At 42.4% G+C, this 57,671-nt stretch carries 41 protein-coding genes (2 of these 41 only partly in view); 27 read left to right on the top strand and 14 right to left on the bottom strand.

From position 1 onward, the window contains the following. Both KTO63_RS00885 and KTO63_RS00880 read left to right on the top strand, forming a co-directional pair. Positions 1 to 325, top strand: partial view of an MFS transporter gene (locus tag KTO63_RS00885; RefSeq protein ID WP_217789228.1) — the 3' portion only. The gene continues 1,040 nt to the left of window position 1, outside the view; 325 of the gene's 1,365 nt are visible here — the last part of the coding sequence; its start codon lies off the left edge, out of view; it ends in the stop codon at positions 323 to 325. Between the two features lie 92 nt (positions 326 to 417). Next, positions 418 to 753, top strand: a complete 336-nt coding sequence (locus tag KTO63_RS00880) for a YciI family protein (RefSeq protein WP_217789227.1) — start codon at positions 418 to 420, stop codon at positions 751 to 753. A gap of 151 nt (positions 754 to 904) precedes the next feature. Here KTO63_RS00880 and KTO63_RS00875 read toward each other — a convergent pair whose 3' ends face one another. Then, positions 905 to 2,347 carry an arginine deiminase family protein gene (locus tag KTO63_RS00875; RefSeq protein WP_232372976.1) on the bottom strand — a complete coding sequence of 481 codons (1,443 nt, stop codon included), beginning with the start codon at positions 2,345 to 2,347 and terminating at the stop codon, positions 905 to 907. A gap of 415 nt (positions 2,348 to 2,762) precedes the next feature. Between KTO63_RS00875 and KTO63_RS00870 the strand changes: the two genes are divergently transcribed. The 12 genes from KTO63_RS00870 to KTO63_RS00815 all read left to right on the top strand — a co-directional run bounded on the left by KTO63_RS00870 (position 2,763) and on the right by KTO63_RS00815 (position 25,679). Continuing rightward, positions 2,763 to 5,204 carry a glutaminase family protein gene (locus tag KTO63_RS00870; RefSeq protein ID WP_217789226.1) on the top strand — a complete coding sequence of 814 codons (2,442 nt, stop codon included), beginning with the start codon at positions 2,763 to 2,765 and terminating at the stop codon, positions 5,202 to 5,204. Between the two features lie 557 nt (positions 5,205 to 5,761). Continuing rightward, positions 5,762 to 6,352 (top strand): RNA polymerase sigma factor, encoded by a 591-nt coding sequence (locus tag KTO63_RS00865; RefSeq protein WP_217789225.1) that lies wholly within the window; start codon positions 5,762 to 5,764, stop codon positions 6,350 to 6,352. 237 nt (positions 6,353 to 6,589) lie between these two features. Beyond that, entirely contained in the window at positions 6,590 to 7,537 is a 948-nt protein-coding gene (locus tag KTO63_RS00860) for a FecR family protein (RefSeq protein WP_217789224.1), read from the top strand. 95 nt (positions 7,538 to 7,632) lie between these two features. Further along, entirely contained in the window at positions 7,633 to 11,034 is a 3,402-nt protein-coding gene (locus KTO63_RS00855; RefSeq protein ID WP_217789223.1) for a SusC/RagA family TonB-linked outer membrane protein, read from the top strand. A gap of 30 nt (positions 11,035 to 11,064) precedes the next feature. Further along, entirely contained in the window at positions 11,065 to 12,942 is a 1,878-nt protein-coding gene (locus KTO63_RS00850) for a RagB/SusD family nutrient uptake outer membrane protein (RefSeq protein WP_217789222.1), read from the top strand. 134 nt (positions 12,943 to 13,076) lie between these two features. Continuing rightward, complete coding sequence (locus KTO63_RS00845; RefSeq protein ID WP_217789221.1) at positions 13,077 to 14,375, top strand: IPT/TIG domain-containing protein; 1,299 nt, start codon at positions 13,077 to 13,079, stop codon at positions 14,373 to 14,375. Between the two features lie 66 nt (positions 14,376 to 14,441). Then, positions 14,442 to 15,614, top strand: coding sequence for a glycoside hydrolase family 76 protein (locus KTO63_RS00840; RefSeq protein ID WP_217789220.1), 1,173 nt, complete (start codon positions 14,442 to 14,444; stop codon positions 15,612 to 15,614). 407 nt (positions 15,615 to 16,021) lie between these two features. Continuing rightward, complete coding sequence (locus tag KTO63_RS00835; protein ID WP_232372975.1) at positions 16,022 to 18,205, top strand: hypothetical protein; 2,184 nt, start codon at positions 16,022 to 16,024, stop codon at positions 18,203 to 18,205. A gap of 148 nt (positions 18,206 to 18,353) precedes the next feature. Beyond that, positions 18,354 to 20,621 (top strand): GH92 family glycosyl hydrolase, encoded by a 2,268-nt coding sequence (locus KTO63_RS00830; RefSeq protein ID WP_217789219.1) that lies wholly within the window; start codon positions 18,354 to 18,356, stop codon positions 20,619 to 20,621. Positions 20,622 to 20,691: 70 nt separating this feature from the next. Then, the gene (locus tag KTO63_RS00825) at positions 20,692 to 21,612 is read left to right on the top strand and encodes an endonuclease/exonuclease/phosphatase family protein (RefSeq protein ID WP_217789218.1); all 921 of its coding nucleotides are present in this window, start codon (positions 20,692 to 20,694) and stop codon (positions 21,610 to 21,612) included. Positions 21,613 to 21,822: 210 nt separating this feature from the next. Next, positions 21,823 to 23,268, top strand: a complete 1,446-nt coding sequence (locus KTO63_RS00820) for a glycoside hydrolase family 125 protein (protein WP_217789217.1) — start codon at positions 21,823 to 21,825, stop codon at positions 23,266 to 23,268. A gap of 122 nt (positions 23,269 to 23,390) precedes the next feature. Beyond that, positions 23,391 to 25,679 (top strand): GH92 family glycosyl hydrolase, encoded by a 2,289-nt coding sequence (locus KTO63_RS00815; RefSeq protein ID WP_217789216.1) that lies wholly within the window; start codon positions 23,391 to 23,393, stop codon positions 25,677 to 25,679. 138 nt (positions 25,680 to 25,817) lie between these two features. Here KTO63_RS00815 and KTO63_RS00810 read toward each other — a convergent pair whose 3' ends face one another. After that, on the bottom strand, positions 25,818 to 26,645 hold the full coding sequence (locus KTO63_RS00810; protein ID WP_217789215.1) for a universal stress protein: 828 nt from the start codon (positions 26,643 to 26,645) through the stop codon (positions 25,818 to 25,820). 276 nt (positions 26,646 to 26,921) lie between these two features. Between KTO63_RS00810 and KTO63_RS00805 the strand changes: the two genes are divergently transcribed. From KTO63_RS00805 to KTO63_RS00770, 8 genes are all read left to right on the top strand, one after another. After that, a complete protein-coding gene (locus tag KTO63_RS00805) occupies positions 26,922 to 27,485 on the top strand; it encodes a hypothetical protein (RefSeq protein ID WP_217789214.1) in 564 nt (187 codons plus the stop codon). Positions 27,486 to 27,724: 239 nt separating this feature from the next. Continuing rightward, positions 27,725 to 29,323, top strand: coding sequence for a peptide chain release factor 3 (locus KTO63_RS00800; RefSeq protein ID WP_232372974.1), 1,599 nt, complete (start codon positions 27,725 to 27,727; stop codon positions 29,321 to 29,323). Positions 29,324 to 29,468: 145 nt separating this feature from the next. Then, a complete protein-coding gene (locus KTO63_RS00795) occupies positions 29,469 to 30,980 on the top strand; it encodes a hypothetical protein (RefSeq protein ID WP_217789213.1) in 1,512 nt (503 codons plus the stop codon). 436 nt (positions 30,981 to 31,416) lie between these two features. Next, on the top strand, positions 31,417 to 32,607 hold the full coding sequence (locus tag KTO63_RS00790) for an acyltransferase family protein (RefSeq protein ID WP_217789212.1): 1,191 nt from the start codon (positions 31,417 to 31,419) through the stop codon (positions 32,605 to 32,607). A gap of 190 nt (positions 32,608 to 32,797) precedes the next feature. Next, positions 32,798 to 33,691, top strand: a complete 894-nt coding sequence (locus KTO63_RS00785; RefSeq protein ID WP_217789211.1) for a transketolase — start codon at positions 32,798 to 32,800, stop codon at positions 33,689 to 33,691. Between the two features lie 57 nt (positions 33,692 to 33,748). Continuing rightward, on the top strand, positions 33,749 to 34,708 hold the full coding sequence (locus tag KTO63_RS00780; protein ID WP_217789210.1) for a transketolase family protein: 960 nt from the start codon (positions 33,749 to 33,751) through the stop codon (positions 34,706 to 34,708). 351 nt (positions 34,709 to 35,059) lie between these two features. Next, entirely contained in the window at positions 35,060 to 35,752 is a 693-nt protein-coding gene (locus tag KTO63_RS00775) for a DUF1345 domain-containing protein (protein ID WP_217789209.1), read from the top strand. A gap of 252 nt (positions 35,753 to 36,004) precedes the next feature. Continuing rightward, entirely contained in the window at positions 36,005 to 37,630 is a 1,626-nt protein-coding gene (locus KTO63_RS00770; RefSeq protein WP_217789208.1) for a hypothetical protein, read from the top strand. 81 nt (positions 37,631 to 37,711) lie between these two features. On the opposite strand, the gene KTO63_RS00765 is transcribed toward KTO63_RS00770, so the two are convergent. Continuing rightward, positions 37,712 to 38,239, bottom strand: coding sequence for an HD domain-containing protein (locus KTO63_RS00765; protein WP_217789207.1), 528 nt, complete (start codon positions 38,237 to 38,239; stop codon positions 37,712 to 37,714). A 158-nt stretch (positions 38,240 to 38,397) separates the two neighbouring features. Between KTO63_RS00765 and KTO63_RS00760 the strand changes: the two genes are divergently transcribed. After that, positions 38,398 to 39,375, top strand: coding sequence for an alpha/beta hydrolase (locus KTO63_RS00760; RefSeq protein ID WP_217789206.1), 978 nt, complete (start codon positions 38,398 to 38,400; stop codon positions 39,373 to 39,375). A gap of 158 nt (positions 39,376 to 39,533) precedes the next feature. Here the strand turns inward: KTO63_RS00760 and KTO63_RS00755 are convergent, their stop codons facing one another. Continuing rightward, complete coding sequence (locus KTO63_RS00755; RefSeq protein WP_217789205.1) at positions 39,534 to 40,214, bottom strand: Crp/Fnr family transcriptional regulator; 681 nt, start codon at positions 40,212 to 40,214, stop codon at positions 39,534 to 39,536. Positions 40,215 to 40,476: 262 nt separating this feature from the next. Between KTO63_RS00755 and KTO63_RS00750 the strand changes: the two genes are divergently transcribed. Further along, positions 40,477 to 42,156, top strand: coding sequence for a chloride channel protein (locus tag KTO63_RS00750; RefSeq protein WP_217789204.1), 1,680 nt, complete (start codon positions 40,477 to 40,479; stop codon positions 42,154 to 42,156). 217 nt (positions 42,157 to 42,373) lie between these two features. Here KTO63_RS00750 and KTO63_RS00745 read toward each other — a convergent pair whose 3' ends face one another. Together KTO63_RS00745 and KTO63_RS00740 are read right to left on the bottom strand one after the other, a co-directional pair. Then, entirely contained in the window at positions 42,374 to 43,120 is a 747-nt protein-coding gene (locus tag KTO63_RS00745; protein WP_232372973.1) for a lysophospholipid acyltransferase family protein, read from the bottom strand. A gap of 173 nt (positions 43,121 to 43,293) precedes the next feature. Further along, positions 43,294 to 43,722 (bottom strand): DUF4258 domain-containing protein, encoded by a 429-nt coding sequence (locus KTO63_RS00740; protein ID WP_217789203.1) that lies wholly within the window; start codon positions 43,720 to 43,722, stop codon positions 43,294 to 43,296. Positions 43,723 to 44,081: 359 nt separating this feature from the next. Here KTO63_RS00740 and mtaB point away from each other — a divergent pair, with 359 nt between their 5' ends. Beyond that, positions 44,082 to 45,356: a tRNA (N(6)-L-threonylcarbamoyladenosine(37)-C(2))-methylthiotransferase MtaB gene (mtaB, locus tag KTO63_RS00735; protein ID WP_217789202.1), complete on the top strand. Its 1,275-nt coding sequence runs from the start codon at positions 44,082 to 44,084 to the stop codon at positions 45,354 to 45,356. 159 nt (positions 45,357 to 45,515) lie between these two features. Here the strand turns inward: mtaB and KTO63_RS00730 are convergent, their stop codons facing one another. From KTO63_RS00730 to KTO63_RS00715, 4 genes are all read right to left on the bottom strand, one after another. Then, a complete protein-coding gene (locus KTO63_RS00730) occupies positions 45,516 to 46,073 on the bottom strand; it encodes a GNAT family N-acetyltransferase (protein ID WP_217789201.1) in 558 nt (185 codons plus the stop codon). Between the two features lie 190 nt (positions 46,074 to 46,263). Continuing rightward, positions 46,264 to 46,698 (bottom strand): carboxymuconolactone decarboxylase family protein, encoded by a 435-nt coding sequence (locus KTO63_RS00725; RefSeq protein WP_217789200.1) that lies wholly within the window; start codon positions 46,696 to 46,698, stop codon positions 46,264 to 46,266. A gap of 245 nt (positions 46,699 to 46,943) precedes the next feature. Next, positions 46,944 to 47,516 carry a Crp/Fnr family transcriptional regulator gene (locus tag KTO63_RS00720; RefSeq protein ID WP_217789199.1) on the bottom strand — a complete coding sequence of 191 codons (573 nt, stop codon included), beginning with the start codon at positions 47,514 to 47,516 and terminating at the stop codon, positions 46,944 to 46,946. Positions 47,517 to 47,940: 424 nt separating this feature from the next. Beyond that, positions 47,941 to 49,344 (bottom strand): MATE family efflux transporter, encoded by a 1,404-nt coding sequence (locus KTO63_RS00715; RefSeq protein WP_217789198.1) that lies wholly within the window; start codon positions 49,342 to 49,344, stop codon positions 47,941 to 47,943. 203 nt (positions 49,345 to 49,547) lie between these two features. Here KTO63_RS00715 and KTO63_RS00710 point away from each other — a divergent pair, with 203 nt between their 5' ends. After that, a complete protein-coding gene (locus KTO63_RS00710) occupies positions 49,548 to 50,150 on the top strand; it encodes a hypothetical protein (protein ID WP_217789197.1) in 603 nt (200 codons plus the stop codon). Between the two features lie 169 nt (positions 50,151 to 50,319). Here KTO63_RS00710 and KTO63_RS00705 read toward each other — a convergent pair whose 3' ends face one another. Beyond that, positions 50,320 to 50,472: a hypothetical protein gene (locus tag KTO63_RS00705; RefSeq protein ID WP_217789196.1), complete on the bottom strand. Its 153-nt coding sequence runs from the start codon at positions 50,470 to 50,472 to the stop codon at positions 50,320 to 50,322. A gap of 220 nt (positions 50,473 to 50,692) precedes the next feature. Here KTO63_RS00705 and KTO63_RS00700 point away from each other — a divergent pair, with 220 nt between their 5' ends. Then, positions 50,693 to 51,856: a sigma-54-dependent transcriptional regulator gene (locus tag KTO63_RS00700; RefSeq protein WP_217789195.1), complete on the top strand. Its 1,164-nt coding sequence runs from the start codon at positions 50,693 to 50,695 to the stop codon at positions 51,854 to 51,856. Between the two features lie 141 nt (positions 51,857 to 51,997). Here KTO63_RS00700 and KTO63_RS00695 read toward each other — a convergent pair whose 3' ends face one another. The 3 genes from KTO63_RS00695 to KTO63_RS00685 all read right to left on the bottom strand — a co-directional run. Next, complete coding sequence (locus KTO63_RS00695; protein WP_232372972.1) at positions 51,998 to 54,400, bottom strand: cation:proton antiporter domain-containing protein; 2,403 nt, start codon at positions 54,398 to 54,400, stop codon at positions 51,998 to 52,000. A 262-nt stretch (positions 54,401 to 54,662) separates the two neighbouring features. Further along, a complete protein-coding gene (locus KTO63_RS00690) occupies positions 54,663 to 55,964 on the bottom strand; it encodes a PepSY-associated TM helix domain-containing protein (RefSeq protein WP_217789194.1) in 1,302 nt (433 codons plus the stop codon). 214 nt (positions 55,965 to 56,178) lie between these two features. Then, positions 56,179 to 57,671: the 3' portion of a TonB-dependent receptor gene (locus KTO63_RS00685; RefSeq protein WP_317195725.1), read on the bottom strand. It continues 967 nt past the right edge of the window; 1,493 of the gene's 2,460 nt are visible here — the last part of the coding sequence; the start codon falls outside the window, past its right edge; its stop codon occupies positions 56,179 to 56,181.

Raw genomic sequence — 57,671 nt, 5'->3', positions numbered from 1 at the left:
AATAAGTTATTGGATGCCCATTTTATTAATTGGCGTTGGAGCGTCTGCGCACCAGGCGTGGTCTGCAAATATTTTTACAACAGTATCAGACATGTTCCCTAAAAAGGCAGTTGGTTCTGTAACGGGTATCGGCGGTATGGCCGGTGGATTGGGTGGTGTACTGGTAACAAAAGTTGGCGGTGCATTATTCGATCATTACGAAAAACTGGGTCACATACAAACAGGCTACACCATCATGTTCTCATTCTGCGCCATAGCATATTTGCTTGCATGGTTCATCATGAAAGCGCTGGTGCCGAAGTATAAACCGATTACCGATTTGTAATTAGTTGAGAGTTGAGAATGGAGAGTTGAGAGTTGGTTGCTAATAACTCTCAACTCTCCATTCTCAACTCTCAACTAACAAAATATTTTATCATGCAAAACTTCCTTATTCTTTTTCGTGAACCAGATGGCAGATTGGAAGATCATTCTGCGGAAGAAATAGCAGTTCATCAAAGCAACTGGAAAACGTGGTTAACAACGTGGGGAGAACGACTTAACGGCGGAAATTCATTAACCTTAAATGGCAAAATGATCAAAGGCAGAGATGCGGTTGTTGTAAATGACATTCATAAGGTTGGAACAGAAATAGTCGGTGGCTTTCTTCTATTAAAAGCAGAAAACCTGGATGAGGCCGTTGAAATTACTCAATCATGCCCCATATTTGAATTTGATGGATATGCAGAAGTGAGAGAGTTAAGGAATAGTTGAGAGTTGAGAGTTGAGAGTTGAGAGTTGAGAGTTGAGAGTTGAGAGTTGAGAGTTGAGAGTTGAGAAAAGTGCAGTCGCTGAAGATACAGCATTTAAACTCAAACACCGAATTTTCAACTATAAAGAACTCTCAACTCTCCACTCTCCATTCTCAACTCTCAACTTCCTCCCTCAGCAGCGGCATACTCATACAATGAAAGCCGCCGCGGGCGCGGGATAGCTCAGCAGATGGCATGAGGATCAAAGTGTCTTTTAGTTTAGCGGGAGAGATCTCGTCGTTCTCAAATTTCTCGATCAGTTCTTTTGCGTGGATGATGTTGAAGCCCTCTTCCTTAAATGCTTCCACGGTTTTATCATTTCTATCGTAGCCCAACACAACCCCTTCTTTTAGTGCCAGCAGGTTACAAGAGTCCGTCCACTGTTCACGCGTATCAAAAGGAAATTGATTGTTACCCGAGTAAACGAATTTTACTTTTTCCTCGCACTTCAAATCATTTTCACTGATATCAATTAAAAGATCTTCCAGGTTGCTAAAGAATTTCGGATTCTCGATATCCTTCTTTTTAAACTGTATGATCTTTAAGCTATCCTCTTTTTTATGACCCTCCAGGATGCGTTGAACTGCGTCTGCATCTTCCATCTTAATAGCCTTGCGTGAAAAGCTGCCGAGCATCACCCACATGTTTCTTTTCACCTGCGTAAACACCGTGTCAATGTGCATGTAATCTCTCTTCTTCGGAATTTTTACAATGCTTACTTTCTTCACAATATTCTTTTCAAACAGGATATTCGTTACGCGGTGCGCCGCTTCCATGCTAGTGCGCTCGCTTACACCGATGAGTACGTGATCTTTTGAAACCACCATTACATCACCACCTTCAAGCGTTACTTTTTTCTCATCGCCTTTTGGCAAAAGAAAGTGGTGCGTGGTGTCTGGTATTTCAATCACTTTATCATGATAATCTTTAAAATAAGGATGATAAAAGAAAATGTATTTTGCAAGAAGAGACTCTCTCGTCCTCGCTTTCTTCGCGGGTTTGTTTAGCAACACGTGATCGTTAATGATGATGCCGATATCCCTTGTAAAAATAAAGTTAGGAATAGGAGGGAAGATCATATGGTCCTCATTAAGACTTCCGGTAATAAAAACTTTCGCAAGTTGTGGGCCGGAAAACTTTGTCAGCTCCATTTCTGTGGCATGCGGACAATTTTCAATTGCACAAACAGAAGCGATCAGCTTTAATTTAATATCATGTTCTTCCAGTATTTCTCCCAATAGCCATTGCAGCTCAATTACCTTATCTGACTTAAAAAAGGATTCATGGTCTGGTTTATAAAAATCCCGTTTGGTATTATCAATCGTGTGCAGATTGCCTTTTATTTTGCCGGGATCAAGAAAGTATAAAAGAATTTTGGTGTAGTAATCGTACTCTTTTCTGCGAATGGTATCAAGGTGAACGATGTCTTCAAAAAGCCAGTCCTGCGCCTTGCTGGGAACCACTTTTCCCAGGCCGCTATCCGGACTATGAACGAGTAATCTTTTCAATGTGCCGATTTCTGATGAAACCATCAATGCGTTTGTGTTTGTTGCCATAAAATTTATTAAATGGAAAATATCAGGGAAGTTCTGCGTACGAAAAATCGCCGGACGCTAAGCCGGTGCTACATTTCGGGAAGGAATCCAAAATGATGTTCGTAATAAATGTTTTGTATTTGCAGAACATTAAGCATAAGAGGTGATAAATTTATGGATTTTATTACAGGAAAAAAAATGGCAGCGATCGGGACTTGAATCTACGGTGACGTTTATTAAAGCGAAATCAGTTTTAAGAAAATAAAAACGAATGCTGTCTAGTACCCAAACGAAATTTTTAGATATAGTCTGTGGAAACCCGTGCTTATTTTGATAAATTACAGTATTAAAAAAGTTGGGTAATTGTCTTTAAGCACTTTGTAAAGTACCTTAAAACATCCTTTTGATTATAAAACATAAAAAGATCGCTTACATTATGAAGAGATTACTTCTTGCAGCAAGTGTATTAGGATTCGGTGTGCAATCGATAGCGCAGCTTCACAAGGCGCCCGCTTATCCTTTGATTACGCATGATACTTACTTCAGCGTTTGGTCATTTACGGATCAATTAAATGCATCAACCACAAAACACTGGACAGGTGCGGATCAGTCTCTTGTGGGTTTGGTAAAAGTGGATAACAAGATCTACCGCTTCATGGGCATGGATGAAAAGAGCTATAAAACCATTTTGCCTGCATCGGATGAAAAAAACTACTCAATCCAGTATACAGAAACAAACCCCGGCGGCGATTGGATGAACGCTGCATTCAACGATAAAGCATGGCAAACAGGCAATGCGCCTTTCAGCGACAACACAGATGCAAAAGGCGCTACCACGTGGAAGAGCAAAGACCTTTGGGTAAGAAGATCTTTCAATGTTTCAAATCTGCCCACAGGAAAAGTTTACCTTAAATTAAACCATGATGATAATGTAGAGGTGTACCTGAATGGTAAGAAAATATATACCAAAGAAGGTTGGGTTCACAAATTCATTTACATTCCTATTGATTTATCTGCATTTAAATCAGGCAACAACGTATTGGCTATACATTGCGCAAACACCGCTGGTGGCGCGTATCTGGACGCAGGCATCGTAATGGAACAAACAACAGAAGGCTCTACACTTTTGGATGCGAAGCAACTGGATGTTAACATAAGTGCTACGCAAACTGCATACAGTTTTATGTGTGGTGCCGTTAAGCTGGATGTTACATTCACCAGTCCGCTGTTGATGAACAACCTTAAAATGCTGGCACGTCCAGTTTCTTACATTACTGCAAAAGTAGCTTCAGCAGATGGGAAACAACATGATGTAAATGTGTATCTGGGCACATCTTCCGACCTCGCAGTAAATGAAGCAACCCAGCAGGTAACGGCAAATGCCTACTCAACAGGCGATTTGTCAATATTAAAAGCAGGAACCGTTGCACAACCAATACTGCAAAAGAAAGGTGATGACGTTCGCATCGATTGGGGTTACTTATATGTAGCTGCGCCAAAAAGTTCTAAGGCAACGCAGTTTATAGCAACGCCGCAAGACGCATTGGCCGCCTTTAAAAGAGGCACGACTGCAAAAACATCTGCGGACAAACATTTGACATTGGCAACAGTTGTTCCTTTTGGTAAAGTAGGAAGCGATGCAGCAGAGCAATTCATAATGCTCGGGTATGATGACATCAATCCCGTTCAATATTTTGGTAAAAATTTATTGCCATGGTGGAAAGAAAATGGCGGCAACATTGAGTCTGAGCTTGCTGATGCATTGAACTCATACAAATCAGTGATCGCATCATGCAACACGTTTGATAATGAACTGTACAACAATGCAGTTAAATCCGGCGGAGAAGATTACGCACAACTTTGCGTGTTGGCATACAGACAAAGCATCTCTGCACACAAACTGGTGAAGAGTCCTCAGGGTGATCTTCTTTTCTTATCGAAAGAAAATTTCAGCAATGGGTCTATCAACACCGTAGATATTACTTATCCTTCAGCACCATTGTATCTTTATTACAATCCCGATCTGCTGAAAGGAATGATGACCGGTATTTTCTATTACAGTGAAAGCGGCAAATGGACGAAACCCTTTGCTGCACACGATTTGGGAACATATCCTTTGGCAAACGGACAAACTTACGGTGAAGACATGCCAGTAGAAGAGTCCGGCAACATGATCATTTGTGCTGCGGCTATAGCGAAGGCAGAAGGCAATGCAGAGTATGCACGCAAACACTGGAAAACATTGTCAGTTTGGGCCGGTTACCTGCAAAAAGCAGGCTTCGATCCTGCAAACCAATTGTGTACAGACGACTTCGCCGGACACCTTGCACGCAACGCAAACCTATCTGTGAAAGCAATCGTGGCATTGGGCGCTTACGCAAAATTGGCTGATCAATTGGGTGAAAAAGAAACAGCAGAAGCCTACAGAAAATCCGCAAGCGAAATGGCTGCAAAATGGGCCACCATGGCGGCAGACGGCGACCACTATGCATTGACATTTGACGGGAAAAATACATGGAGCCAGAAATACAATCTTGTTTGGGACAAACTGCTTGGGCTTAATTTGTTCTCTAAAGATGTGTATGCCAAAGAAGTGAAATATTATCTTACCAAGCAAAACGTATATGGATTGCCGTTAGATAGCAGGAAGTCTTACACAAAGTCTGACTGGATCATGTGGACAGCAACACTCGCCGACAACCAAAATGATTTCCAGGCATTTGTAAAGCCTCTTTTGAAATACGCTGAGGAGACGCCTACAAGAGTTCCATTGAGCGACTGGCACGAAACCACCAATGGAAAGCAGGTTGGTTTCCAGGCGAGGAGCGTGGTAGGTGGATATTATATTAAGATGCTGGAGGACAAGTGGAAGAATTAGGAATTAGGAATTAGAAATTAGGAACGATGAATCGGGCATCCCGTAGAGACGCGATATATCGCGTCTCCTGCAACACCCGAATAGCAGTCGCCAACATAACAACAGAATAAAAACCAGAGTGGCCCCTTGCGGGCCATTCTTTTTTATTTCACGCAAAGGCGCAAAGAAGAAAACAAAGGACACAAAGGATTTCATGCAAAGGATCTTTCCTCTTTTTTTCGAACTTGTAGTTAAACAATTTCCCTTACTGCGGGAGACTCCAACTTTCGGAGACTCTTTGCGTCGCTTTTTCGCCGCGTTCGCTGCGTGAAATATGTCAGCATCTTTGCCATAAATCAATTTCCCTTTGCGCCTTTGCGTGAAACATTGGTGTGGCTCCCGAAGGGGCGCTTTGTGAAACCGCTGATTATCAATATGGTAAATCGTTTAACATTTTATTGTAAATAATATTATTTTTGCGGCTGCCAAATACTGCCATACAGCTTAAAACCATTGTTGCCGATTTGGAGATTGCGAAGAATTTCATTTAAAATTGACTCAGATTTTGCGCTTTTAATATGCATGATACTCAACTCAACGATGCTGAACTACTGCGTGCCATCCGGGATGATGATACTTCTGCATTCAAGGTTTTGTATGACAGGTATTGGGAAAACCTTTATCTGAAAGCTTGCCAGCGGGTAGATAAAGATGAAGCAAAAGACTTGGTACAGGAAGTAATGACTACGTTATGGCGCAGAAGGAAGGATATTTTTACTTATGAAGATGGGGAAATTGGCAGATATCTCTTTACGGCCGTAAAATACCGCGTGATCAGTCATTATGCATATACAAAAGCTGAAGTAAAAAACAGCAACCTGTTTGAAGTGCTTAGTGGCAATGTTTTCACCAACACGCTGGAAGTAAAGGAATTAAGTGAGTTTATTGAAAGTGAAATAAACCGCCTGCCTGCGAGGATGCAGCAAATTTTTAGAATGAGTCGCCAGGACGATCTGTCCATTGCGGATATTGCCAGCAAGCTTAACCTCTCCGAACAAACGGTAAAAAACCAACTAACTGAAGCTTTAAAAAGATTGAGAATGTCCATCAAATCGAGCAACGATTGGGCATTTATCGTTTTCATTCTCTTCTGCTATTCATCGAATTAATTTGAAAATTTGAGGATTTGAAAATTTGAAAATTCTTTGTGTGCGTGGCACATTATTAGTTTTCAAACATTTCGCTGTATGGGAAAGCTTTTGCCCCATTGGAAAGACGCACAGCTTCATTTCCAAATTTTCAAATCCTCAAATTTTCAAATTGCACCTCCCTCTCCCGAAAAAATATTTTGAAATACCCTAGTACCAAAGAACTATTTCCGAGATACTAGATAAAACAGATCCAAATTGGAAGTAAAGAACATTAGAAAGCTATTGAAGGAATACTTGCTTGGCAATGCCACTGATGAACAGATCAAAACGGTGGACAACTGGTACCAATCATTTGAAAATGAACTGCCGGTTAAATTGTCAGATCAGGAGGCCGCGGCGACCAAGCAAGAAATATGGGAGAAAATAGCACCATCCATTACCGTAGAAAGAAAAATATGGACAATGCCACGCTACATGAAAGTGGCTGCAATGCTGGCTGTTGTTGCAGGAGCGGGTCTTACTTATTTTCTATTGACTAAGAAAGAAACAGCACCCTCTCAAATTGCTTACACTACCATAAGCACCAATAACGGCGAAAGAAAAACGATCACCATAAAAGACGGGTCAGTATTAACGCTGAACGCCGGTACCACCATTCGCATACAGGATGATTTTTCCAAACAAAGAAATATAGACATCGTAGATGGTGAGGTATACTTCGATGTGCAGAAAGATGCGGAGAGACCTTTCACCATTACTAGTGGCAGTTTGACTACAACCGTATTGGGAACTGCTTTTAATATCAATGCATATAAAGGCATCAACAAAATTGACATTGGCGTAGTGAGCGGAAAGATAAGCGTGGCGAGAGATGCGACGACTTTGAGCGTGTTGGAAAAATCGCAGGGACTTGAATACAATAAAGAAACAAAAGCCTTCAAACCTGTTGCTGTTGATCAGAACATGCTGGCATGGAAAGAGGGTCGTGTAATATTAAATGACATCTCGTTTGATGAAATGGCATTGTTGATGAAAAAGAATTTTGGCGTTGACATTGCTACCTCAGACAAAAGCATAAAGGCTACCAAATACACAACTGAACTCTTCACAAAGATGACGCCGGACGATGCAGCGGAAGTGCTCGCCGCTATTCACGGATTGAAGATCAGGAAACAGAACAATCAAATTTTCCTCTACAAATAAAACAAACCAAACGGCGGAGGTCGAATACCGCCGATAAGAGTGCCTTCAGCTGGGGTGCTGCTTATCACTAACAAATAAAGCTTAACAAAACACGTATGAAAAAAATGCTAGCCATGAAGAAAACAAAGCTTAGGCGAATGGGCGCCGCGCTGTTGTTTTTACTAACGACTGCTACCGTTTTCGTACCGGTGTATGCCGGGGAGAGCCAGCTTCTTAAACAAACCAATGTAACTGCAAAGTTTAAAGGGGGCTCTTTGGAAATGGCCATCAAGGAACTTCAAAAAGTAACGCAGATCCCTTTTGCGTACGACAGACAACTTCTCAATTCTTACCAGATCGGTAGTTTCTACTTCTCAAAAGAAAAACTGGAGAAAGTATTACAAACACTTTTGCAAGACAAATTATTGAACTATGCAGAAGTGAACAAGATCATTGTGATCAGCAAAAAAGCTACGCAAGTATCCATTCAACACGTTAGTGAAGTGCAAAAAGACATTACTGTGGGTGGTGTTATTACAGATGAAAATGGAAAGCCTATTTCCGGTGTAACTGTTACTGTAAACGGCACGCAAACAATGACATCTACCAATGCCAGAGGTGAGTACAAAATATTGGTGCCTTCAGAAGACGCCGTGCTTGTATTCAGCTACATCGGTTATGGTACCGAGCAGATCATGGTATCAAAACAAACAATTATCAATCTTCAAATGAAACCTGGCATAGGTAAAGAATTGGAAGAGGTAGCTGTTGTGGGCTTTGGTGGCAAACAGAAAAAAGTAAGTTTGGTGGGAGCACAGTCTACCATTAAGCCGGAAGAATTAAGACAACCTGTTGCCAACGTGTCTACCATGCTGGCGGGCCGCGTAGCCGGTGTTGTAGGTGTGCAACGCTCTGGCGAGCCGGGTAAAAGCAGCGCGGACATTTGGATCCGTGGTATTGCTACTGGTTTCGGTAACTCTTCTGCACCATTGATTTTGATCGATGGAGTAGAGCGGGATATCAACACCATTGATCCTGAAGACATAGAATCGTTCACTGTTTTGAAAGATGCCTCCGGTACAGCAGTGTATGGTGTGCGTGGTGCAAACGGTGTAATCTTCATAAAAACAAAAACAGGTAAAGTAGGTAAGGCACAAGTCATGTTTGACTACAGTGAAGGTGTAAACACTTTTACAAGAAAGCCTGAAATGCTGGATGGCGTTAACTATATGAACCTGGTGAACGAAGCGAAAACCACACGTGGCGAAACGGCTTCTTATTCACAAGAGGTGATCGATAAAACAAAATCGGGCCTCGATCCGATGGTTTATCCTAACGTAGACTGGATGGACGCTGTGTTTAACAAGTATGGCCACACCAGAAAAGCGAACCTGAATTTAAGCGGTGGTGTTGAAAATGCGCAATATTATGTGTCACTCGGATACTTTGGTGAGAACAGCTTCCTGAAAACCGATGACATGGCGCAATACAATACCAAGCTGCGTTATGACCGTTACAACGTAACCACTAAAATGAATTTGAATGTAACGAAAACAACAAAAGCGGAAATTGGCATGATGGGGTATTTCTCCACGAGAAACGCTCCTTTCGAAGATCCATCCACGATTTTTGCAAGTGCGATGGCGGTTTCTCCGGTGTTGTATCCTGTGATGTATCCCGGTGGATTGGTACCCGGTTACGCTTCAAACGGCGCGATGATCAACCCTTATGCGCAGTTGACAAGAAACGGTTACAGAACAGAAAATCAGAACCAGTTGTATTCTAACCTTCGGTTGACGCAGGATCTTAGAGCGATCACCCCGGGTTTGTCTGCCACTGCAATGGTTGCCTTCGACGCTTACAGTTCACTTGTTATCAAACGTAACAAAAGAGACGACACTTACTATATAGACAAAAATGCTCCTTACAAAGCAGATGGTACTTTGAATCTGCAAAGAACATGGACATCAAGCCAGCCTTACCTTGGCTTTGAGAAAAGCAATGGCGGTAACAGGCAAACATATGCTGAGGCAGCGATCAACTACAACAGGGGCTTTGGTCCACACCAGGTAAGTGCAATGGCGCTTGGCTATGCGAGCAGCAAGAACGATGCCTTTGCAAATGACATTACCAACTCCATCCCTACAAGATTAATGGGTTTTGCAGGTCGCGCAACATACTCTTATGACAACCGTTACTTCGTTGAATTCAACGGCGGTTACAACGGTTCAGAGTTGTTTGCACCTGAAAACCGTTACGGGTTCTTCCCCGCAGTGGGTCTGGGTTGGGTAATCTCCAACGAGAATTTCTTCAACGTAAATAAAGATGCGATCTCATTCCTGAAAGTTCGTTACTCATATGGAAAATCAGGTCTTGGCTTGATCACATCCGGTGCACGTCGTTTCGCATACCTTACTGAGGTGTCAGACGGTGCTACAGGTTACGATTACGGTAAAGACAATACAACAAACCCGGGCGGTATCGTAGTTACAGACTATGCAGTGCCTAACATGCAATGGGCAAACTCACTTAAACAGGATCTGGGTATCGAAACGCGTTTCATGAACGACAGACTGTCTTTGATCGTTGACTTCTTTACAGAGAAACGTACAGGCATCTTCATGCAGCGCCAGTCTTCTGCTATATTCAACGGTTTGCAAAGAGCCCTTTGGGGTAACCTTGGCGCCGTAGATAATAAAGGTCTTGATGCGACTTTGGAGTACAACACAAAGATCGGAGAGGTTGGTTTGAACCTGCGCGGAAACATCACTTACAGCACAAACAAAGTGATCGCGGACGATAGACCACAACAGCCTTATCCATGGCTGAGCCACATTGGCGACAATGTATTGGCGAGATATGGTTACCAGGCAGAAGGATTGTTTGTTGATCAGAAAGATATCCTTGATCACGCAGTACCGGGTGGTGACAAATCCAACATTTTACCTGGCGATATTAAATACAAGGACATGAACCACGATGGCATCATCGACGCAAATGACCTTGTGAAAATAGGCTGGGGCGATGTGCCAACATTGGTGTATGGTTTTGGTTTCAATACATCGTACAAAGGGTTTAACCTGGGCGTATTGTTCCAGGGTATCAACCATGCAGATAGAATGCTGCAAGGCAGAGCCATCATGCCTTTTGATGCATCCGACTTGTCAAACGCATATGCAAAAGCAATGGACAGATGGACAGTCGAAAATCCTGATCCTAATGCATTTTATCCACGTTTGGCGTATGGCGAAGACAAAAACTATAATAATACATTAGCGAGTTCACGGTGGGTGAAAGATGTGAGCTTCCTGCGTTTGAAAACAGTGCAGCTTGCCTACAACTTTGACAACGGATGGTTAAAAAGATACGGCATTAAGAATGCATCTGTTTATCTGCAAGGTATCAACCTGCTTACATTCTCATCATTCAAATTATGGGATCCTGAGTTGAACACAGATAACGGTATCAGTTATCCAAACGTTCGCACAACATCCCTGGGTCTAAACCTGAAATTTTAAAGAAAACCCGTACTGATAAATTATTATAATATGCAGAAAGCGATATATATACTGGTGTTCGCATTGGCACTGGGTTCATGCAATAAATTTCTGGACCAGGTACCAGATGATAAATTAACAGAGGCCGATACCTGGAAATCATGGGCAACTGCCAATAAATTTTTAGCCAACGTTTACTCCCACGTACCCGATGAATTCGGCCAGCGTGATGGTGGCAAATACACTGCCAGCGATAACTACAACAACGGCGGCATCTGGACAGGCGGAAGCGATGAAGGTGAATTCTTATGGGGCTTTGTTCGTTCGAACAACGTGAACATTGGCGCATGGGACGCAACTTCCGATTTTGTAAAAACATACTGGACAAATTACTACCAGGGTATACAAGGTGCGAGCACTTTCATCGCAAACATTGATTTGGTGCAGGATCAGGCGCTTACCAATGATTTGAAGAAACAGTACAAAGCAGAAGCAAGAGCGCTGAGAGCTATTTACTATTACAATTTGATGCGTATCTATGGTCCGGTTGTATTGATGGGACAAGCTCCTGTAGATCCAAACGCGACATTGCAGATACCCCGTAACTCAATAGATGAAGTAGCAGATTTCATTTCTTCAGAGTTGACGACTGCAGCGGTTGATCTTCCTGTTACTCCAAGTTCAACAGGTGATTACGGCCGTGTTACAAAAGGCGTCGCAATGGCTTATAAAGCACAAGCGTTGTTGTATGCTGCAAGTCCTTTGTTTAACGGAAACACAGATTATGCTAACCTGAAAAACAAAGACGGCAAACAACTGATCTCACAAACATACGATGTTACAAAATGGAAAAAAGCAGCAACAGCGTATGCTGATTTCATGACTACTTTTGTACCTGGCACTTATAGTTTGTACAAAGAAACAGATGCAGATCCATTCATGGCGGCTTACAAATCATGCCGCAACGTATTGTTGACAGATTGGAACAGCGAAGTGATCTTTTCCAGGAAAGGTTCCGTTGACTCGAGACAATATGAACTGTGCCCTCGTCATGATGGCGCACCAAGTGGAGACGTAAAAGGCGGTACAGGTTTGGCTGCCACACAAACCATGGTGGACGCGTTCTTCATGGCAAATGGCATGAGTCCTGTGACAGGCTACAACAGTGATGGAACGCCTATTGTGAACGCTGCATCGGGTTACCAGACTTCTGGTTTCTCATCTTTCAAAGCGCCTTCTACAAACACTACATTGGGTGCAAAAGCTGTATTCAACCAGTGGATAAATCGCGAGCCTCGTTTTTATGTAAACATTACCTACAATCGTGCTTACTGGATCAATCAAAACTATCCTGTAGAAACTACTGTGTTCAAAGGCGGTAACTCGGGAAAAGCTGCTGATGGTAGTGGTGGTGACTATTCTGTTACCGGTTATGTGGTGCGTAAATCAATGAGTACAGGTAAATGGGGCAACAACTCAGATCACAAATTGACTTTGCTGCGCCTTGCAGAATTGTACCTTGGTTATGCAGAAGCTTTGAATGAATCTGACTACGGTGCAAATCTTACCGAGACATTGAAATACCTTAACCTGATTCGCGAAAGAGCGGGCATTCCTCAATATGGTACAGGAGCTAATGCGTTGCCTGTTCCGGCAAACCAAACAGAAATGCGAGATGCGATCAGAAAAGAACGTCGCGTAGAGTTGGCATTTGAGAACAGCCGTTTCTTCGACGTACGTCGCTGGAAAATTGCAGAGACAACAGAGAACGGTAAAATGTGGGGCATGAACATCGATGCGGTAGAGTCTGCTTTCTATAACTTGAAATCATTCGAAACACGCGTGTTCACTAAAAAACACTACTTGTTCCCGCTTCCTCAAACTGATATTAACAACGATACACAATTAATTCAAAATACAGGATGGTAATAGACGCTAAATGCCTAACGTTTAATACTGAACGCAGAATCCTATACTTCGGAAACTCTGCATTTGGGCCACTTGCGTTAAGCGTTAGGCATTCAGCGTTAAGCATTTGTTCACACTAAAAATTTCAAACAACCATGACACTCAATATAAAATCATACTTATCAATTCTCGTTTTATTCGCAGCGATTGCTTTTTCAGCATGTAAGAAAGAAGATACGGGCGATGGCCGATACAATGCCAACTATCCAATGCAGATCGCTTCATTTGCGCCAATGGAAGGTAATGTAGGCACTGAAATTTTGATCAAAGGAAGAAATTTTTCGACTGATACATCTAAAATAAAAATCAGCATCAATGGCATTCCGTTAAAGGTTATCAACTCTAATGGAACCGAAATCATGGCGGCGATCACAACAAGAACAGGAACAGGTCCTGTGGTGATCAACATCGCGGACAATGCGATTGTAAGCGTTGATAATTTTACCACAACTTATGCATACAACGTAAGTACGTTGGCCGGTACAGGTGCTGCTGGTTTTCAAAACGGATTGGGTAAAGCTGCTTCCTTCCACTTCAGCGATGACGTAGATGGTCACGGCAACGTAAGATGCCAGATGTCAATCGACAACAATGGTAACTTGTTCGTTCCGGATCCGGGCAACAAAGCAATCAGAAAAGTTGATCCTGCGGGAAACGTTACTACTTTTTACCAGGATGCATCCCTAAACAATGTTTGTGCAACAGCTGTAGATGATGCAGGCAATGTGTACACAGCAGACAGAAACGGAGATGGCGACAATTGTAAAGTTCGCAAAATCACTCCTGATGGTCAGGTTCTGGTGTTGGGTACAATCAACAGAGAGCTTACAGCGATTGCGATCAACAAAACAACAGGTGCTATTTATGTATCTGCATTCTATGGCGACGGTATCTTCCAGATTAAAAATGGTAACGCTACAAAAGTCATCAATCACTCGCTTCCTTGTAACGTAACGATTGACTCAAAAGGTAACCTGTATGGTACACACTACGATGATCAAACAGTTATCAAATACACCTACGATGCTGCGGCTGATAAATTCGACGGCGGCACAATCGTAGCTGGCCAGAATAAATCAGGTGGTTGGGTAGACGGCATCGGAACCAACGCAAAATTTAACCGTCCATGGGGTATTACAGCCGATGCAGACAACAACCTGTATGTTGTTGGCCAGGGAGAAGGCGATAACAGCAACTGTGTTCGCAAGATCGACGCACTCACATCTGCCGTAACAACCATTGCAGGTAAAGGTGATGCAAGAGGAAATGTTGATGGCGATGGTCCTACCGTTGCAAGATTCAATGGTCCTTCAGGAGTTGCAGTAGCTAAAGACGGTACTATCTATGTACTCGACAGAGACAACAACGCTATCAGAAAAATTACCGTACAATAACATTTATTATCTAAAGTATCATGAGCCGGTTGCTCATCAGGCAACCGGCTTCTCAAAATATTTGCAATGAAAAAAACACTTTCATTATTCGTAGCACTGGGCATTGCTACCGGGGCCGTTACATCCTGCTCCAAAAGCAACAGCAGCACAGTCACTCCGCCCGTATTGGCACCGGTTGACACGCCATACACCTCACAAAGTGTATTGACAGCTTACGATAACTTCAACAGATTTTTACTCGATACTACCAATCATCTGTATTATAAAAACACCGGCAAAACAGGCTTCGGTGCTATATGGACGCAGGCTACCTACTGGGACATGGCGATGAATGCCTACAAGCTCACAAAAGATGACAAGTACAAACAACTGATTGAAAACATCTACCAGGGTGGTCTGAAACAATACGACAATTATAACTGGGACAATGGTAAAGTATGGTTCATCTATGATGACATTATGTGGTGGGTAATTACACTGGCCCGTGCTTATGAAGTAACCGGTGATGCCAAATATCTTGCTCACTCAGAAGCAGGCTTCAAACGTGTATGGTCAGGCTCAAAAGTGGTGGGAGATGATGGGTCATATGACAAAGTAAACAGCGGTATGTTTTGGCAATGGGATCAGGGTAATCCGACTGCGCCAAGGACAGACAATGGTAAAATGTCCTGCATCAACTATCCGACAGTGGTGGCAGCAATGACTTTGTACAATGCCACGAAGAACGAAGACTACTTGAACAAAGCAAAAGAAATCTATTCATGGTCGCGCAATAATCTTTTCAATACAAGCAATGGAAAGGTTGCTGATTCAAGACATGGCAACAGCAATGACTGGACAGTGCACACCTACAACCAGGCAACATGTATTGGTGCTGCGGTAATGCTTTACAACCAAACCAAGGATGAAGCCTATCTGAAGGATGCAGTATTGGCAGCAGACTTTACTGAACACTATATGTCAGATGCAAACGGCATTCTTCCATACGAAGGCGGTGAAGAGCAAGGCGTGTACAATGCTATTCTTGCTCAATACATGAATCGTTTGATCCAGGACGGCAACAAACCTGCATACTTGCCGTGGCTGCGCAAGAACATTCAACAGGCCTGGAGCATGCGGGAACGCAGCACCAACCTGACGGCGAAGAACTACTACTCAAAACCGGCATTCGATCTTTCAGTGTATGATGCGAGCAGCATTCCGGCGTTGATGTTGATTGCACCACCAGCGGGTAAATAATTGAAAGTTGAAAATTGAAAATGGTAGGGGCGAATCGCATTCGCCCTGATCGCTCCACAGAGTGGCGAATTGAAAGTTGAGAGTGGAGAGTTGTTAGTTGACAGTTGTTAGTTGTTAGGCTTCAGTGAAGCGATTCAAATTGAAGCCCAACAATGAATACACCAATATCAGACTCGTAGAAAGCAATAAAGAAAGACTGCTTGTCATCCCGACGAAGGAGGGATCTGGGTGCTTATGTACGCAGAATGTTTGCTGGTGTTAAACCCAGATCCCTCGTGCCTCGGGATGACAAGCATCATTCACTACATTTTTTCGAGCAGCTTAGATAAACGACTTTGAAATTAATTTTTATCAAAAGGTTCTGTGCAACTTAGTGTTCGCAGCAGAACCTTTTAATTTATTGCACCATGAAGACGAAAATGTGCGGTCTATTTTTTGTCGCAAGCATATTGTGTGTTGCCCAAGGCCAAAGCCAGCAAGCAAAAAGCAAAAATGCAAAACGCGAAAAAACAGCATTCCAGGTATCCGCTCCGTGGAAACCGGATTATGATGTACGTTCTGATATTGCCATTGTGTACGGCATTCATGATGATGGCGGCAATTTTGCGGAACGCGTAAAAGTCTGGAAAGAAAAAGGCTACACCGTGCATTTTATGACAGGCATTGCGTGGGGACAATACCAGGATTATTTTCTTGGCAAATGGGATGGCAAAACGCATTGGGATGAAGGGCAGGTGACGAGAAAAAATGATACTATATGGCACGGACATTATGTGCCTTACATTGTGCCGACAGAAAATTACATCAACTACATGAAGTCGCTGGTGAAGCAAGCGATCGATGCGGGCGTGGAAGCGGTGCATTTGGAAGAGCCTGAGTTCTGGGCAAGATCAGGTTACAGCGATTCGTTTAAAGAGGAATGGCAAAAATATTACGGCTTCGCATGGATGCCGCAGCATGAATCGCCTGAGGCGACTTATCTCTCCTCTAAACTCAAATATCATTTATACTACAACGCCCTCAAAGAAGTTTTTCACTACGTAAAAACATACAGCAAAAGCATAGGACGTGATGTGAAATGCTATGTACCCACTCACTCTCTTATCAACTACTCCCTCTGGGAAATAGTGAGCCCGGAAGCTAGCCTGGCAAGCCTTCCCGACATCGACGGCTACATCGCACAGGTATGGACAGGCACGGCACGAGAAGCCATTTATTTTAATGGCGTAAAAAAAGAGCGTGTATTTGAAAACGCATTTTTGGAATACGGTTCCATGGTATCAATGACTGCACCAACCGGTCGCAAAGTCTTTTTCCTTACCGATCCCATTGAAGACAGAAGGCAAACCTGGGACGATTACAAACGAAATTACCAGGCAACTTACACTGCGCAGTTATTGTATCCAATGACAGCGGATTATGAAGTAATGCCTTGGCCCAACAGAATTTATCTCGGAAAATTCAAAGTAGAAAATACGCAATCAGTAGAAGGTATTTCACCAGCGTATGCCACACAAATGCAAGTGATGGTAAACGCATTGAATGACATGCCGCTTTCACTAAACAAAGTGAGCGGTAGTCATGGCATTGGCGTGTTGTTGTCAAATTCTCTGATGTTTCAACGTTTCCCAACGCATGCTGGTTACGAAGATCCCGCATTGTCCAACTTTTACGGAATGGCAATGCCCTTGCTGAAAAGAGGCGTTCCTGTTGAAACCGTTCACATTGAAAATACGGGATACAAAAACACATTGAAGGATATTAAAGTGCTGGTGATGAGTTACGCCAACATGAAGCCATTGTCTGCAGAGTATCATCAACACATTGCAGATTGGGTGAAAAAAGGCGGCGTGTTGTTGTACTACGCAAAAGACACTGATCCGTTTCAAACCGTAAAGGAATGGTGGAACACAAACGGCAATCATTACAAAGCACCATCAGAACATTTATTTCAAACACTCAACATACAAGAAGTTGCCGGCCAGGAAGAATATACCTGCGGCAAAGGAAAAGTATTTATCGTTCGAAAAGACCCTAAAGAGCTCGTCTTGCAAGGCAATGGTGACGAGGCTTTTATCCAGCAAATACGAAAAGCATACGAGCAATATGCTCATGCAGGCAAGCTGGTTTTTAAAAATAATTTCACGTTGCAAAGAGGTCCTTACATTATTGCATCCACACTGGATGAAAACGCAGACAAACAGCCATTGCAACTAACCGGCAGCTTCATTGATCTTTTTGATCCTGGGTTGCCGGTACTTTCTTCCAAAACAGTGCAGCCAAATGAACAGGCGTTTCTCTATGACTTGTCAACGGTCAAAAAGAGCAAGCAGCCACAAGTATTGGCAACCGCTGCAAGAATATACGATGAAACATTCAGCAACAATGTTTACAGCTTTGTAGCCAAAAGTCCGTCGAACACAAATAACGCAATGCACATCATCATGCCTGCAAAGCCAGTGTCCGTTTCGATCGACGGCGTTAATCAATCTGTTTCTCCGCAACAATGGGATGAAAGAACGAGAACGCTGTTGCTTAAATTCCCGAATAAAAGCGAGGGAGTGAGAGTGGAATTGAAAATTGAAAATTGAAAGTTGAAAATGGAAAACGCGGCGTGCGTAGGGGCGAATCGCATTCGCCCAGCAAGCTACACAACAACAGGATTTGTTGAACAAAATCCGTGCAAATCCGTCTAATCAGTGTCATCTGTGTGCCAAAAAAAGAAAATACAGCATAGAAATGAGAATCAAAGTTTTGTTTTTTGTTGGAGTTATGATGTGCAGCAAGCTATTTGCACAAACCGACCTTGTAAAATATGTGAACACGTTACAAGGCACCAATTCAAGTTTCGAACTTACCCGTGGAAACACGTATCCCACAACAGGCTTGCCTTTTGGCATGAACACCTGGACGCCGCAAACAGGCAGAAATGGCGATGGCTGGAAATATCAATACACTAAAACAACCATCAGAGGTTTTCAGCAGGCGCACCAATGCAGCTCATGGAGCAACGACTACGCAGTCTTTTCCTTCATGCCTGTTGCCGGAAAATTGGTGGTGAATGAAGACGAACGTGCGACAGGTTTCAGTCATGCCAAAGAGACTGCAAAACCAAGCTATTACAGCGTTCAACTCGACAACGGCATTACGTCTGAAATTGCACCAACAGAAAGAGGCGCACATCTACGTTTTACTTTTCCTAAAAAGCAAGACAGCTACGTTGTGCTCGATGGTTACACAAGAATGAGCATGGTTAAGATCATTCCTGAAAAAAGAATGATCATCGGCTATGTGAACAATGGCCATCAAACACAACAATCAAATTTTAAAAACTATTTCGTCGCTGTTTTCGATAAACCCTTTATTGCTTACGGAACCTGGGAGAACAGGAAGAACACTGTTCAGTCGGGCAAAGACAGCGCACAAGGTGAAGGCGTTGGTTCGTACATTCAATTCAAAGCTGGAGAGAAGGTACAGATCAAAGTGGCTTCATCTTACATCAGCATTGAGCAGGCGCAATTGAACCTGCAAAAGGAATTGGGCAGTTTTAAAACATTGGACGACACCAGAAAAGCTGCTACCAATGTGTGGAACAAATACCTTTCACAGATAATGGTAGAAGGCGGTTCAGAAGAAGACAAGGCAACTTTTTATTCATGCTTTTTCAGGGCAAGTTTATTTGCACGTCAGTTCTTCGAATACGACAAAGACGGCAAGCCATATTATTACAGTCCGTACGATGGAAAAATACATGCCGGTTACATGTACACCGATACCGGTTTTTGGGATACGTTCCGCGGACAATTTCCTTTAAATACCATCTTGCATCCGCAAATGCATGGCCGGTACATGCAAGCATTGCTCGATGCGCACGACCAGTGTGGCTGGTTGCCATCGTGGTCGTTCCCGGGCGAAGGCGGAAGCATGATAGGCAATCACGCGATTTCATTATTGACAGATGCATGGGTAAAAGGCATTCGCACATTTGATCCAAACAAGGCACTGGCAGCATACTTTCATGAAGCAACAAACAAAGGTCCCTGGGGACCTGCAAACGGCCGTCACGGCTGGAAGGAATACTATCAGTTAGGTTATGTGCCATATCCGGAAGTGGGCGAGGCAACTGCAAAAACATTGGAGTATGCGTACGATGATTTTTGCGGCTATCAACTGGCGAAAGATGTGAAGGCGCCATTTTATGCCGACGTTTTTTCAAGACAAATGTATAACTACCGCAACGTGTATGATTCTGCAACTGGTTTCATGCGTGGCAAAAATGCAAAAGGGGAGTGGACAAAAAACTTTGATCCTTCCGAGTGGGGCGGACCTTTTACAGAAGGTTGTGCGTGGCATTGGGTTTGGTCTGTATTTCATGATGAGCAGGGCTTGATCAATATGCTGGGTGGCGATCAAAAATTTGTTTCCAAACTGGATTCTGTGTTCTCTCAGCCCAATACTTTCAAAGTTGGCACCTACGGCAGACCTATTCATGAAATGACAGAAATGGTTATGGCAAATATGGGGCAATATGCACATGGCAATCAACCCATACAACACATGATCTATCTTTACAATTACGCAGGAGCGCCATGGAAAGCACAGTTTCACGCACGTGAGGTAATGAAACGATTGTACAACGCAACAGAAAATGGTTATCCCGGCGATGAAGACCAGGGGCAAACGTCTTCCTGGTATGTGTTGAGTGCGCTGGGTTTTTACAGCGTTTGTCCTGGTACAGATCAGTATGTGATTGGAAGTCCTGTGTTTAGCAAAGTGACGATCAACCTTGAGAACGGAAAGCAATTTGTTATCAAAGCCAATGGTAACAACAATTCTAACGTCTATATTCAAAATGCAGCGCTTAACGGTAATGTGTATACGAAGAATTTTATTCGTCACGAAGACATTGTGAATGGTGGTTTACTGGAATTTAATATGGGCGATAAACCAAACCAGTCAAGAGGTTTGCAGAAAGAGGACAGACCATTTTCATTAACTGAAAAGTAGTTTATGCTATCGAAAAGTTATTTTTCATAACTTTTGCCACAATTATCGAATAGTAAAGCAATTAAATTTTATGAACAAAAGAACCTTTGGTTTATTTGCACTTTTACTAATAGTGTTAATGAATTCAGTGTATTCTCAAAAATTTAAAGTCGGCACATACAATATCCGTTATGCAAATGGCGGAGATTCCTCACATGCGAATGGTTGGGGGCAAAGATTGCCGGTAATAACAGGATTGATCAGGTTCCACGATTTTGACATTTTCGGCACGCAGGAAGGATTTTACAAACAGCTGGAAGAAATGAAAGCAGGGCTGCCCGGTTACACCTACATAGGAGTAGGGCGTGATGATGGCAAAGAGAAAGGCGAGCACTCAGCTATTTTTTATAAGACAGATAAATTCGAACTGCTCGATCATGGTGATTTCTGGTTATCAACAATAACCGATAAGCCCAACAAAGGCTGGGACGCTGCATTGCCGCGTATTTGCTCCTGGGGTAAATTCAAAGAGAAGAAAACAGGCTTTATCTTTTTTATGTACAACCTGCACATGGATCACATTGGCGTAGAAGCAAGAAGAGAAAGCTGCAAACTGATCCTCAAAAAGATCCAGGACATGAAAACAAAAATTCCTGTGATCCTCACCGGTGATTTTAATGTGGATCAAACAAACGAAAGCTATACGTTGCTGAATACTTCTGGCCTCTTACGCGATGCGTACGAAACCACGGAGATACGTTACGCCACGAATGGTACGTTCAACGATTTTAAAACAGACACGAAAACAAGCAGCCGTATCGATCATATTTTTTTGACAAAGAACTTTAAAGTACTTCGCTATGGCATCCTAACAGATACCTACAGAGCCGAAATACCTGTTAGTACCGATTCTATCCAAACCAAGAATTTTCCCAAGGAAGTTTCTTTGTATCATTACGAAGCAAGAGTACCTTCGGACCACTTTCCGGTTTTAATCGAGTTAGGGTACTAATCTTGAAAATACAGGAACGCAGATTTTCATGATTGTCATGATTTTTTATGATCTTTTAATATGTAGGCTACATCGCTCATTTATATTCTACTGTACAAGTGTGCGACGCAACGTTGTTTAATTTTTATTCTATCGTTGACCTCCCAAAAAAATCTTGACAAAACATGACAATCATGAAAATCAGCGTTCTCTCTCTAAAAAAACAGCTATATGAAACGTAGACAATTTATTCAAAATGCAGGCATACTGGGCGCTGGAGCCATGGTAAGCAATTGGGCATTCGGCGGTATTTCGCTGGCAAATGATTTTCCTGTGGTAAGAACACCGCTTGAAAAAAGACATTTTAACAGCGCGGCTATAGAAGCGGCTATTACCGAGTTCAAAGCAAAGTCAAAGAACAAAGAACTCGGCTGGTTATTTGAAAACTGTTTTCCGAATACTTTGGATACGACCGTTGATTTTGAGATGATTAACGGCAAGCCTGATACATACGTTATTACCGGCGACATTGATGCAATGTGGCTTCGCGATTCATCGGCGCAGGTGTGGCCTTATCTTAGTTTTTGCAAAAAAGACGAAAAGCTGCAACAGCTGATTGCCGGTGTAATTAACAGGCAATGCAAGTTCATTATTAAAGATCCTTATGCGAACGCTTTCTATAAAGATGAAAACAAAGTAAGCGAATGGAAAGAGACTGACATCACGGACATGAAGCCGGGTGTGCACGAACGCAAATGGGAAATTGACAGCTTGTGCTATGCCATCAGGCTTAGTCATGGATACTATAAGGCAACGGGCGACAAAACGCCGTTTGACGAGCATTGGCTTACTGCCATGAAACTGATCGTTAAAACATTTAAAGAGCAACAACGCTTCAATGGCCAGGGACCATATTCGTTCCAACGCAAGACAGCCTGGGCCACAGACGGTGTTCCGATGGGCGGCTACGGTTATCCTGCCAAACCAAACGGTTTAATTTGCTCAATGTTCAGGCCGAGCGATGATGCTACAATTTATCCTTACCTGATTCCTTCCAACTGTTTTGCGGTGGTGTCGTTATGGAAACTTGCAAAAATGGCTGAAGAAATATTCAGCGACAAAGCGTTTGCAAACGAGTGTAATGCTTTGGCCGCGCAGGTTGAAGCAGCCATCTTTCAACATGCAGTGTACAACCATCCCAAATTTGGTAAAATACTTGCCTACGAAGTGGATGGTTATAGCAGCCTGAACCTGATGGATGACGCGAACATTCCTTGCCTGTTGTCATTGCCTTACTTATTGGGTGAAGACATGGCCCGTTTCAATAAAGGACAGGCTGCACCAATCATTGCTAACACAAGAAAATTCGTATTGTCTGAATACAATCCTTTCTTCTTTAAAGGAAAAGTTGCGGAAGGAACCGGCGGCCCGCATATCGGGTTAGACATGATTTGGCCAATGAGTATCGTAATGCGTGGCCTCACAAGCAACAACGACGCCGAAATAAAAAATTGCATTGACACCTTGGTGAAAACGCATGGTGGCAAGGGTTTCATGCATGAGTCTTTCCATAAAGACAATCCCGAAAAATTCACGCGTTCATGGTTTGCATGGGCAAATACAATTTTCGGAGAGTTTGTTTGGAAAGTGTATAAAGAGAAACCGCATTTAATTTAAGAGTTTGATTAAGAGTTGTTAGTTGTTGGTTGTTAGTTGTTAGACTTCAGTTTTGGATAGTCGTCATTAAAGCCCAACAACTAACAACTATCAACTAACAACTAGAACTGATAACAACTAAGATGAAAAAAACGCTTCTATCCTTTGCGCTTCTTGCTGCTTCAATGGCAAGCTTTGCGCAGATTGTGAACACAGTGAATGATCCTGTAGAATGGGTGAATCCTTTAATGGGTACGGAGTCCAAGCCCAGCCTTTCAAATGGTAATACGTATCCTGCCGTGGGTATGCCATGGGGTATGAACCTGTGGACGCCGCAGACGGGGCCGAACGGGGATGGCTGGGGCTATACTTATACTGCTGACAAGATTCGCGGTTTTAAACAGACCCACCAACCTTCTCCGTGGATGAACGATTACGGAATGTTTTCGATCATGCCGGTAACGGGTAAAACAAAATTCACGCAGGAAGACCGCCAAAGCTGGTTCTCACACAAGGCAGAGGTTTCAAAGCCTTACTATTACAGCGTTTATCTTGCTGATGCAGATGTTACAACAGAACTAACACCCACAGAGCGTGCCGCGCAATTCCGTTTTACGTTTCCGAAAAGCGATAGTTCATTCATTGTAGTGGATGCGTTTGATAAAGGTTCCTACATTAAAGTAATTCCGGAAGAAAAAAAGATCGTTGGTTACTCAACCAAATACACTTACGGCCCGCTGCCGAATTTTAAAAACTATTTCGTTCTTTATTTTGACAAACCGTTTACGGTTGCAAATACCTGGAGCGGTAAAGAAATAACAGGTAAACTCGAGCTGCAGGCAGATCAAACAGGCGCCATTGTTGGTTTTAAAACAACAAAAGGTGAACGTGTGAATGTAAGGACCGCTACATCTTTCATTAGCCTTGAACAGGCAGAGTTGAACCTGAAAAAAGAACTCGCTAACGATAATTTTGATGCAACGGCTGCGAAAGCAAAAGCTGCATGGAACAAAAGATTAGGCGCGTTAAAAGTGGAAGGTGGTACAGTGGACGAGGTGCGAACATTCTATTCCAGTTTGTACCGTACATTGTTTTTCCCAAACAAAATGTATGAGTTGGATGCCAACAACCAACCTGTGCATTGGAGTCCGCACAATGGCCAGATACTCCCTGGGCGCAGGTTTTCAGGTACGGGCTTCTGGGACACTTTCCGTGCCTTGTATCCGTTCCTGAATTTAGTTTATCCATCCATCAATAAAGAAATGCAGGAAGGTTTGGTGAACGATTATAAAGAAAGCGGATGGTTGCCTGAGTGGTCAAGCCCTGGTCTTGCACAATGTATGATCGGTAACAATTCTGCCTCTGTTGTAGCAGATGCTTATATCAAAGGTCAGCGTGGTTACGATATCAACACTTTGTATGAAGCGTTGATTCACGGTGCGAACAATGAAGGCCCAAACAGCTCAGTTGGAAGATTTGGTGTGAAATACTACAATGAGCTGGGTTACGTTCCCTACGATGTGAACATCAGGGAAAATGCGGCCCGCACATTGGAATATGCGTATGATGATTTCACTATCTATCAATTAGGGAAAGCATTGGGTAAACCAAAATCAGAAATTGAGATTTATGCAAAACGCAGTATGAACTATAAAAACATTTTTGACAAAGGTTATGGTTTAATGCGTGGTAAAAATAAAGACGGTAATTTCCAGTCACCATTCAATCCTTTCAAATGGGGCGATGCTTTTACCGAAGGCAACAGCTGGCATTATTCATGGTCGGTGTTTCACGATGTGCAAGGTTTGATCGACCTGATGGGTGGTGATCAAAAGTTTGTAAACAAACTTGACTCCGTATTCTCAATGCCACCAACATTTGATGAAAGCTACTATGGCGGGGTTATTCATGAGATTCGTGAAATGCAGATCGCAGGCATGGGACAGTATGCACATGGAAACCAGCCCATCCAGCACATGATTTACCTGTACAACTATGCAGGTGCTCCGTGGAAGGCGCAATACTGGATACGCCAGACAATGAACAAGCTTTATAAAGCAACGCCAGATGGCTATTGCGGTGATGAGGACAATGGGCAAACTTCTGCATGGTATATTTTCTCTGCATTAGGCTTTTATCCTGTTACGCCTGCAACAGATCAGTATGTGGTGGGAACGCCGTTCTTTAAAAAAGCAACCATTCAATTGGAAAACGGAAAGCAAATTGTCATCAATGCCGCCAACAACAGCGCATCAAACCTATATATCAACAGCATGAACTACAATGGCAAACCATACACTAAAAACTGGTTGAGCCATTCAGATATGCAAAAAGGAGCTGTACTTAATTTCTCCATGTCCGCCACTCCGAATAGGCAGAGAGGCGCGACGAAGGGGGATGTGCCGTATTCTTTTTCGAGTGAGGTTAAATAAATTGAAAATTGAAAGTTGAAAATTGAAAATGAGGTTTGTATGCAAAATGTCTTATTTGTAACTAGCAAGTTGATTGCTCGACAGTAAGAAAATAGCATCGAAAGCATTTTCAATTTTCAACTTTCAATTTTCAATTATTTAATCATGCAGCGCCAAAACCGGCACACTCGTATGATGTATCAACTTCTCCGTCGCGTGTGTTCTGAACAACGAGGCTATAAAAGAGTGTTTGTGTGGTAACACTAAAATTAGATCGGCTTTTTTATTATTTGCAAATTCATTAATTGCTTCTACGAAATGGCGCTGTTTTACAAAAGAAAAATCAATTGTAAAATCGCTCAAGGCATTTTGCAGAAGCATTTTCTTTTCTTCTATGTCGGCGGCTTTTGCATCTGATGCTTCGTCTGCGATAGAAACAACGTTTACCGTAGGTTTAAACAACTCCAGCATAGAACGAATACGGTCGAGCGGCAACACGTGTTCTTCATCTTCAAAATCAACGGCCAGCACCACTTCGTTAATGCCACTATAAGTAGCTCCCGGCGGAACGATGAGCACAGGCACATTACCAATATTGACAATGTTGATGGCGTTTGTACCAAGTAAAAACTGCTCAGCGCCACTATCTTCAGACACGCCCATGATCACCATGGTGGCATTGGTTTGCTCAATTTGTGTTTCTATGTGGTCAAGTAAGCTAATTCCGGGTTCTGCAACGCATGTTATGTCAAGCTGAGGGTCCATTGCCAATAGTCTTCCCTTCAATTTTTCAAGAGCAATAATGCGTACTTCATGTCTTGCTTCAGGATCGTTTACCAATGGGGTCCCGTCAATGCCTGCGGGTATTGGTTCATAGACATTCACAAGAATGATGCGACCGTTTACTTTTTGCGCTACTTTACCGGCATAAACTGCGGCATTGTCTCCAATCTCGGTAAAATCCACTGGTACTATAAAAGTGTTCATGACTTAATTTATTTATGATTGTAATCAAAAATGTTATGCCAGAGAGAAATAATAACTGAATAACTGAATGACCGAATAACTGAATGGTTGAAAGTCGTAATGCAAAATTGAATCTAAACCACTCAGTTATTCGGTCATTCAGTTATTCAGTTACCGAGCATCGCGAACTTTGCTTTCATGATAACATCATAACACTCAAAATGTTCTAAACCGTGGTACACAATTTGCCATAACTAACTTGATACTATATTTGCGTTTTAAAACCATTAGAACTATATGACAAAATCACGTATTATCCTTGGCGCTTTACTGATCGGAAGTTTGCTAACAGGAACAGCACAAGCGCAGTCTAAATCCGGACAACCCATTACTCCTATGAAAGTAGGTTCTACGACACTTAACCTTGGCATAGGCGTAGGAGCCCCGTATGACGGTCACTACAATGGCAACGCATTTGGTACTAAGATAGCAGCGGAGTGGGGCCTTTGGCAGGCCGGCCCGGGTGTCATCACATTAGGTGGTGAATTTGGCGGATCCTTCTCAAACAAAAGCTATTATAATGATCACGATCATTGGCAGGCAAGAACGATTGTCCTGGCAATGAGATCAGCGTGGCACTACGGCTGGAAGGTAAAAGGCCTGGATACCTATGGCGGTTTATCTGCCGGTATTGGCTTTGAACGTTACGGCTACGAAGACCATCGTGAAAATGATGTTATCCCTGTTTTCGGCGGTTTCGTTGGTGCTTCATACTTCTTTACGCCGGGTTTTGGTGTGAACGCAGAAGCTGGATATGACATTACAAACTTCCAGGTAGGTGTAGTTTTTAAATTAAAATAAAAGTTCTCAAAACTTCTTTAAAAGCTGAAAATCAATTAAAAAGATTGGTTTTCGGCTTTTTTTATTTAATAACTGAATAACTGAGTGACTGAATAACCGAATGGTTGATAGTTGTAATACAAAACTGAATTTGAACTTTCAGTTATTCAGTTATTCAGTTATTTGCGTTCGCCTTCTTACCTTTGCGCCCTTAAATGAGGCTGTAAATAAACAAATTGCAGCAAAATCACAGGAACAATATGATGAAGTACGAAAAAGAAATCAACAAGCGCAGGACCTTTGCGATTATTTCTCACCCCGATGCCGGTAAAACCACGCTAACAGAGAAACTCCTGTTGTTTGGTGGTGCCATTCAAACTGCGGGGGCGGTGAAAAGCAACAAGATCAAAAAGCACGCAACGAGTGACTTTATGGAGATCGAAAGGCAGCGTGGTATCTCTGTTGCAACTTCTGTGATGTCATTTGAGTACAACGATATTTTGATCAACCTTCTCGATACGCCGGGTCACAAGGACTTTGCGGAAGATACTTATAGAACATTAACTGCGGTCGACAGCGTAATCCTGGTGATTGACAGTGTGAACGGGGTGGAGGACCAAACCCGCCGCCTGATGGAAGTTTGCCGCATGCGCGACACGCCGGTTATTGTTTTCATCAACAAAATGGACCGGGACGGTAAGAACCGTTTCGATCTGCTGGAAGAAGTCGAGAAAGAATTGAGCATTCACCTGCACCCGATGACCTGGCCGATTAACAGCGGTAAGGATTTTAAGGGTGTTTACAATCTGCACGATAAAAGCCTTGTTTTATTTACAGCGAATACAAAAGCTTCGGATGATGAAGATGTGGTAACGATCAGTGACTTGAGCAATAATGTGCTTGAGGATAAACTGGGTGACCGTGATGCAGAAACACTTCGCGAAGATGTGGAGCTGGTAGACGGGGTGCACGGACCACTAAACATAGAAAATTACTTAGCGGGTAAAGTTGCACCGGTGTTCTTCGGTAGTGCCGTGAATAACTTTGGTGTAAAGGAAATGCTGGATACGTTTATCACAATTGCCCCGGCACCTCGCAGTCGCCAAACGACCAAACGTCCGGTAGATGTGGAAGAAGATAAACTAAGCGGTTTTATTTTTAAAATACACGCCAATCTTGATCCAAAGCACCGCGACCGTATTGCGTTCCTTCGTGTTTGCTCCGGCCGTTTTGAAAGAAATAAATACTATCACCACGTTCGTTTGGATAAAGAAGTAAGGTTCAGCAACCCGTACAGCTTCCTTGCCCGCAGCAAAGATGTAATTGAAGAAGCATTTCCTGGTGATGTGGTTGGTTTGTTTGATACCGGCAACTTCAAGATCGGCGATACATTGACAGAAGGAGAAGATTTTTATTTCACAGGTATACCTTCCTTTTCACCCGAAATATTCAAAGAGGTGGTGAACAAGGACCCGATGAAAACCAAGCAACTTGAAAAAGGTTTGTTGCAATTAACAGACGAAGGAGTGGCGCAGCTATTCACCCAGTTTGGTGGCAATAAAAAAATCATTGGTTGCGTGGGTGAACTGCAGTTTGAGGTAATTCAATACCGTTTGTTACAGGAATACGGTGCCAGCGTTGAGTTTCGTGCACAACCTTATTACAAGGCTTGCTGGATAACCAGCACCGACAAAAGAAAATTGGACGATTTCACCCGTTTCAAATCTTCCAACATTGCCGAAGACAAAGACAAGCATCTCGTTTATCTCGCCCAAAGCGAATGGTTTCTCAACACAGAAAGACAGAACAATCCCGATATAGAGTTTCACTTTACGAGTGAGATTCATAAAGAACAATAGCTGAATAACTGAATAATTGAATAACTGAATGGTTGATAGTTGTAATCCAAAACTGAATATGAAACATTCAGTTATTCAGTTAATCAGTTATTTGACTTCTGAGTCTCTGGCATAAAATTCGTGTACTTAGTCCTATCAGCAACCAATGAACCGACCAGCTTCTGCATTACTTGACCGTTTGTATGCAATTCCGTTTTCGATAGCGGCGTTTCTTATCGTATTCATTTACTCGAAACATGGCGGTATTGGCATTTCCCCGGATTCCATTGTATATGTTAGTTCCGCAAGAAGTCTTGTGGAGCATGGCAAATTGCTCGGTTACAATCAATTTCCGGTAGTTGATTTTCCATTCGGTTATCCCATATTTCTCGCTGCGATCAAATTTATTACACATGTTGATCCCGTGGTGGCCGGCCCGTATTTGAACGGCTTTCTGTTTGCCGCGGTGGTGTATACAAGCAGCATGATCATCAACAAATTTGTAAACCATTCCCTCGGTTACAAGTGCATCGTGTTGTTGTGTATAGTGGTTGCACCCAGCCTGCAGGAAGTTTATAGTATGCTGTGGTCAGAATCATTGTTCATCCTGCTTTCACTGCTGTTGATATTGGCCTTGCATCGTTATTTTAAAACCTATACGCTTTCAGGTCTTCTCCTTGTTTCGCTGATTGTGTCGGTTGCTTGCGTTACACGTTATGCAGGCATTGCCTTTGCGGGTGCGGGCGGTACCTTGCTGCTTTTCGACAAGAAACTTAGGCCCGGGAAGAAAGCGCAACATATCATTATTTTCAGTTTCATCTCGCTCTTGCTGCTTGCCATCAATTTGTATCGCAACTTGCACGTGGGTGGGTTTCTTACAGGCAACAGGGAAAAAGGCATTACCCCGCTGTCGGATAATATTTCTTACTTCGGCTCGGTAGTGGGAAACTGGTTGCCATTTTTCCCCGATCATTATACCATTTCATTGGTGGTGGGATGGATAGTATTATTGGCGATAATCGCGATTTGTGTTTACTACTGGGTAAAAGGCAATCAATGGTACACGAGCTTTGAAAACATCACGAGTGTATTTGCGTTGGTGTACGCATCGTTCATCATTCTGTCTTCCACCATTTCACACTACGAAAGAATTAATGACAGATTGTTGTCGCCGCTATACATTCCTTTGCTGTTCAGCTTTACGAGCCGCATTCCTGCATTGATACAAATGGAAAAGACGAGAGGTTTGCGCATCGCAACGATCGCGTTTTGCCTAACCATCTCCGCGGGATTTTTTTATAGACAGTATCAAAACAACCTGGAGTTTTATGAAGATGTGAGTACTTATGGCATTCCGGGTTACACCGATGATACATGGGTGCATTCGCAAACAGTGAATTTTATACAGCAGCATAAATCTTTTTTTAATCCGGCTTATTGCATTTACTCCAATGCACCGGAATCCATATATTTTAATTGCGGATTAGTGGGAGAGAACCTGCCGAACAGTAAGTTTCCCAAAGATGTAGATGAATTTTATAGTGAGGACCACTACTACATCGTATGGTTCAATAATAAGGAAGAAACGCCTTTGTCTTTACACGAAATTAAGCAGCACAAGAATCTAAAGCAGATCACGAGTTTTACTGATGGGGAGATTTATGAGTGTGAGGAATGATTAGGAATTAGGAATTAGAAATTAGGAATTAAGAATTCGTTCTGTGTATCGGGTTGAGGAGGTGCGCGATCTTTCTATTGCAACGGGCTTCGACAGGCTCAGCCTGACACTCCGTTTACGCTGTCAGGCTGAGCTTGTCGAAGCCTTATAACACATAAGCAATGAATCCTGATTTTTTGCTATCACACCAAATTTACAGTTGTTGGTTTCAACCGACAGAAAAATGAAATCCGATAAAACCGATTTAACCTTAAGCAACCCTCCGTTTCCTCTGTGCTCTCGTGACCAGCTATTTATTGAAGTGTTTATTCTCCGCGTACTCTGTGGTTAAAAAAACGCTGCACCTAAACGCGGCCACAAAAAATCGATCACAAAATAATGTTGTAATATTGGCGATTATGGTTTTGCGGTATTCGCAAACGGCAACACAATTTAAATGCAGAAGAACACTCACAGAATTGAAGCCCTAGACTCGCTCCGTGGTATTGCGGCCCTACAGGTGCTGTTGCATCATTGCCTGTTGTGTTTGCCTGTATTCTACGCCGTGTTTAGCCCCAAAGCGCCTCTGCCTTTTAGCAGCGCTGAAAACACCATATTAAACGCGCTTACTTATTCTCCGTTGCATTTTTTCTGGTTGGGTAACGAGCCGGTGATTTTGTTTTTTGTACTAAGTGGCTTTGTTCTATCGATCCCATTTAATGATGGTGGACAACATTTTGACTACAAAGCTTATTTCGCAAAACGATTGATACGTTTATACATTCCTTACATCGTATCCATATTTTTGTCCATGTTGCTTCGTGTTGTCTTGTATCACCCCCTGAATATTCATATCAGCGATTGGTTCATTAGCATGTGGACAAAACCTGTAAGCGCACAACAACTAGCGGATATTATTCTATTGAAAAGCGACGCAGAATTTCAAAACGTGGTGTCAACCTTGTGGAGCCTCGTTATTGAAATAAAACTGTCACTTATATTTCCACTAATCTTATTTTTTTATCGACGATTGAATTTCGTTTGGAGCTTTGCTGTGTTGATCGGTATTATTCTCACTTATCATCTGCTGGTGAAAGCAGGGCTTTTTGAAAGGTTTGGAAAAAGCTTTGAGACATTTTATTATCTCAGTTTTTTCATAATGGGTGCGGTTCTTAATTTTTTCAAAGATTATTTTCTCAGAATAATCAATGGGTTTCCCGCCGCGGTCATCATTTTTATAACGATTGTTGCATTGCTATTAAGCACCTGCAGCTGGAACATATGGTTGCTTCCGGAGCATCCCCGAAATTTTTTAATAATGATCGCAAATTACCTGATTGCAGGAGCAGGGATGCTGTGGATATTGCTTTTTCTAAGCAATTACTACAAGCGCGTGGCAGAGTCGGCTCCTTTAAAGTGGTTGGGAAAAATATCGTTCAGTTTATATATAATCCATCCAGTTTGTTTACTCATTGCAGTGTATTCATTGCGCGTTTTGCCCGTTCCTGTAATGATATTGGCAGGCTTTGTTTTGTCATTTGTATTCGCATCTGTTTATTACAAACTTGTTGAACAGCCTTCGTTGATATTTGCAAAAAAAATAGCCGATCGCATCAAAAAGAGGAAGATTCAGGGTGTAAAATCGTGATCGGCATGCAATAAGTTGTGAAAAAAAGTGCAACAGGTTGCACAAAATATTCATTTAAAAATTATCAATATTTGGATTATTTTCTTAAATAATCTTTTATCTTCGGTCGCTTTTGTAAATAATTATACACCAGAATAAGTGTATTTTTTACAATTATTATTTAAATTGCACTCCTAAAATTGTTTGAAAGATGTCGACTACTGTCTATCCAAATGAAACCAAAGCTGCTGCTGGATCTAACATTGATACCGAAAAGCTGAAAGAGGTTGCGTCGCAGGTTCGCCGCGACATAGTAAGAATGGTACATGGCTGTCAATCGGGCCACCCCGGTGGTTCATTGGGCTGTACAGATTTCCTGGTAGCACTGTATTTTAAAATCATGAAGCACGATCCTGCTTTTCATATGGATGCAGTAGGAGAAGATGTTTTCTTTTTGTCGAACGGACACATTTCCCCGGTATTCTACAGCGTACTGGCTCGTTCCGGTTACTTCGATGCAAAAGAACTGGCTACTTTCCGCAAATTAGACTCTCGTCTGCAAGGTCACCCAACTACACATGAACACCTTCCCGGCGTAAGAATCGCTTCTGGTTCTTTGGGTCAGGGTCTTTCTGTAGCAATCGGCTGTGCGCTAGCAAAAAAACTGAATAAAGACAATTCTCTTGTTTTCACATTGCACGGCGATGGTGAATTACAGGAAGGCCAAATATGGGAAGCAGCAATGTTTGCTCCTCACAATAAAGTTGACAACCTGATCGCAACTGTTGACTACAATGGTCAGCAAATTGATGGTCCTACAGATAAAGTACTTTCATTGGGCAACCTGAAGGCTAAATGGGAAGCATTTGGTTGGGACGTTATCGAAGCTGAACACGGCAACAACATGGAAGAAGTTGTAAAAACGCTTGAGCTTGCCAAGAGCCGCACTGGCCAGGGCAAACCTGTTTGCATTTTGCTGAAAACTGCAATGGGCGCCGGCGTAGACTTCATGATGGGTAGCCACAAATGGCACGGTGTTGCTCCAAATGATGAGCAATTAGCTGCTGCATTGGCGCAATTGCCTGAAACATTGGGCGATTATTAATCGGCCTCGTTCATCATTTTTACAACGGGTTTTTGATAACCCCCAACAAATAACACAATGAAAAAATACACATACACAGATAAAAAAGATACACGCTCTGGTTTTGGAGCAGGATTATTGGAAGCAGGAAAACGTAACCCAAATGTAGTAGCACTTTGTGCTGACCTCGTGGGTTCTTTGAAAATGGATGCGTTCATTAAAGAATTTCCAGAGCGCTTTCAACAAATAGGTATTGCAGAAGCAAACATGATCGGCATTGCTGCAGGTATGACCATTGGCGGCAAAGTGCCTTTCACCGGTACTTTTGCGAACTTCTCTACCGGCCGTGTGTATGACCAGATCCGTCAATCTGTTGCTTACTCTGATAAAAACGTAAAGATTTGTGCTTCTCACGCTGGTCTTACTTTAGGTGAAGACGGCGCTACGCACCAGATACTTGAAGATATCGGTTTGATGAAAATGTTGCCGGGAATGACAGTGATCAATCCTTGCGACTACAACCAAACCAAGGCAGCCACCATCGCTATTGCTGACCATCACGGTCCGGTATACCTGCGTTTTGGTCGCCCGGTTGTTCCTATTTTCACAGATGCGGATCAAAAATTTGAGATCGGAAAAGCATGGGTGGTAAATGAAGGCGTTGACGTGAGCATTTTCGCAACAGGCCACCTGGTATGGGAAGCCATCAAAGCCGGTGAAAAATTGGCTGAAATGGGCATCGATGCAGAGATCATCAACATCCACACTATTAAGCCACTTGATGAAGAAGCAATTCTAAAATCTGTAGCAAAAACAAGATGCGTGGTAAGTGCTGAAGAGCACAACCGCCTTGGTGGTTTGGGCGACAGCATTGCACAAGTGTTGATCAAACACGATCCGGTTCCAATGGAGTACGTTGCTGTAAACGACAGCTTCGGCGAAAGCGGAACGCCTGACCAGTTGATGAAGAAATATGGTCTTGATGACGAAAACATCATTAAAGCCGTACAAAAAGTATTACAACGCAAAGGCAAATAAATTAAGAAGGTCCCGCAAACAGCGGGACTTTTTTTATATTTCACGCAAAGGCGCAAAGGTGCCACGCGGAAGTATTTCACGCAGCGAACGCGGCGGAGCGGCGACGCGGAGGACGTTGAGGCGTTTAAATTTGTTTAAAGATTTTCTGCAACCAGATTTTCAACCTTGGCAAAAGCAAATGATATGATGCACGTTCAAACCTCCGCTGCGTCGTTGCTCCGCTGCGTTCGCCGCGTGAAACTCAAACGCTCTTTGCGCTCTTTGTTTTTTTCTTTGCGCCTTTGCGTGAAATTCTAGCTGCGTGAAATATCAGCGTTATTCTGTAATTTGAACGAAACATTTGCTTCCCATATGGATGCTGAATACGCAAAACTTCAAAAGGAAAACATCTGGTTACGATTAACGCCATCTCATCGTGTAATCATTAGTCTTATAACGGGTACCGTTGCTTTTTTGCTGCTGAATGCTTTTAATTTGGAGGTTCTACTGCGTATTATGCTTTCCTGGGACGTATTTGGTGCAACGCTTATTACGCTCGGCTGGACGGTAATCTTTGCCCGCTCTACTTCCAGGATACGGGAGTTTGCAAGGCGTGAAGATGGCAGCCGCCTGTATGTTTTTTTGCTTGTATTGATTTCCTCTTTCGCCAGCATGATTGCCGTATTGATGCTTATTTTATCCAAAAGCGATTCTGATAAACATCACACTATTTATCTGATCGCCACAATAGCCGGGATGCTTTTCTCGTGGATTATTGTACACACAACCTTTACCTTTCACTACGCACACATGTACTATGATCATGACGATAACGACCCTCACATGAAAGTCGGCGGACTTGATTTCCCTTCAGAAAAGAAACCCGACTATTTAGATTTTGCCTACTTCGCCTTTGTTATCGGAATGACTTTCCAGGTTTCTGACGTAGAGATCAGTAATCGAAAAATAAGAAGGCTTGCACTCGCACATGGGTTGATTGCTTTTGTGTTAAACACATTCGTCGTTGCACTAACGGTGAACTTGATCGCAGGACTAAAGGGTTGAATGTTATAAGTAAAAACGCTTAGAGCTTTTGTGTTTTCTACTCAAATTTTATCGCAACGGCCAAACACGTTTAAAGCTGCGGCTCAAGGATCTATAACTGCGTCTTAATTTTAATGTAAGTGGAACTATTTAATAAACGCCAGAATGCGTTTGTCACATAAAAACCTTTTTATATTTGCACCCAATTCCGGCCCTGGCTTAGATAGTTACGCTAATCCGGACTAATACGAAAACTGGAACCCCTAAGTAATTATGAAAAAGCTATTAATCGTACCCGCTTGCTTAATTTCTGCAATGCTGTTTGCACAGAAAAGCAACAAATTTGATTTTAAACTGGGAACAGAATATGATCTCCCGCGCAAAACAACAGACCTCGCATTTGTAGGAAATCAAAAAGACGGTATCGTAAACCTATCGCTGAAAAAAGAAGAGCTGATACTGGTTAGGTTCAATCCAGAAACGCTTCAGAAAACCACTGAACAAACAATTGACCTGGATGCTACAAAAAACTTCAACAGCGAAATTCTGGCAGACTTTAACAATGGTAAATATTTTTGGCTGCATAGCGATTGGGACAAAAGCAGCGAAACAGAAGTATTGTATTGTGATAAAGTGGATATTGCAAAAGGGCGCATTACAGATGCGAATACCGTGTTGCTTAAAACTACAAAAATCTCCGGAACCTCTGTAGCTACAGGGTTCTACAGCATGAAGACAACTGACAAGTACGGTTTTCAATACGATGCTGCCCGCAAAAAAATGTTGGTTAATTACAGGCTAACTCCGGAATTTAAAAACGATAAAAAGAATTACGATAAGATCGGTTTTTATGTTTTTGATGAGAACATGAAAAAATTATGGGGCGGTGAATTTACAATGCCATATACGGAAGCAGTAATGGACAACCTCGGCTATTCTGTAGATGCAGATGGTAACGCATACATGCTGGCTAAAATATACGCGAGTGATGCACGTAAAGAAGTTGATAAAGAAACGGGCAACCCGGGTTATCACTTCGAAATTTTGAAATTTGCAAAGGATAGCAAAACACCGGTAATTATTCAGATTGCGCTTGATAATTATTTTATCAAACAAACATCGATAGCCGAAGATTCACAACACGAATTGATCGTGGCTTGTACATACAGCAAAAAATCAAAAGATTCGGGAACCGAGGGCGTATTTCTCGCGAAGCTAGACCCAAGCGGTAAATTGGTTGGCTATAAAAAAGGCTATTATCCGTTTCCGGCAGAAGAGCTTAAAAAATTTGAATCTGCAAAAAGCAGAAGAAAGATTGACAAAGACGAAAACTACGAAGCAAAGAACCTGGTGGTTCGTAACGTAGTAATTGACAGCGATGGCGGTATCTTCCTCACTTGCGAAGAGTATCAATTGATAATTAGCTATTATACCGATTCAAGAGGATACTCGCACAGACGCGTAGACTCTTATTATGGAGATATTATTGCATCGAAAATTGATGCTTCCGGCAATTTTCAGTGGTTGCGTAAAATCCCTAAAAACCAAAGGGGCGGCTTATCAAGAGGCACCATGAGCTTTAAATTGATCAGCGATGCATCAGGTTACTACTTCCTGTATCTCGATAATTTAAAGAACCTGAATTTGGCAGAAGATGAAACGCCAAAGGCGCACGTTGACGGTTATGGCGGACAGGTAATGGTTACCAAAATTGCAAATGATGGCACTATTTCTAAAAATCTATTGTTTGATACAAGAGAAGAAGATATCATGATCTTCCCGGCAGATTTCTATAAATTTAACAACAATCAATTTATCGGAAGGGCACAGTTGAAGAAAAACATTTTTCAGCCGCTGCAGATAACTGTGAAAGAAGGAGAAGTAGTGAGCAGCAAGTAAGAATTTAAAAGTCAAAATTACAAAGTCAAAAAAAGCAAATCCCGGAAATCGGGGTTTGCTTTTTTTATGATGATGATTTAATTATTTTGTGAACATCGGCAAAGGGTTGAATGGGTGTTTAAATAAATTTTTCGCAATTCTGTTTATAAGAAAAACGTGAAAACCTTTATTGGGCAATAGTTTTCGTGTTTTGCTGATTTCTTTTCTATCATACCCGAATGTGATCAGTCCCAATGAAACATCAATGTAGTCTGCTTTGCGAAATACTTCTGCCGTTTCATATTCTCCATTGTATGAACTTCGTTTGTGGTGCCAGTAAATCATTTCCATTACTTCATCAATGTAAGGTTGTTTGTTTTCGCGGATCAAATAAATTTTGGCCTGCTCCATGGATGGCTTTAAATAGTCAATCGTGTTATCCGTCCAAATGCCTATGTCATGAAAAGCCGCAGCCACGGCATATTTCCACTCATTGTCATGGTTGTTGTCAATCATTTTGCAATTGAGAAATACGCGATAAACGTGATTGCGGTACTTCGCATAGTCACTGCCAAGGTTAGCTGAAAAATTGTCGAGAATTCTTTCGATAGTATGATTGATGTAAGTCATCAGTTTTTTTTCTTAACCAATGTAATAAAGCGCTTCCGCTAAATCAAGCAACAACCACAAACTTAACGCACGAAAAGGTTTATTTTTTTTAAATTATGCCAACAATGTCGGCAGTTAATTGTAATGGCAATAACACTAAAAAACCAAACGAAAGTAACATGCAAAATGAAATCAAAGTAGCGGACTACGCTACCGACCCAAACATTGAGGTTCACACTAAAAACTTCCTTAAGGCATTGAACAGCGGCGATGGAAAGCCCATGGAACAAATGACTCCTGCGGAAGCACGGAAAGTACTGGAAGGCGCACAAACATCTGTTACAGTAGATGTTTCTGGAATTGATGTGGAAGAAAAAACAATCTCCCAAGATGGTTTATCTGTGAAAATTTATGTGGTAAGACCTGCCGGTAAATCAGCAGTGTCGCCCGTTTTCATGTTTTTCCACGGGGGCGGCTGGGTACTGGGTGATTTTCCTACGCATAAAAGATTTGTTCGCGACCTTGTCGTGTATTCAGGCTTACCCTGTGTATTTGTTGAATACACCCGCTCGCCGGAAGCTAAGTATCCAACTGCATTGAATGAATGTTACGCCGCAACAAAATGGGTAGCGGAACACGGCGCGGAAATTAATGTTGATGGTAAAAAACTGGCAATTGTTGGAAACAGTGTCGGCGGTAATCTTACTGCTGCAACGGCACTAATGGCAAAACAAAAGGGAGGCCCGGAATTGAAATTACAATTGTTGTTCTGGCCGGTCACAAACGCCGATTTTGAAACGGGTTCTTACAACCAATACGCAACGCAAAGATTCCTTACAAAAAATATGATGATCTGGTTCTGGGACAACTACACTGGCGAACAAAGAAGTGAAATATTGGCATCGCCACTCACAGCAAGCCTGGATCAGCTGAAAGGGCTTCCTCCTGCATATGTACAAACCGCAGAGAACGATGTACTCCGCGACGAAGGAGAAGCCTATGCAAGAAAAATGGACGAAGCTGGCGTAAAAGTAACCTTGACAAGGGTGCAAGGCATGATCCACGATTATGGTTTGCTGAACCCGTTGGCGACTACTCCGGCTGTGCAGGCTGCGCTGAGGTCTGCAGCTGCGGAGATAGAATTTGCGCTGCGTTAGAAATCAGAAATTAGAAGTTAGGAGTTAGGAGTTAGGAATTCTTTAAGATCTGCATTTTGTAATCAACTATTTACAACTTTAAGTATCAAGCGACAATCTCAGCCTGCTACACAGAAACAATTCTTAATTCCTAATTCCTAATTTCTAACTCCTAATTCTTAATTGTCAATAAATTCCTTCAGCTTCTTCACATTGTTAATCTTAATGCTTTTGCCGGAAGTCGAAATGATCTTTTCCTGTAAAAGTTCGGTGAAGAATTTGAACACCGTTTCGTAAGTGGAGCCCGCGTAGGATGCAATGTCCTGGCGGGTTATGGCTACTGCAATGAATTTCTCCTTGTTCAGCCCGAATATTTCCTGCATCTCCAAAAGCAGTTCTGCTATACGTCCCTTCACATCCATGTGTGCGAGATTGCGCATGCGGCGCTCAGCTTTCTTCAATTCCGCAGCATACAATTGCATCATTTTATAGGTAAAAGAAGGGTTGGTTTTAAACGTGGCTTCCAGGAAATCGTTTGTTATAAAACATGCTTTACAATCTTCCAGTGCAGTTGCTGAGATGGGATACGTATCGTTGTCAACCAAAGCGCGATGTCCCAATACATCACCTGCTTTTGCAAATCGAATGATCAGTTCTTTATTGTCAACCCATTGTTTGTGCACTTTTACAAAGCCTTCGTAAATAAAAAAAATGCCTTTCACTGCATCGCCTTCAGCGAATATCGTTTCACCGCGTTTAAAGGAATAAGTTGTTTTCTTTACGCTGATGGCATCGCGCCACTCGGGCATGCAATGTGTGCAAAGGAAGCAACTTTCAATATTACATTTCGATACTTGCATGGATCAATAATAAGGTTTTATTTGAGAGAAGGAACGCAGATTTTCATGATTGTCATGATTGGTGATGATTTTGATTTGAGATTAAAGTGGTTCGAGAATAATATTAAATATCAAATTCAAATCTTTGCAAATCATGACAATCATGAAAATCTGCGTTCCTGTTTCCTTAAAATATCTTTCAGTTTATATTTTTTAAATAAAATAACTGCAATTTTTGCCAAAAAACATTGTTTATGCAATATTTTTGTAAAAAATAAGATTAATGAAAAGTGACAGTATACCCGTAGCGCCATCGCTGAACGTACCCTATGGAAAACAAAAAAGGCTTAAGACTGAGGTAGTTAACAAACGTGTTTTGTACCTCGCCACCCAGGCAATTATCAATGCCATTATCATTGGCCTCATCGCCCGCCTGCTCGTTTACCTGATCGATTTTGTGACCAACATAGCTTTCTACGGAAAGTTTTCTATTCAACCTGCTTCGCCTGCCGGGCATCATTTGGGAATGGCAGTTGTTCTTGTTCCCATCATCGGTAGCATTATTGTTGGCATAATGGCCCGTTACGGATCGAAAGCCATTCGTGGTCATGGCATTCCCGAGGCAATGGAAAAAATCATTCTCGAAGAGAGCCGCATTCCGCCAATCATCACTTTTTTAAAGCCTTTGTCTGCAGCCATTTCAATTGGTACCGGCGGCCCGTTTGGTGCGGAAGGTCCCATCATCGCAACCGGTGGTGCCTTTGGTTCCGTTACCGGTCAGTGGATGCACATTTCGTCAACAGAAAGAAAGATCATCCTTGCGGCGGGAGCGTGTGCGGGTATGTCTGCCATTTTCGGAAGCCCGTTGGCAGCTGTTTTACTCGCGATAGAATTATTGTTATTTGAATTCTCTCCAAGATCAATCATCCCCGTAACATTGGCTTGCATTACCGGTGCGGGCATGCACATCCTTTTGTTTGAAAGCAGACCGGTGTTTGAAATGCCGAACATTCCGGCTCCGTCAGATACGGCTCTGATCGTGTATGTTGTTTTTGGTTTGATCATCGGTGTCGTTGCGAGCCTCGTTTCGAAATCAGTGTACGCAATGGAGGATCTTTTTGAAAAATTGCCTGTTCACTGGATGTGGTGGCCCGCGATCGGCGCCGTTGCCGTGGGCGTTGTAGGGTATTTTGCGCCCGTTACAATGGGTGTCGGTTACAGCAATATTCAGCATTTGTTAACAGGCAGCTTGCCTCTGCAAATGTTGCTGGTACTGTGCTTTCTTAAATATATATCATGGGTCGTGGCGTTAGGTAGTGGAACTTCAGGTGGTACACTTGCGCCTTTGTTTACCATTGGTGGAGCTTTGGGCGCACTGTTGGGAACCTATGCGCTGCAACTGTTTCCTTCATTGGAAATCAATGTGGCAACCGCTGCATTGATCGGAATGGCCGCGATGTTTGCAGGTGCGTCACGTGCATTGTTGACATCAATAGTATTTGCTTTGGAAACAACCGGGCAAAGCAACGGGTTGCTTCCTCTGATTGCCGCTTGTATTGCGGCGTATGCGATTTCTTTTTTCATGATGAAAGAAAGCATAATGACTGAAAAAATCCACAGAAGAGGTGTGAAAACTCCAAACGCTTACGAGCCGGATGTGTTGCAACAAACTAAAGTGCAGGTCTTGACATCCCCGGTTCCCAAAGATTACAGCAGTGCCTTCCATGTTCACATGTCAGATGATATCGCAGTGGCTGCGGAGATAATGGGTAAGCACAACATCGACTCGTTGTTCGTATTGAACGATGAAGAGGCTGCTAATGGAATTATAACGTCTCGCTCCATCTTGCAATTCTACAGCAGTGAAAAAGCAAAGACCCATCGTTATGAATCGCCGGCGAGAACAAGGAGGATTATGGTGAAGGGAAGGAAGCTGTTTTTGAGAAGACCAATTAATAATTAATAAAGAATAATTAATAGAGTGAATGCGTAATTGATTTGTGCCTTCCGATAATGCAAGACGTAATAGTTTTTAACAAGCTGTTACGTCTTTTTTTCAAACATTGTTAATACAGATTGAGCATCATTACCTCGCATTCCGTTCATCAATAGTTCGTTATTAAACATGTTACTATTGGTCTTGAAAATCGCTCTCTTAATTATTAATTATTAATTGTTAATTACTTCCTGTACATCCTCACAGCTTCTTCCATCTTCGCATGCACCACCTCTTTTAATTTCTGCAGATCGTGCTGCGTCATGCCGGCTACTTCAACAGGTTCTAAGAATATGGCGCGGCAAATGCCGGGGGTAAAGGAGAACACGCTGCGGTAGTGCATTCTTTTGATTGTATCTGGAAAGATCAACGGTTGGATGTGCGTTTGCGTTTCAATGGCAATACGAAAAGCTCCATCGTAAAAGGCTTTTAGCGGTTGGCCGGTTTCGTTAAAAGTGCCTTCCGGAAAAATAAAAATGGAGATGCCGAAACGGATGAACTGCTTTAATGTGCGAACGCTTCTGGCACGATTCCTTGCACTGCTCCGGTCAACCATAACAGCAGCGTTCCTGTATAAAAAACCAAATAGCGGAACCTTGCTCATTTCATATTTACCCAGCGGACGCACAGGTTCACGAATAACTTTAACGATCATCGGAATGTCAAGATAAGAGATATGATTCGCAACAAACACGCAAGGCCTTTTTTCTGTTGACTTCGCTTCGTGAATGTTTTTTGCGTAAATACCGATCATCGTGAGCCAGATATCTGCCCACAGCGTGCAGAGTTTGAAAAGCATGTTGCCGCCCCTTATTTTGCCAAAAAAAGAAGCAATGAAAAAGAATGGCATTAGCAGCAGCAACAGCAGAATAAACAAAGCCATTGCATACAGGCTGTAAATAAGTTGAACGGGTTTTATAAGATACTTCATGTAAAATCCTGTAATAAAATCTAAACTTGTTTTTTAAAATAGACACGCTTGTTAAGTAAAAAATAAAAAGTCAAAATTCAAAAGCTTTTAATGCGACCGCTCGCAAATCAGTGTTTGCGGGTCTTTTTACTTTTCCTGCCCGTCCGGTCAGGCGGGGGTTTTTTACTTTACCACTAGTTGCAATCACACTCAAAGTCGTTATCCAGGTCAATGCAGGTCACAACTTTTGTGTCAGTTTCGCATTGCGCAAATACGATGCGCACATGCTGCTGGTCCTGCGTATATCCTTCCAGCGCGTAAGTAGGGCAGGGTTGGTCCTGCAGGTTGCTCTTTTTATAATTAATATTGCCATTCTTCATAATGTCCTCCACTTCGGCTTGAGTGATGTGCCTGCACTTCATGCGGCACTTTGCATGCTGCGTATAGTCAAGATAGCTGATTTTTCTGTTGAATCCTCGGCTGCGGGTAGTTTCGCGTTTGGGTTGAGGGCCGTTGTCGTCTGTCCTTTTCGCGTTATCGTTCAAGCCGCGACAGGTACGGACAAACAACAGCAATGCAGCGAGTACGATCAAAAGAATAAAAGGAACAAGCTTCTTTGTCATTATCGGAATTTAAACGGCCAAATCTAAAGCATTTTCCCTCAACGTGTTGAGTTTCGTGCGGCTCGTCACAGTATTTCACGCAAAGCTGCAAAGGAGCAAAGGCGCCAAGTGTTTTTCACGCAGCGAGCGCGGCGGAGCAACGAGGCAGCGATGGCTTATTGTTCCAGTTTGCTTTTGAATGTATTATAGCCCGATTGTCAGCTTTTACGAAAGAAGAAAGAAAGTTAAACCTCACATTACCCCCGCGTCGCTGCTCCGCTGCGTTCGCTGCGAGAAACCATATGTCGCCGTGACAGCTTCGCGCCTTTGCTTCTTTGCGCCTTTGCGTGAAACTGGCTTTTGCTTATCTTTGCGCCCTTATGTCAGCAAGTAAATCAGTCGCCTTTCACACATTGGGTTGTAAACTAAACTTTTCTGAAACCTCTTCCATTTCACGAATGATGGAGAATGAAGGTTTTGAGAAGAAGGATTTCGATGATGTGGCCGACGTTTACGTGATCAATACATGCTCCGTAACTGACAATGCTGATAAAGAATGCCGCCAGCTCGTGCGCCGCATTCAACGCAAATCCCCTGAAAGCCTGGTGGTTATTACCGGCTGTTATGCACAGCTAAAGCCAAAGGAAATCTCCGAAATCCCGGGTGTGGACTTAGTGCTTGGAGCGGCGGAAAAATTCAACATTGGCAAACACATTGCGGAACTTAGCAAAGGCGATTCTGCCAAAATTTCCAGCTGCGATATTGAAGATGTTACCGGTTTTAATTCTTCATTTTCTATAAATGATCGTACACGTACTTTCCTTAAAGTGCAGGACGGTTGTGACTATACCTGTTCATTTTGTACCATTCCAATGGCTCGCGGCAAAAGCCGTAGCGATAGCATAGCAAATGTGATCCGCAATGCGGAAGAGCTTGCCGCTAACGGTGTAAAAGAGATTGTACTTACTGGTGTCAACCTCGGCGACTTTGGTAAAGGTCCTGATGGCAATAAAAAACATGAAGAAAACTTCTTTGACCTGGTACAGGCGCTCGACAAAGTGGAAGGTATTCAGCGTTACAGGATCTCGTCTATTGAGCCTAATTTGCTGACTAACGAGATCATCACATTCGTTGCCAACAGCGATAAGTTCATGCCGCATTTTCATATTCCACTGCAAAGTGGCAGCAACAAAACGCTCGGACAAATGCGCCGTCGTTACAAGCGCGAGTTGTATGCGGAGCGTGTGCAGCTTATCAAAACACTGATGCCGCATTGCGCGATTGGTGTGGATGTGATCGTTGGCTTCCCCGGCGAAACAGACGAAGACTTCAAAGAAACTTTTGATTTCCTGCATTCTCTTGATGTGTCTTATTTGCACGTGTTCACTTACTCCGAACGCGACAATACACACGCACTTACTATAAACCCGGTTGTTCCCGTTAATGTGAGGCATGAGCGTAATAAAACCCTGCGCAACCTGTCTTACATGAAAATGCAATACTTCACTGAACAACATGCGGGGCAAACCAGAAAAGTTTTATTCGAGGGCCACGAAAAGAACGGCATGATGGAAGGTTATACAGACAACTACATCAAGATAGCAGTGCCGTTTAATGCAGAGTGGGTGAATAACGTGGTGGATTGGAAAGTGTGATTGCAGAATTTGAAAATTTGAAGATTTGAAGATTTGAAAATGCTTTAGGTGCATCTTTTTAAATAATTTTCATTCATTCTTGCAAAGCAAATGATCTAAATTCACAGGGACACCAGCACAGAATGAATTTTCAAATTTTCAAATTCCCACATTTTCAAATTATTCCCTGGGCTTGACCTGGGAATAAATCACCGTATCTTCAAACACGCCTTCCGGACTGAGTTTGTTTTCTTTAAAATAAGCGTCGCGTGTAAAGCCTTTCTTTTCCAGCAATTTTGCAGATGCTATGTTATTCGGGTGAATAGTTGCTTCAATGGAGTGTAAATTCATTTTTTCATAACCATATTTAACCACGGCGTCAAATGCTTCCTGTACTATTCCTTGTCTGTGGTATTTGCCGTTTAGCATATAGCCGATTTCAGCACGATAATCTTCTTTGTACAGATTTACAAAACCTATCATGCCCAGTAGAAATGGATTGTTCTTAAGAAAGATACCCCAGTTGATGCCTTCATTGCTTTTTCTTCTTCGCGAGATCAATTCTATCAGATTGGTAACGTCCTGCAAATTCGTGGCAACGGGACGTGCGATATATTTCATCAACTCTTTATCGCGTCTTATCTCAAACAAGGCATTTACATCGTTGGCCGTAATTTCTTTAAGCTCCAATCTTTCAGTAACGAGTATCGGAAATGGCTCGAAGTTTACCTGCATCATGGTGTAATGGTTTTGTGAGATGCAATGTAAGAAAAAAGGCGGGTTGCGTGAACTCTCACCACTAAGGCACTAAGGACACTAAGTTTCACTAAGAGAGGTTTAAATTGAAAACACTCCTTAGTGTTGCTTGTGTCCTTAGTGTCTTAGTGGTAAAAATTCTAGACTTGCACTTTCAAGACTTTTGTACCTCCTACACCGGCATCAAATGCGTTGCAATGCCAATCCTGTTCCATGCATTGATGATAATGATGGCCATGATCAGCTGGCCGATTGTTTTCTCATCAAAATATTTTGTTGCTTCAGCATAAGTCGCGTCGGAAACATGCTGATGGATCAAAGTGACTTCTTCAGTTAAGGCAAGAATGGCCCTTTCTTCGGGGGAGAAAAACGGCGTGTCGCGCCATACGGTAAGCGCATAGATCCGTTGTTCTGTTTCGCCAAGTTTGCGGGCATCTTTGGTGTGCTTATCCACGCAATAAGAACAACCGTTGATTTGCGAAGCCCTTATCTTGATCATCTCTTTGTGCAATGGCGCAATATTGGTGGTCGCTAAAAATTTATCGAACTCGATCATTGCTTTGTAAGCCTCAGGATTAGTTTCGTGCATTTTGATTCTTGTGCTCATAAAATAGATTTTTTTGCTTGCACAAAGATGGGAAGGAGTAGAGAGTTAAAAACTTGAAGTAGTTCAAGAAAGAGTTGAGAGTTGAGAGTTGAGAGTTGAGAGTTGAGAGTTGAGAGTTGAGAGTTGAGAGTTGAGAGTTGAGAGTTGAGAAAAATGTAGTCGTTCAAAATACAACATTTAATCTTAAGCATCGAATGTTTGACTATAAATAACTCTCAACTCTCCATTCTCAACTCTCAACTAAACTAGTATTTCCCCGCTCTTATCTTACTAAGAAACTCCGCCGAAAAGCCAAGGTACGAAGCAAGCATATACTGCGGGATGCGTTGAATAAATTCGGGGAACAAATTGCTGAAATGCAAATAGCGCTCTTTGCCTGTCATGCCGTAAATATACCTGATGCGCATCTGCGAAGCGGCGTATGCCTTTTGAATAATAATGCGAAAGTAGCGCTCCATCTGCGGAAGTTTTTGAAACATTTCATCCTGCATGTCTCTTCTTACGATCAACACTTCGGTTGGTTCGATGGCTTGAATAGAAAAAGATGCGGGCTTGCCTGTTTCATAACTCATGTAATCGCTTAGCCACCAGTTTTCAATAGCGAATTGAGTGATCTGCTCGGCTTTTGCTTCATTTAAAAAATAGGAGCGGAGACATCCTTTCAAAACAAAATAGTTGCCGGTGCAAACCCTGCCTTCTTTTACCAGCAATTCTTTTTTCTTCACCGTGGCAACTTCCACGAACTCCAATAAAATGCTGGCTTCAGCATCGTTCAGCGGAACAAATTTTCTTACATGGTCAATAAAAGCAGCGGGCATTTTTTGAGTTTATTGCTTGGGAATAAAGGCTTTTGTGAAGATCAAAAATAAATTTTCTGCACTGTTCGAATTGAACATTTTTCATTTAACTTTATTGTTCACCAAAGAAAAAGGAGGTATTCATGCAATCTACAGATAAATCATGGACGCCTTCGGTTATTATCGCGTAACCGGGCTTTCTCCATAAAAATAATCTGCTGACCTTGGGTCAGAAGCCTTTCGCTTGCGAAGGGCTTTTTATTTTTAACCGCAAAGGGCACAAAGGTGGCGCAAAGTAAACGAAGGATTTTTTAATAGAATACGATTTGCCTTGAAAGAAGAACAGGAGCGTTTATACTTCTATCTCTCTCACTTGATGGTCCCCAACGTTTAGAACCTTTGCTTCCTTTGCGCCACCTTTGAGTCCTTTGCGGTTTAAAAAAGATTACACTTTCACCAACTTCCACCTTCCTCGTGTAAACACAATCACTGCAATCACGGTCATTAAACTCTCCGCAATGGGAATCGCCATGAACACACCTTTGGGGCCGAGCTTCCAGTAGATTGCCATTAGGTACGCGATAGGTATCTGGAACATCCAGAAGCCGAAGAGATTGATGATGGTTGGTGTCCTTGTGTCTCCCGCACCATTGAACGCGTTGATCATTACCATACCGACACCATAAAAAACATATCCGGTGCTCACGATGGTGATGGCATTGATGGCAACTTTTTCTGCCATTGGGTCATCGTTCAAAAATCTTACGATGGTGGTACCGAAGACAAAGAAAAGTATTGTTACCATCAACATAAAAATGCCATTGTAGAGCGCGGTTTTCCAAACACTTTTTTCGGCACGGTCGAATTGTTTGGCACCGAGATTTTGCCCCACCAATGTCGCCGCTGCGTTACTCAATCCCCACGCAGGGAGAATGAAGAACGTGATGATGCGTAGCGCCACCTGGTAACCCGCCATTACATCTTTGCCAAATTCAGAAACAATTCTTGCAAGGAATATCCAGCTCGCGGAACCGATCAAGAATTGCAACGTGCCAGTCCACGCTATGTGGAACAAAGATTTGATCAGTTTGAAATCAGGAGCAAAATGTTGTTTGTGTATTTTCAACACACCATTTCCTTTGAATAAATGATACAGTTGATATACCACGCCAATACCGCGTCCGCAAAGCGTTGCAATGGCCGCACCTTTCAAACCCAATTCGGGGAAGGGCCCCCAGCCATTGATCAGCATGGGACAAAGAATGATGTTGCAGATATTTGCGATCCACAAGCTTTTCATGGCCATTGCCGCATCGCCCGCACCACGGAAAATACCGTTGATAAGGAAGAGCAGCATCACGAAAATGCTGCCACCAAAAACAATTCTTGTATAGATAGCGCCGTTTTCAATAACCTGGTTGTCTGCACCCATCAATGCGAGGATCTTGTGCGAGAAGATAATTCCCAGAATGCTCACCACAATGGTAAATGCCAGTGCCAGCAGAACCGATTGTATGGCTGATTTTGCCGCCGCTTCCGGGTCTTTTTCACCAACACGTCTTGCTACGGTTGCTGTTGCGGCCATACTCAGGCCTATAGCAACGGAGTACACAATGGTTAGAACTGATTCTGTTAAACCAACAGTTGCTACTGCTCCATTACCGAGTTTGCCCACGAAGTAAATGTCTACAATGGCAAAGACTGATTCCATCATCATTTCAAGGATCATGGGAATGGCCAATAGAAAAACTGCCTTGCTGAGATTTCCTTTTGTATAATCCTGCGGAGGCCCTGCAATAGCGAGTTTCAAAAATGATATGGTACGGGCAATAAAGCCTTTATGCGTCATGAGGAAATTAATAATTAATAATTAAGAATTAATAGGTGTTGCATCATGTGTGATGCAAGCTACGCTACGATCGAAGTTCAGAGGGTAACATTGAACAACGAATGTAGCCCTCTTAATTATTAATTATTAATTATTAATTTTTTCCCTCCGCTGTGGTTCAATTTTTGCATAGCTGCTCATTCGAAAATCCTTACATTCAATTTATGAGAAGATTAGCCCTTTTATTATTTACCGTGCTTGCTGTTACCAGTTGCGAAGAGAATACCGGTTCGAAGAAGAAAAACAAACACAATACCCAGAATAAAGACACGGCCAAAAGTACCAGTCAGCCAAGTTTTGATAAATACGTGGCATCATTGTCACAGGTTCCTTTGCCCTTTAAGAATTCAACGCTTACAGGTTCTATAAAATCATATTCAAAAAATTACGACAAAACAGGTTTCGAGAAGTTCAAGCACGTATGGACTACACAGCCCATCGGCATTTTGTACAAAACAGACAATTATGTAGTAACAATGGAAACGTCTGTTGGCGAAGATGGGCAAGTACCTTACATCAATTCGTACGATAAAAAGGGAAACAAAGTGGACTCGCTGGCGCCGTTTAAAAAAACAGGTTTTGACATGGGCTATGAAAGTGTAGAATATTTAACGGTGAACGCCGATAAAAGGATTAGGGTAATTGATTCTACAAAAACATGGAAGTTGAACAAAGACAAAACAGATATTATTGAAAAGACGATGAAGCTGTCAGTTGGAACAACCTCGTATGTGGTTACGGGCGAAGGAAGGTTTAAGAAACAATGATGATCAGGCGAATTATTGAATCATTGAATTATTGAATCGTTGAAAGATATCGTGCATGATTCACTTTCAACCGCTCAATTATTCAATTATTCAGTTATTCAGCAAAAAAAAGTCGCAGCTTTTTGGGCTGCGACTCTAGTTAAAAGAATATACCTTATTTGAGCTATGGTTAATGAACCAGATTAGCGACACCGTGTGCAGATAACAGAACACAGTAACTGAAAGCCATTAATACAGATGCCAGCATTACTAATTTCGAAACAAGTTTCCATGCTGGAATTACTTTGTAATCATTTTGTGGACGCAATGTAATTGTTGTCATAGGTATTGTTTTTTGGATGATAAAATGGATAAAAAGAACAATTCAAACTTACTCATAACATTTTGAGCTTGCAATAAGAGTTTTACCCTATTTTAATAGTAATATTACTATGCCGTTTTCACCAGAAATGGGTAAAAAACTGGCAAAGTAATTGCCTTAGAGCCTTCTGCCTTAATTTTGAAACCATTAGCATTAATAAAAAAGTAACAAAACGAAACCTATGTCGAACATTTTGATCATAGATGATGAAAAGGCCATACGGAAAACCTTAGGCGAAATTCTTTCTTACGAAGGATATAAGATTGAAGAGGCGATGGACGGGGAAGAGGGCCTGAAGAAATTCAAGGAAAAGCCTTTCGACGTTGTTCTTTGCGATATCAAAATGCCGAAGATCGATGGCATCGAGTTCCTCGAAAAAGCAAGGGAAGTAAATACGGATGTTCCCATCATAATGATCTCCGGCCACGGCAATATTGAAACAGCCGTAGAAGCCGTAAAGAAAGGTGCGTTTGATTATATCTCCAAGCCGCCGGATCTTAACAGGCTGCTGATTACCATTCGCAATGCGATGGACAAAACTTCTCTTGTTACTGAAACCAAGGTGCTGAAACGCAAGGTGAGCAAGGTGCAGGAGATCATTGGCGATGCCGCACCTATACAACGTATCAAAGACACTATTGAGAAAGTCGCACCAACGGAGGCACGGGTACTTATCACCGGCGAAAACGGCGTGGGTAAAGAACTCGTGGCAAGATGGCTGCATGAAAAAAGCAACCGGGCTTCGGGGCCATTGGTGGAAGTGAACTGTGCGGCCATTCCGGGTGAGCTGATTGAAAGCGAATTGTTTGGTCACGAAAAAGGGTCATTTACTTCAGCGATCAAGCAACGCATCGGCAAGTTTGAACAAGCGCAAGGCGGTACACTTTTCCTGGATGAAATAGGAGATATGAGCCTGAGCGCACAGGCGAAAGTGCTGCGTGCCTTGCAGGAGGCAAAGATTACCCGCGTGGGCGGTGATAAAGAAATCTCCGTGGACGTGCGTGTGATTGCCGCAACCAATAAGGATTTGCTGAAAGAAGTAGAGGAAAAGAATTTCCGTCTCGATTTATACCATCGTCTTAGTGTGATCCTCATTCACGTTCCTTCACTAAACGAAAGGCGTGATGATGTTCCCCTTTTAACTGATAAATTTCTCGAAGACATCTGTGCAGACTATGGCATCGCGAAAAAAGCCATTGACAAAGAAGCGCTTGACGAACTGAAAAATTACAACTGGAGCGGTAATATCCGTGAACTTAGAAACGTTGTGGAGCGTCTTGTAATTCTTTCCGGCAAAACGATTACGAGGGAGGATGTGGTGAATAATGTAGTGCCGAGAAGATAATTAATAATTAATAATTAAGAATTAATAGGTGCTGCATTTTTATTCGAAGCAAGATTGATTACGTTCAACAATTAATAGAGCCGCATTCCTGAGTGAATGCGGCTCTATTAATTGTTAATTATTAATTATTAATTGCTGCGGCTAAACAGTCAGCATATTACCAACCGCTCCCACGCTCACCTCCACAGGTTCCGCAGCCGCCACATGTTTTATAATCAGCACACTCGGTATATGTTCCAGCCAAACGCTTTTGCTGGCGGCAAGCGTGTTCCAGCTGTCGTAGCTGATGAGCATGAGGCTGAATTTTGACAGCAGGGATTTGTTGATGGTTCTGTCAGTGGCGAGTTCAATAGAAGCGGGGTATTCATTCCGTATTTCTGCTACTTCTCTGTCCCAGCGCTCGTTTTGATGTACATTGCTCAGCGCATCCAGCACTACTAGTTTTGATTGATTGTTCTGAATAAATTTCCTCGCATATCTCAACAACGATTCATCAGATGGATGAAAGATCGGCATGAAAATATCTTTCGAGTTGTGATAATCTTTGTCAATAAAAACGCCAATGCTGCATTTCGCTTCCTCAATAAACATGGCGGCTTTCTGATCAATCATGTCGTTTGTTGGCAGCAATTGCGGCATCAATTTTTTATCCCCTGTAATCGTCTTCAATAAATTTTCAGGATACAAAACTTTTGTTGCGTGGAACAGGTTGCCGAGGAAAGTTCCTTTCAGCAACGATTTGCCGGCATCTACCAGCATGAAGTCGTAGTGTTCATCCTCAGCGATTTTGATAATCTCTCTGCGCACATCGATCACTGGTTGGTAACGCGTATCGAGCTGAACTTTCATTTTCTTCGCTTCATCACGTATGTGCGAAAAGCTTTCTTTTTCAAACTCGTCAATTTGCGCTGTGGTAATATCCGGATTGTAAGTAAGATTGATCGCCGTAATCTGGTTGTTCAATTGCTTTTTTCCCATTAGCTGGGCCGCAAGTTGCAATAGTTTTCTACCGCTTTCTGCAGCATCGAAAGAAAGCAATATTTTGAAAGCATGATGATTGTCCGGCACAACTGCAGATGCCGTTTTTGCTCTTCGTCTATCTGACCTGTTGAGAAGATCAAGCGCAGGGCCGGTCATAAAAGTTGTGATAATAGCCATCAGCACCATCATGGCAAATACCTGCGGAGAAAGAATGCCAAGGTCATAGCCGATATTCAGTACAACAAGTTCCATCAGCCCGCGCGTATTCATCAACGCACCGATGGCAAGGCTATCGCGCCAGCTTTGTCCCATAATGCGCGCCGCAAAAGCACTTCCGCCAAATTTGCCAACAACCGCCACAAGCGTTATTCCACCACAGATCAGCCACAATTCAGCAGTATTCAGTAAACCAATTTGTGTACGCAAACCTGTCAACACAAAGAACAAAGGAAGCAGGAGCACAATGCTGATGTCTTCCACTTTATCGGTTACAATTTTTCTGAAATTAAAATTATCAGGCATGATTACACCGGCAAGAAAAGCGCCGAACAATGCGTGAATGCCGATCACTTCTGTTGCATATGCAGAACCCAGCAGGATCATGAATACAAATGCCATCACGGCTTTGCTCACCATTTCGCGACCTGCGTAAATGCTGCCCAATCTGTTTAAAAACGGTTTCAAAACCATCAACATAAACAGCACATAAGCTATTGCCAATGCGATGGTGTACAGCGCTGTTACAAATGTGCCCGCCTTTACAATAGCGATAACGGCAGCAAGAATGCACCACGCAGTTACATCGTCTGCAGCAGCGCAGGTGAGGGCCATTGTGCCAAGTTTTGTTTTGGTTAAACCACGCTCTTGTATGATGCGTGCCAGCACGGGAAACGCAGTTATGCTCATTGCAATACCGAGAAACAATGCAAAGGATAAGAATGAAATACTGGTGGGTGCAAATTGTGTATACAGTACACAAGCGAGCCCCATACCTAATGTATAGGGAATAATAATGCTTGCATGGCTGATCACCACTGCATCCTTCGCCTGTTTGCGAATATGGTTTACATCCAGTTCCATTCCAATTACGAACATGAAGAGCATTAAGCCTATCTGGCTGAGAAAATTAAGATTGCCCAAGGAAGCCGCAGGAAATAGAAAACCTGAAATGCCGGGGAAAAACAATCCCAACACAGAAGGACCCAATACAATGCCTGCTATGATTTCTCCGATAACGGCTGGCTGTCCAATTTTATTAAAGATGAATCCGAAAGCACGTGCGACAACAACGATCGTGATGATCTGCAAAAGCAATATCGCTGAAGGGTGTGTAAGACTATGATGAAGGGAATCTGTAAATAACCCAAAACTGTTTCCTGACACGGGCTTATGGGCATGATTCAATCCCGCTTTTTGAAGCTTGGTTCCGAATTGCGCTATAAAGTAAATCGCAGTACCACAAAAAGCCACGACCAGTGTGTAAAATAACAGACTCAATTTTCTCATAAACGACACTTGGGATAAAGTTTCTACCTCTAAATACCATTCAATATTACTACTCATTTAGCTAAATTTAAAATCGTAGTGATTAATTAATAGTTAGAAAGCTGGGTAGTTATAGCGGAGAAGGGTGGTGTACGAATGATGAATGGGGTTCTGTGCTGCACGCTGATTTACCACTAAGACACTAAGGGCACTAAGCCCCACTAAGAAAAGCCTAAACTATAGACAGCCCTTAGTGAAACTTAGTGCCCTTAGTGTCTTAGTGGTAAGTATTCGGGAGTTTGAAGTTTACGATTAGCCGAAATAATGTTGAAACTATTAATTAAACCGCCACAAGATCTTCCTCAACTACCACATTCTTCTTTGATGTTTTGTTTCTGCGGCCCCACCAAATGATAACTCCGGTTATGGGCAAACTTGTCGCAAACAAGCAGGCAATGAAATACAATATCTTGGAGAACGTTCCGAAAATTTCGCCGGTATGAATGGCTTTCGCAAGCGTAACAATCTTTTGTCCCGTTGTCTTTTCTGCAAAGCGTTCCACCTTCATCACTTGTGCCGTGTATTGATCAATCATTAATCGATCTGCAGCAGGAGAGGCAAAGAAACCTTCTTTGCTTTTCTGCACGGTAATTACTCCATCATTGTCTTTCGGCAAAGAAATTTTTGTAGTCAAATCGCCGGTAAACACCTCGCCCGATTTTGCCAGCGCCGCTTCAATGGAGATAGCGGTCAGGCTGTCAGTATTTGCAGCAGACTTCATTTCATTCTCTTGTCCCTTTTTCATTGGGGTAACACCCAGGGCTTTTGAGAAACCGGCTTTGTACCAGTCAAATCCCATAACGGGCCCGGTGATGGCCATAATGGTTATGAAGAGAAATGTGTAAAAACCAATTGCTTTGTGCAAATCAAAATTGAAACGCTTGCCTGATGCATTGCGCTTCACCACAAAGCCTTGTTTCCATAAATGTTTTTTCTTCCAGCTTTTTATTTTAGCGGGGAACCACAACATCATTCCGGTTATCTGCAAAAGGATCATCAAAATAGCCGCAGTGCCTGTAATGGCGGCGCCTATGTCGTGGTTGTCTATCAGCAGCCATCTGTGAAACTGCATCACAAAAAGAAAGAATTTTGCAGAAGGTGTTTGCACATCTCCCAACACTTTTCCTGAATAAGGATTCACATAAAAGTTTTTCATCTGAACCCTTTCATTCTTTTTTCTTTGAGGCCCGGCTTTTTCGTCTTTACCGTTTCTGCCTTCTGCTTTTGGTGGTGCAGATTGCATCTCTTTCATATCAGCTTGAGGCTTGCTCTTCTTGTCTTCTTTGGGGCGCATTGAAAAAATCCACGCTTCCGTATTGCTTTGCGGTATTTGAATCGCCGCAGTAACCATCCCTTTCTTTTCATTTTCTACCAATACTTTCAACTGGTCGGCTGTCAATTTCGCTGCACCTTCAGCCGTTTTAATCGTGTACAAATCGCGATCAAACCACTGCGTAATCTCTTTATTGAAAACATATACTGTTCCGGAAAAACAAATAAAGAATAGAAAAAGGGCGCACGGAATGCCTACCCATAAATGCATCAGATGAATTACCCTGCGGAACGTCAATTTTTTTTTCATGCTATTATTCAAAGTAAAATCAATTTGGAAATTTGAAGATTTGAAAATTTGAAAATTGAGGATTTGTGCAAAACGTCAAATACCAAAATATACAACGCATTAATTTTAGACATTAGGCCATATAAGGAACAATGGAAGGTGCAACACCTTCCATTGTCAAATTTTCAAATCTTCAAATTTTCAAATTGGTTTTATAGTATTAATTAGTATTAAATTAAAATCTGTAAGCAACTGTAGCCATGAACTGTCTTGGAGGAATCGGGTTGATGCTATAGTTTTCATGCACATAGTAGTTGAAAGTATTGGTAATGTTGGAAAGCTTTGCCAATACGGATATGTGTTTGAAAGTATAACCGGCAGACAGATCAATTGTAGTGAATCCACTCACTGGGATAAGTCTTGATTTGGTATAAGCGCCGGCTGGTTTAGAAGGATCTTTTGTATCGTTCCATCCACCGAAGCGGTCGCCAATGTAAACAACCGTTGCACCAACTTTGAAACCTTTCAATTTGCTGTCCTGTGCAAAATTGTAGAACACGCTACCATTTGCTGTATTTGCAGGAGTGTTCACCAGTCTTTGTCCTTCCACGTAGTTGCCTTTTACATCTGGCGTGTTCGTGTAGCGCATGTTGTTGTAGCTATAACCTGCAATGATATCAAGACCTCTCAAAGGATGTGCAGTGATGTCAAGCTCTACACCATCGCTGGTAGTTTCACCCGCCAAAACTTTGATGTTGGTATTGCTGTTTGGTGTACCATCAGCAAGGAAAGGTGCAGTTTGCGCAAGATTGTTATTTACAATTCTGTAAACAGTTACGTTCGCAGACAATTTACCGTTAAAGAAATCATTTTTTACACCTACTTCATATTGGTTCACAATAGAAGGATCAAGTTGCTTGTAGTTAATATCGGTACCAGTGTTAACCACGAAGTTGTTTGAATAGCTTGCGAAGATTGACGTGTGCTCAAATGGTCTGTACACGATACCTGCTCTTGGAGAAAAAGCTTTGTCCACTTTGTCTGATCCCATTGTTTTTACATTCGTTGTGTACAACAATGTATCCGGAGCTTTAGAATCCTGATATGACCAACGAACGCCCACCAATACTTTTACTTTTGATGAAAGGCTGATCAAATCCTGCACATACGCACCAAAGCGATTTACAGGCTGGTGACCAAGACGCAATTTTGTTGCTTCAGGAATATCTGTGCGGGCAATGAATTTTGTATCATCATAAATATTGATGGTATCGTAAATGCCGCCTTTTACATTAGCCAGGTTGTAAGTGTAGTTAGTTGTGTAAAATCTGTCCGCATCTACACCGGCAAGTAAAGTATGCTCGATAAATGCTGTTTTGAATTTACCGGTAAGGTCAACTGATCCAACGTAATAATCTTCCCTTGTATATAGTTTATTGATCGGGCGTGGCAGGTTACCATTTGCAGCCGCCTGCATTCTTTCGATAGAGTAGTAGTCTCTTTTGTACATCTGGTAAGATCCGTTTGCAGTGATCGTCCAGTTATCGTTCAACTGATGTTTCAAAGTGAAACCTGCAGAAGACTGGTCTGTTTTAGCATACTGCCAGTTTGTGCCAAGGAACCTGTTTCTTGGTAATTTTGAAATAGCAGAATCTGCAACAGAAGGAATACCAAAATCAGGAGTAAAGTTGTGGTGCAGGTAATCTCCCTGTACCAATAACTCCGTGC

This window comes from Pinibacter aurantiacus (assembly GCF_019130065.1).
Taxonomy (GTDB): domain Bacteria; phylum Bacteroidota; class Bacteroidia; order Chitinophagales; family Chitinophagaceae; genus Pinibacter; species Pinibacter aurantiacus.
This window is presented reverse-complemented; position numbering and strand designations above follow the sequence as displayed.

What these genes read in the sequence shown, in the direction of transcription:
- KTO63_RS00880 (WP_217789227.1), top strand. Translation starts at nt 418, where the DNA reads ATGCAAAACTTCCTTATTCTTTTTCGTGAACCAGATGGCAGATTGGAA.
- KTO63_RS00875 (WP_232372976.1), bottom strand. Translation starts at nt 2,347, where the DNA reads ATGGCAACAAACACAAACGCATTGATGGTTTCATCAGAAATCGGCACA.
- KTO63_RS00870 (WP_217789226.1), top strand. Translation starts at nt 2,763, where the DNA reads ATGAAGAGATTACTTCTTGCAGCAAGTGTATTAGGATTCGGTGTGCAA.
- KTO63_RS00865 (WP_217789225.1), top strand. Translation starts at nt 5,762, where the DNA reads ATGCATGATACTCAACTCAACGATGCTGAACTACTGCGTGCCATCCGG.
- KTO63_RS00855 (WP_217789223.1), top strand. Translation starts at nt 7,633, where the DNA reads ATGAAAAAAATGCTAGCCATGAAGAAAACAAAGCTTAGGCGAATGGGC.
- KTO63_RS00850 (WP_217789222.1), top strand. Translation starts at nt 11,065, where the DNA reads ATGCAGAAAGCGATATATATACTGGTGTTCGCATTGGCACTGGGTTCA.
- KTO63_RS00845 (WP_217789221.1), top strand. Translation starts at nt 13,077, where the DNA reads ATGACACTCAATATAAAATCATACTTATCAATTCTCGTTTTATTCGCA.
- KTO63_RS00840 (WP_217789220.1), top strand. Translation starts at nt 14,442, where the DNA reads ATGAAAAAAACACTTTCATTATTCGTAGCACTGGGCATTGCTACCGGG.
- KTO63_RS00835 (WP_232372975.1), top strand. Translation starts at nt 16,022, where the DNA reads ATGAAGACGAAAATGTGCGGTCTATTTTTTGTCGCAAGCATATTGTGT.
- KTO63_RS00830 (WP_217789219.1), top strand. Translation starts at nt 18,354, where the DNA reads ATGAGAATCAAAGTTTTGTTTTTTGTTGGAGTTATGATGTGCAGCAAG.
- KTO63_RS00825 (WP_217789218.1), top strand. Translation starts at nt 20,692, where the DNA reads ATGAACAAAAGAACCTTTGGTTTATTTGCACTTTTACTAATAGTGTTA.
- KTO63_RS00820 (WP_217789217.1), top strand. Translation starts at nt 21,823, where the DNA reads ATGAAACGTAGACAATTTATTCAAAATGCAGGCATACTGGGCGCTGGA.
- KTO63_RS00815 (WP_217789216.1), top strand. Translation starts at nt 23,391, where the DNA reads ATGAAAAAAACGCTTCTATCCTTTGCGCTTCTTGCTGCTTCAATGGCA.
- KTO63_RS00810 (WP_217789215.1), bottom strand. Translation starts at nt 26,645, where the DNA reads ATGAACACTTTTATAGTACCAGTGGATTTTACCGAGATTGGAGACAAT.
- KTO63_RS00805 (WP_217789214.1), top strand. Translation starts at nt 26,922, where the DNA reads ATGACAAAATCACGTATTATCCTTGGCGCTTTACTGATCGGAAGTTTG.
- KTO63_RS00800 (WP_232372974.1), top strand. Translation starts at nt 27,725, where the DNA reads ATGATGAAGTACGAAAAAGAAATCAACAAGCGCAGGACCTTTGCGATT.
- KTO63_RS00795 (WP_217789213.1), top strand. Translation starts at nt 29,469, where the DNA reads ATGAACCGACCAGCTTCTGCATTACTTGACCGTTTGTATGCAATTCCG.
- KTO63_RS00790 (WP_217789212.1), top strand. Translation starts at nt 31,417, where the DNA reads ATGCAGAAGAACACTCACAGAATTGAAGCCCTAGACTCGCTCCGTGGT.
- KTO63_RS00785 (WP_217789211.1), top strand. Translation starts at nt 32,798, where the DNA reads ATGTCGACTACTGTCTATCCAAATGAAACCAAAGCTGCTGCTGGATCT.
- KTO63_RS00780 (WP_217789210.1), top strand. Translation starts at nt 33,749, where the DNA reads ATGAAAAAATACACATACACAGATAAAAAAGATACACGCTCTGGTTTT.
- KTO63_RS00775 (WP_217789209.1), top strand. Translation starts at nt 35,060, where the DNA reads ATGGATGCTGAATACGCAAAACTTCAAAAGGAAAACATCTGGTTACGA.
- KTO63_RS00770 (WP_217789208.1), top strand. Translation starts at nt 36,005, where the DNA reads ATGAAAAAGCTATTAATCGTACCCGCTTGCTTAATTTCTGCAATGCTG.
- KTO63_RS00765 (WP_217789207.1), bottom strand. Translation starts at nt 38,239, where the DNA reads ATGACTTACATCAATCATACTATCGAAAGAATTCTCGACAATTTTTCA.
- KTO63_RS00760 (WP_217789206.1), top strand. Translation starts at nt 38,398, where the DNA reads ATGCAAAATGAAATCAAAGTAGCGGACTACGCTACCGACCCAAACATT.
- KTO63_RS00755 (WP_217789205.1), bottom strand. Translation starts at nt 40,214, where the DNA reads ATGCAAGTATCGAAATGTAATATTGAAAGTTGCTTCCTTTGCACACAT.
- KTO63_RS00750 (WP_217789204.1), top strand. Translation starts at nt 40,477, where the DNA reads ATGAAAAGTGACAGTATACCCGTAGCGCCATCGCTGAACGTACCCTAT.
- KTO63_RS00745 (WP_232372973.1), bottom strand. Translation starts at nt 43,120, where the DNA reads ATGAAGTATCTTATAAAACCCGTTCAACTTATTTACAGCCTGTATGCA.
- KTO63_RS00740 (WP_217789203.1), bottom strand. Translation starts at nt 43,722, where the DNA reads ATGACAAAGAAGCTTGTTCCTTTTATTCTTTTGATCGTACTCGCTGCA.
- mtaB (WP_217789202.1), top strand. Translation starts at nt 44,082, where the DNA reads ATGTCAGCAAGTAAATCAGTCGCCTTTCACACATTGGGTTGTAAACTA.
- KTO63_RS00730 (WP_217789201.1), bottom strand. Translation starts at nt 46,073, where the DNA reads ATGATGCAGGTAAACTTCGAGCCATTTCCGATACTCGTTACTGAAAGA.
- KTO63_RS00725 (WP_217789200.1), bottom strand. Translation starts at nt 46,698, where the DNA reads ATGAGCACAAGAATCAAAATGCACGAAACTAATCCTGAGGCTTACAAA.
- KTO63_RS00720 (WP_217789199.1), bottom strand. Translation starts at nt 47,516, where the DNA reads ATGCCCGCTGCTTTTATTGACCATGTAAGAAAATTTGTTCCGCTGAAC.
- KTO63_RS00715 (WP_217789198.1), bottom strand. Translation starts at nt 49,344, where the DNA reads ATGACGCATAAAGGCTTTATTGCCCGTACCATATCATTTTTGAAACTC.
- KTO63_RS00710 (WP_217789197.1), top strand. Translation starts at nt 49,548, where the DNA reads ATGAGAAGATTAGCCCTTTTATTATTTACCGTGCTTGCTGTTACCAGT.
- KTO63_RS00705 (WP_217789196.1), bottom strand. Translation starts at nt 50,472, where the DNA reads ATGACAACAATTACATTGCGTCCACAAAATGATTACAAAGTAATTCCA.
- KTO63_RS00700 (WP_217789195.1), top strand. Translation starts at nt 50,693, where the DNA reads ATGTCGAACATTTTGATCATAGATGATGAAAAGGCCATACGGAAAACC.
- KTO63_RS00695 (WP_232372972.1), bottom strand. Translation starts at nt 54,400, where the DNA reads ATGAGTAGTAATATTGAATGGTATTTAGAGGTAGAAACTTTATCCCAA.
- KTO63_RS00690 (WP_217789194.1), bottom strand. Translation starts at nt 55,964, where the DNA reads ATGAAAAAAAAATTGACGTTCCGCAGGGTAATTCATCTGATGCATTTA.